The sequence below is a fragment of the Lactobacillus iners genome (genome assembly GCF_011058775.1).
Classification (GTDB): Bacteria; Bacillota; Bacilli; order Lactobacillales; family Lactobacillaceae; genus Lactobacillus; species Lactobacillus iners.
The window spans coordinates 115,343-173,013 of sequence record NZ_CP049230.1 but is presented as its reverse complement, the minus strand read 5'-3'; the positions used below and the strand labels follow the sequence as shown (position 1 = coordinate 173,013).

Annotated in this window: 57 protein-coding genes and 1 tRNA gene (2 of these 58 running past the window's edge); 17 read left to right on the top strand and 41 right to left on the bottom strand. The window is 32.4% G+C overall.

The features are described 5' to 3' along the window. The 3 genes in view from pstA to G6Z82_RS00780 are tightly spaced (at most 2 nt apart) and all read right to left on the bottom strand, a layout consistent with a single transcriptional unit that may run on beyond the window. A protein-coding gene (gene pstA / locus G6Z82_RS00790) for a phosphate ABC transporter permease PstA (RefSeq protein WP_164785696.1) crosses the window boundary here: on the bottom strand, nucleotides 1-799 show its 5' portion. Its footprint begins 95 nt before the window's first position; only the first 799 of its 894 coding nucleotides appear in the window; it begins with the start codon at nucleotides 797-799; its stop codon lies off the left edge, out of view. A 2-nt stretch (nucleotides 800-801) separates the two neighbouring features. Continuing rightward, complete coding sequence (pstC, locus tag G6Z82_RS00785; RefSeq protein WP_006731532.1) at nucleotides 802-1,716, bottom strand: phosphate ABC transporter permease subunit PstC; 915 nt, start codon at nucleotides 1,714-1,716, stop codon at nucleotides 802-804. A gap of 2 nt (nucleotides 1,717-1,718) precedes the next feature. Continuing rightward, nucleotides 1,719-2,588, bottom strand: coding sequence for a phosphate ABC transporter substrate-binding protein PstS family protein (locus G6Z82_RS00780; protein ID WP_164785695.1), 870 nt, complete (start codon nucleotides 2,586-2,588; stop codon nucleotides 1,719-1,721). A gap of 146 nt (nucleotides 2,589-2,734) precedes the next feature. Here G6Z82_RS00780 and G6Z82_RS00775 point away from each other — a divergent pair, with 146 nt between their 5' ends. Continuing rightward, a complete protein-coding gene (locus tag G6Z82_RS00775; RefSeq protein WP_006729794.1) occupies nucleotides 2,735-3,451 on the top strand; it encodes a DNA-binding response regulator in 717 nt (238 codons plus the stop codon). Between the two features lie 2 nt (nucleotides 3,452-3,453). On the opposite strand, the gene G6Z82_RS00770 is transcribed toward G6Z82_RS00775, so the two are convergent. The 8 genes from G6Z82_RS00770 to G6Z82_RS00735 all read right to left on the bottom strand — a co-directional run bounded on the left by G6Z82_RS00770 (nucleotide 3,454) and on the right by G6Z82_RS00735 (nucleotide 11,057). Continuing rightward, entirely contained in the window at nucleotides 3,454-4,131 is a 678-nt protein-coding gene (locus tag G6Z82_RS00770; RefSeq protein WP_164785694.1) for an ABC transporter ATP-binding protein, read from the bottom strand. A 22-nt stretch (nucleotides 4,132-4,153) separates the two neighbouring features. Further along, a complete protein-coding gene (locus tag G6Z82_RS00765) occupies nucleotides 4,154-5,209 on the bottom strand; it encodes an ABC transporter permease (RefSeq protein ID WP_006734957.1) in 1,056 nt (351 codons plus the stop codon). 3 nt (nucleotides 5,210-5,212) lie between these two features. Continuing rightward, nucleotides 5,213-5,737 carry a TetR/AcrR family transcriptional regulator gene (locus tag G6Z82_RS00760; protein WP_006729791.1) on the bottom strand — a complete coding sequence of 175 codons (525 nt, stop codon included), beginning with the start codon at nucleotides 5,735-5,737 and terminating at the stop codon, nucleotides 5,213-5,215. A 140-nt stretch (nucleotides 5,738-5,877) separates the two neighbouring features. Further along, the gene (locus G6Z82_RS00755) at nucleotides 5,878-6,363 is read right to left on the bottom strand and encodes a PTS sugar transporter subunit IIA (RefSeq protein ID WP_006729790.1); all 486 of its coding nucleotides are present in this window, start codon (nucleotides 6,361-6,363) and stop codon (nucleotides 5,878-5,880) included. A 4-nt stretch (nucleotides 6,364-6,367) separates the two neighbouring features. Beyond that, the gene (locus G6Z82_RS00750; protein ID WP_006731520.1) at nucleotides 6,368-6,877 is read right to left on the bottom strand and encodes a hypothetical protein; all 510 of its coding nucleotides are present in this window, start codon (nucleotides 6,875-6,877) and stop codon (nucleotides 6,368-6,370) included. Next, nucleotides 6,855-7,661 carry a MurR/RpiR family transcriptional regulator gene (locus G6Z82_RS00745; protein ID WP_164785693.1) on the bottom strand — a complete coding sequence of 269 codons (807 nt, stop codon included), beginning with the start codon at nucleotides 7,659-7,661 and terminating at the stop codon, nucleotides 6,855-6,857. Before G6Z82_RS00745 ends, G6Z82_RS00750 begins: the two co-directional genes overlap by 23 nt. A gap of 331 nt (nucleotides 7,662-7,992) precedes the next feature. Then, nucleotides 7,993-9,630, bottom strand: coding sequence for an alpha-glucoside-specific PTS transporter subunit IIBC (locus G6Z82_RS00740; protein ID WP_006729787.1), 1,638 nt, complete (start codon nucleotides 9,628-9,630; stop codon nucleotides 7,993-7,995). A gap of 83 nt (nucleotides 9,631-9,713) precedes the next feature. Further along, a complete protein-coding gene (locus tag G6Z82_RS00735) occupies nucleotides 9,714-11,057 on the bottom strand; it encodes a family 4 glycosyl hydrolase (RefSeq protein ID WP_006738265.1) in 1,344 nt (447 codons plus the stop codon). Nucleotides 11,058-11,513: 456 nt separating this feature from the next. Here G6Z82_RS00735 and G6Z82_RS00730 point away from each other — a divergent pair, with 456 nt between their 5' ends. The 5 genes from G6Z82_RS00730 to G6Z82_RS00710 are packed head-to-tail and all read left to right on the top strand — an operon-like array spanning nucleotide 11,514 to nucleotide 18,607. Beyond that, the gene (locus G6Z82_RS00730) at nucleotides 11,514-11,729 is read left to right on the top strand and encodes a helix-turn-helix domain-containing protein (RefSeq protein ID WP_009310728.1); all 216 of its coding nucleotides are present in this window, start codon (nucleotides 11,514-11,516) and stop codon (nucleotides 11,727-11,729) included. After that, nucleotides 11,726-13,546: a class I SAM-dependent DNA methyltransferase gene (locus G6Z82_RS00725; protein WP_164785692.1), complete on the top strand. Its 1,821-nt coding sequence runs from the start codon at nucleotides 11,726-11,728 to the stop codon at nucleotides 13,544-13,546. The genes G6Z82_RS00730 and G6Z82_RS00725 overlap by 4 nt, the downstream gene beginning before the upstream one ends. After that, the gene (locus G6Z82_RS00720) at nucleotides 13,543-14,709 is read left to right on the top strand and encodes a restriction endonuclease subunit S (RefSeq protein WP_164785691.1); all 1,167 of its coding nucleotides are present in this window, start codon (nucleotides 13,543-13,545) and stop codon (nucleotides 14,707-14,709) included. The genes G6Z82_RS00725 and G6Z82_RS00720 overlap by 4 nt, the downstream gene beginning before the upstream one ends. Before the next feature lie 2 nt (nucleotides 14,710-14,711). Continuing rightward, the gene (locus G6Z82_RS00715; protein ID WP_164785690.1) at nucleotides 14,712-15,422 is read left to right on the top strand and encodes a hypothetical protein; all 711 of its coding nucleotides are present in this window, start codon (nucleotides 14,712-14,714) and stop codon (nucleotides 15,420-15,422) included. 17 nt (nucleotides 15,423-15,439) lie between these two features. After that, on the top strand, nucleotides 15,440-18,607 hold the full coding sequence (locus tag G6Z82_RS00710; protein WP_164785689.1) for a type I restriction endonuclease subunit R: 3,168 nt from the start codon (nucleotides 15,440-15,442) through the stop codon (nucleotides 18,605-18,607). A 52-nt stretch (nucleotides 18,608-18,659) separates the two neighbouring features. Here G6Z82_RS00710 and serS read toward each other — a convergent pair whose 3' ends face one another. From serS to G6Z82_RS00695, 3 genes are all read right to left on the bottom strand, one after another. Beyond that, a complete protein-coding gene (gene serS, locus G6Z82_RS00705) occupies nucleotides 18,660-19,970 on the bottom strand; it encodes a serine--tRNA ligase (RefSeq protein WP_006729785.1) in 1,311 nt (436 codons plus the stop codon). Nucleotides 19,971-20,214: 244 nt separating this feature from the next. Continuing rightward, nucleotides 20,215-20,712 (bottom strand): GNAT family N-acetyltransferase, encoded by a 498-nt coding sequence (locus G6Z82_RS00700; protein WP_164785688.1) that lies wholly within the window; start codon nucleotides 20,710-20,712, stop codon nucleotides 20,215-20,217. Nucleotides 20,713-20,715: 3 nt separating this feature from the next. Beyond that, nucleotides 20,716-21,315, bottom strand: coding sequence for a VTT domain-containing protein (locus tag G6Z82_RS00695; protein ID WP_006730305.1), 600 nt, complete (start codon nucleotides 21,313-21,315; stop codon nucleotides 20,716-20,718). Between the two features lie 144 nt (nucleotides 21,316-21,459). Between G6Z82_RS00695 and G6Z82_RS00690 the strand changes: the two genes are divergently transcribed. Then, complete coding sequence (locus G6Z82_RS00690) at nucleotides 21,460-22,239, top strand: alpha/beta hydrolase family protein (RefSeq protein ID WP_164785687.1); 780 nt, start codon at nucleotides 21,460-21,462, stop codon at nucleotides 22,237-22,239. A 36-nt stretch (nucleotides 22,240-22,275) separates the two neighbouring features. Here the strand turns inward: G6Z82_RS00690 and G6Z82_RS00685 are convergent, their stop codons facing one another. Beyond that, complete coding sequence (locus G6Z82_RS00685) at nucleotides 22,276-23,118, bottom strand: hypothetical protein (RefSeq protein ID WP_006732925.1); 843 nt, start codon at nucleotides 23,116-23,118, stop codon at nucleotides 22,276-22,278. Nucleotides 23,119-23,139: 21 nt separating this feature from the next. Continuing rightward, nucleotides 23,140-24,048, bottom strand: a complete 909-nt coding sequence (locus G6Z82_RS00680) for a serine hydrolase (RefSeq protein ID WP_164785686.1) — start codon at nucleotides 24,046-24,048, stop codon at nucleotides 23,140-23,142. A gap of 171 nt (nucleotides 24,049-24,219) precedes the next feature. On the opposite strand from G6Z82_RS00680, the gene G6Z82_RS00675 reads away from it, so the two are divergent. After that, the gene (locus G6Z82_RS00675; RefSeq protein ID WP_006729779.1) at nucleotides 24,220-25,137 is read left to right on the top strand and encodes an N-acetylglucosamine kinase; all 918 of its coding nucleotides are present in this window, start codon (nucleotides 24,220-24,222) and stop codon (nucleotides 25,135-25,137) included. A 63-nt stretch (nucleotides 25,138-25,200) separates the two neighbouring features. Here G6Z82_RS00675 and G6Z82_RS00670 read toward each other — a convergent pair whose 3' ends face one another. The 8 genes from G6Z82_RS00670 to rpsL form a co-directional block, all read right to left on the bottom strand. Then, complete coding sequence (locus tag G6Z82_RS00670) at nucleotides 25,201-26,112, bottom strand: DNA/RNA non-specific endonuclease (protein ID WP_006730251.1); 912 nt, start codon at nucleotides 26,110-26,112, stop codon at nucleotides 25,201-25,203. Nucleotides 26,113-26,131: 19 nt separating this feature from the next. Beyond that, complete coding sequence (pepT, locus tag G6Z82_RS00665; protein ID WP_006733358.1) at nucleotides 26,132-27,412, bottom strand: peptidase T; 1,281 nt, start codon at nucleotides 27,410-27,412, stop codon at nucleotides 26,132-26,134. Nucleotides 27,413-27,568: 156 nt separating this feature from the next. Further along, a complete protein-coding gene (efp, locus tag G6Z82_RS00660; protein ID WP_006729776.1) occupies nucleotides 27,569-28,129 on the bottom strand; it encodes an elongation factor P in 561 nt (186 codons plus the stop codon). A 12-nt stretch (nucleotides 28,130-28,141) separates the two neighbouring features. After that, nucleotides 28,142-28,984, bottom strand: coding sequence for a type I pantothenate kinase (coaA, locus tag G6Z82_RS00655; protein WP_164785685.1), 843 nt, complete (start codon nucleotides 28,982-28,984; stop codon nucleotides 28,142-28,144). Between the two features lie 87 nt (nucleotides 28,985-29,071). Further along, nucleotides 29,072-31,363, bottom strand: a complete 2,292-nt coding sequence (gene helD, locus G6Z82_RS00650; protein ID WP_206528193.1) for an RNA polymerase recycling motor HelD — start codon at nucleotides 31,361-31,363, stop codon at nucleotides 29,072-29,074. A 182-nt stretch (nucleotides 31,364-31,545) separates the two neighbouring features. Beyond that, nucleotides 31,546-33,636 (bottom strand): elongation factor G, encoded by a 2,091-nt coding sequence (gene fusA, locus G6Z82_RS00645; protein ID WP_006729773.1) that lies wholly within the window; start codon nucleotides 33,634-33,636, stop codon nucleotides 31,546-31,548. Nucleotides 33,637-33,668: 32 nt separating this feature from the next. Further along, a complete protein-coding gene (gene rpsG, locus G6Z82_RS00640; RefSeq protein ID WP_006729772.1) occupies nucleotides 33,669-34,139 on the bottom strand; it encodes a 30S ribosomal protein S7 in 471 nt (156 codons plus the stop codon). Between the two features lie 15 nt (nucleotides 34,140-34,154). Next, nucleotides 34,155-34,562 carry a 30S ribosomal protein S12 gene (rpsL, locus tag G6Z82_RS00635; protein ID WP_006729771.1) on the bottom strand — a complete coding sequence of 136 codons (408 nt, stop codon included), beginning with the start codon at nucleotides 34,560-34,562 and terminating at the stop codon, nucleotides 34,155-34,157. 172 nt (nucleotides 34,563-34,734) lie between these two features. Here rpsL and G6Z82_RS00630 point away from each other — a divergent pair, with 172 nt between their 5' ends. Then, nucleotides 34,735-35,241: a hypothetical protein gene (locus G6Z82_RS00630; RefSeq protein ID WP_006731551.1), complete on the top strand. Its 507-nt coding sequence runs from the start codon at nucleotides 34,735-34,737 to the stop codon at nucleotides 35,239-35,241. On the opposite strand, the gene G6Z82_RS00625 is transcribed toward G6Z82_RS00630, so the two are convergent. The 4 genes from G6Z82_RS00625 to G6Z82_RS00610 form a co-directional block, all read right to left on the bottom strand. Beyond that, nucleotides 35,233-35,946 carry a TMEM164 family acyltransferase gene (locus tag G6Z82_RS00625; RefSeq protein ID WP_006731572.1) on the bottom strand — a complete coding sequence of 238 codons (714 nt, stop codon included), beginning with the start codon at nucleotides 35,944-35,946 and terminating at the stop codon, nucleotides 35,233-35,235. The two genes, G6Z82_RS00630 and G6Z82_RS00625, sit on opposite strands and share 9 nt — an antisense overlap. Before the next feature lie 17 nt (nucleotides 35,947-35,963). After that, a complete protein-coding gene (locus tag G6Z82_RS00620) occupies nucleotides 35,964-37,145 on the bottom strand; it encodes a L,D-transpeptidase family protein (protein ID WP_006729768.1) in 1,182 nt (393 codons plus the stop codon). Between the two features lie 155 nt (nucleotides 37,146-37,300). Beyond that, nucleotides 37,301-38,002 carry a C40 family peptidase gene (locus G6Z82_RS00615; protein ID WP_006730250.1) on the bottom strand — a complete coding sequence of 234 codons (702 nt, stop codon included), beginning with the start codon at nucleotides 38,000-38,002 and terminating at the stop codon, nucleotides 37,301-37,303. Nucleotides 38,003-38,144: 142 nt separating this feature from the next. Then, nucleotides 38,145-38,702 carry a guanylate kinase gene (locus G6Z82_RS00610; RefSeq protein ID WP_006729766.1) on the bottom strand — a complete coding sequence of 186 codons (558 nt, stop codon included), beginning with the start codon at nucleotides 38,700-38,702 and terminating at the stop codon, nucleotides 38,145-38,147. A gap of 92 nt (nucleotides 38,703-38,794) precedes the next feature. On the opposite strand from G6Z82_RS00610, the gene G6Z82_RS00605 reads away from it, so the two are divergent. Next, the gene (locus tag G6Z82_RS00605; protein ID WP_006730317.1) at nucleotides 38,795-39,082 is read left to right on the top strand and encodes a DUF2187 domain-containing protein; all 288 of its coding nucleotides are present in this window, start codon (nucleotides 38,795-38,797) and stop codon (nucleotides 39,080-39,082) included. 183 nt (nucleotides 39,083-39,265) lie between these two features. Here the strand turns inward: G6Z82_RS00605 and G6Z82_RS06655 are convergent, their stop codons facing one another. Next, nucleotides 39,266-39,400, bottom strand: a complete 135-nt coding sequence (locus G6Z82_RS06655; RefSeq protein ID WP_277601651.1) for a hypothetical protein — start codon at nucleotides 39,398-39,400, stop codon at nucleotides 39,266-39,268. A gap of 297 nt (nucleotides 39,401-39,697) precedes the next feature. Here G6Z82_RS06655 and G6Z82_RS00600 point away from each other — a divergent pair, with 297 nt between their 5' ends. Genes G6Z82_RS00600 through G6Z82_RS00590 form a run of 3 tightly spaced genes read left to right on the top strand, consistent with a single transcriptional unit; the run spans nucleotide 39,698 to nucleotide 43,091 of the window. Then, nucleotides 39,698-39,898, top strand: a complete 201-nt coding sequence (locus G6Z82_RS00600) for a hypothetical protein (RefSeq protein ID WP_006731558.1) — start codon at nucleotides 39,698-39,700, stop codon at nucleotides 39,896-39,898. Nucleotides 39,899-39,927: 29 nt separating this feature from the next. Further along, a complete protein-coding gene (locus tag G6Z82_RS00595; RefSeq protein WP_102878193.1) occupies nucleotides 39,928-41,499 on the top strand; it encodes an ATP-binding cassette domain-containing protein in 1,572 nt (523 codons plus the stop codon). Between the two features lie 20 nt (nucleotides 41,500-41,519). After that, the gene (locus G6Z82_RS00590) at nucleotides 41,520-43,091 is read left to right on the top strand and encodes an ATP-binding cassette domain-containing protein (RefSeq protein ID WP_006731525.1); all 1,572 of its coding nucleotides are present in this window, start codon (nucleotides 41,520-41,522) and stop codon (nucleotides 43,089-43,091) included. Between the two features lie 400 nt (nucleotides 43,092-43,491). On the opposite strand, the gene G6Z82_RS00585 is transcribed toward G6Z82_RS00590, so the two are convergent. The 5 genes from G6Z82_RS00585 to G6Z82_RS00565 form a co-directional block, all read right to left on the bottom strand. Further along, nucleotides 43,492-44,211: an MIP/aquaporin family protein gene (locus G6Z82_RS00585; protein WP_006729760.1), complete on the bottom strand. Its 720-nt coding sequence runs from the start codon at nucleotides 44,209-44,211 to the stop codon at nucleotides 43,492-43,494. A gap of 58 nt (nucleotides 44,212-44,269) precedes the next feature. After that, nucleotides 44,270-45,535 (bottom strand): UDP-N-acetylglucosamine 1-carboxyvinyltransferase, encoded by a 1,266-nt coding sequence (locus G6Z82_RS00580; protein ID WP_006730290.1) that lies wholly within the window; start codon nucleotides 45,533-45,535, stop codon nucleotides 44,270-44,272. 131 nt (nucleotides 45,536-45,666) lie between these two features. Continuing rightward, complete coding sequence (locus G6Z82_RS00575) at nucleotides 45,667-47,289, bottom strand: CTP synthase (RefSeq protein WP_006730274.1); 1,623 nt, start codon at nucleotides 47,287-47,289, stop codon at nucleotides 45,667-45,669. A gap of 107 nt (nucleotides 47,290-47,396) precedes the next feature. Next, nucleotides 47,397-47,942, bottom strand: a complete 546-nt coding sequence (rpoE, locus tag G6Z82_RS00570; RefSeq protein ID WP_006729757.1) for a DNA-directed RNA polymerase subunit delta — start codon at nucleotides 47,940-47,942, stop codon at nucleotides 47,397-47,399. A gap of 19 nt (nucleotides 47,943-47,961) precedes the next feature. After that, the gene (locus G6Z82_RS00565) at nucleotides 47,962-48,393 is read right to left on the bottom strand and encodes a YwiB family protein (RefSeq protein ID WP_006729756.1); all 432 of its coding nucleotides are present in this window, start codon (nucleotides 48,391-48,393) and stop codon (nucleotides 47,962-47,964) included. Nucleotides 48,394-48,532: 139 nt separating this feature from the next. Between G6Z82_RS00565 and G6Z82_RS00560 the strand changes: the two genes are divergently transcribed. Then, complete coding sequence (locus G6Z82_RS00560) at nucleotides 48,533-49,909, top strand: HD domain-containing protein (protein WP_006732931.1); 1,377 nt, start codon at nucleotides 48,533-48,535, stop codon at nucleotides 49,907-49,909. Between the two features lie 28 nt (nucleotides 49,910-49,937). Here the strand turns inward: G6Z82_RS00560 and G6Z82_RS00555 are convergent, their stop codons facing one another. Next, complete coding sequence (locus G6Z82_RS00555; protein WP_006730272.1) at nucleotides 49,938-50,630, bottom strand: 2,3-diphosphoglycerate-dependent phosphoglycerate mutase; 693 nt, start codon at nucleotides 50,628-50,630, stop codon at nucleotides 49,938-49,940. 188 nt (nucleotides 50,631-50,818) lie between these two features. On the opposite strand from G6Z82_RS00555, the gene G6Z82_RS00550 reads away from it, so the two are divergent. Beyond that, nucleotides 50,819-51,262, top strand: coding sequence for a PAS domain-containing protein (locus tag G6Z82_RS00550; protein ID WP_006729753.1), 444 nt, complete (start codon nucleotides 50,819-50,821; stop codon nucleotides 51,260-51,262). A gap of 67 nt (nucleotides 51,263-51,329) precedes the next feature. Beyond that, nucleotides 51,330-52,130, top strand: coding sequence for a DUF6612 family protein (locus tag G6Z82_RS00545; RefSeq protein WP_006730286.1), 801 nt, complete (start codon nucleotides 51,330-51,332; stop codon nucleotides 52,128-52,130). Between the two features lie 36 nt (nucleotides 52,131-52,166). Here G6Z82_RS00545 and G6Z82_RS00540 read toward each other — a convergent pair whose 3' ends face one another. The 6 genes from G6Z82_RS00540 to pcp form a co-directional block, all read right to left on the bottom strand. Then, on the bottom strand, nucleotides 52,167-52,985 hold the full coding sequence (locus G6Z82_RS00540) for a PfkB family carbohydrate kinase (protein WP_006730291.1): 819 nt from the start codon (nucleotides 52,983-52,985) through the stop codon (nucleotides 52,167-52,169). Between the two features lie 85 nt (nucleotides 52,986-53,070). Continuing rightward, nucleotides 53,071-53,143: transfer RNA gene (locus G6Z82_RS00535), tRNA-Thr, on the bottom strand. A 58-nt stretch (nucleotides 53,144-53,201) separates the two neighbouring features. Then, a complete protein-coding gene (gene tyrS, locus G6Z82_RS00530) occupies nucleotides 53,202-54,455 on the bottom strand; it encodes a tyrosine--tRNA ligase (protein ID WP_006733498.1) in 1,254 nt (417 codons plus the stop codon). Nucleotides 54,456-54,695: 240 nt separating this feature from the next. Beyond that, nucleotides 54,696-55,310: a glycerol-3-phosphate acyltransferase gene (locus G6Z82_RS00525; protein WP_006730326.1), complete on the bottom strand. Its 615-nt coding sequence runs from the start codon at nucleotides 55,308-55,310 to the stop codon at nucleotides 54,696-54,698. Between the two features lie 5 nt (nucleotides 55,311-55,315). Beyond that, nucleotides 55,316-56,404: an LCP family glycopolymer transferase gene (locus G6Z82_RS00520; RefSeq protein WP_006730283.1), complete on the bottom strand. Its 1,089-nt coding sequence runs from the start codon at nucleotides 56,402-56,404 to the stop codon at nucleotides 55,316-55,318. 35 nt (nucleotides 56,405-56,439) lie between these two features. After that, entirely contained in the window at nucleotides 56,440-57,075 is a 636-nt protein-coding gene (pcp, locus tag G6Z82_RS00515; protein ID WP_006734948.1) for a pyroglutamyl-peptidase I, read from the bottom strand. An 82-nt stretch (nucleotides 57,076-57,157) separates the two neighbouring features. On the opposite strand from pcp, the gene G6Z82_RS00510 reads away from it, so the two are divergent. Next, nucleotides 57,158-57,671, top strand: the 5' portion of a protein-coding gene (locus G6Z82_RS00510; RefSeq protein WP_006730249.1) for a cysteine hydrolase family protein. It continues 38 nt past the right edge of the window; only the first 514 of its 552 coding nucleotides appear in the window; it begins with the start codon at nucleotides 57,158-57,160; its stop codon lies off the right edge, out of view.

Here is a 57,671-nt window from a genome sequence, read left to right as displayed (position 1 = left end):
ATATTGAACAGAATGATATTTTTTCAGCATCAGGCTTTAGGCCTTCAGAATTAATTTTCCAAATGTAAACTGACAAAGTCTCAGCTGGTCGCATAATATTTAATGGACTATCCATACAAAATGGATTCCAATTAGCATAATTTAACAAAGGAGCACTTTGTCCAGAAGAATAAATCAAGGCAGCCGCTTCGCCAAATATACGACCAGCACTCAAAACCACTGCAACGATTATGGTAGGAATAGTTTGTGGTAATAATATTCCTTTGATCAGATTCCATTCAGATAAGCCAAGTGCCTTACCAGCATCCCTTTGTGCTTGTGATATATTACAAAAAGCATTTTTTATATTAGCAGTCAAAATCGGTAAATTAAAAATTGTTAAAGCAAGTGAACCAGCTAAAATAGAAAAGCCGATATTAAATTTGATAACTATTATTAAATATATAAATAGTCCAACCACAATAGATGGCATATAACTTAAAACGTCAATCATATTTTGAATAAAATCGACAAGCTTATTTTTAGGTGCAAATTCTGCTAAATAAATCCCTGAACCAATAGATAAAGGTAAAGATATTATCAAAGTTAATAACAGCATATACACTGAATTAAATAACTGATCTCTAATACCACCACCTGAACCAGTAATTTGCGATGGTAGCAATATAGATTTTAATGATAGATATCGGATACCCATGCCAAATATATATGTCAAAAACAGCAGTAAAAATGACAACAATAAAAGAACTATTAATAAAATAATTTTTTTAGCAACCTTATCTATAAAACTATTTGACATGATTAGTAATTACCTTTCTTAGCTAAAGTTCTAATTAAGACATTAAATACTAAAGATATAAGCAATAAAAATAAAGCTAACGTCCACAAAGCATTATTTTGCACTGTACCAAAAATAGTATTACCCATTTGGACTGTTAATTGACTTGTTAACGTTGTAGTAGGCGTTGCTAATCCTTTAGGCAGTAACACGGTATTTCCTATCACCATTTGTACGGCCATAGCTTCTCCTAATGCTCTAGCCATTCCAAAAATAACTCCAATTAATAATCCGGGGAGGCAAAAGCGTAAAATAATTTTATAAATAGTTTGCCAGCGAGTAGCTCCCAATGCTAATGAGGCTTGAATCATGCTAATAGGTACACCATTAATAGCATTTATCATTATTGATGTAATAGTTGGTAAAATCATTACAGCTAAAACTACTGCTCCTGATAATAAGCCAAATCCTGTACCACCATATATTTTACGTACGACAGGGACAATTAATATTAATCCTAAAAAACCGTATACTACAGATGGTATTCCAGTAAACAAATCTAATACAATCTGCAAAATGTCCTTAACTCGCTTTTTAGCATACTGAGTTACAAACAAGCTTAATGCTAAACCAAATGGTATAGCTAGCATTAATGCAAGTAATGTTACCCCGAAAGAGCCTACTATCATAGCTAAAGCTCCTATTAAAGGTCGTCCATTAGAGGTGTTGCCAGGTTGCCAGACATCACTGATTAAAAAATTTAATAAGCTAGCTCGATTATCAACAAATATAGCTAATCCTTTTATAGCAATAAAAACAATTAACGAAATAGCAGTAATAACAATAAACATAGTACAAAATGCTGTTATAACAATTCCGCGACGATTTTCATTAATTGCTTTAGAAGTCTTCAATAATTTTTGGTGTAAGTCTGCCATATCTAACCTTTATTCTTAATCAAAGTAACTTTACCATTAGCATCCTTTTGCACTTTCATTTTGCGTATACTTATATATCCCATTTTTTCAACTGTACTTGTTTGAAATTGACGTGACATAATATATTCAATGAACTTTTTAGCTGCTTGTGGTTGTTTTTTCTTATTCATATACATATGTTCATACGACCATAATACCCACTTATTTGTTAATACATTAGCACTCGTAGGTTTAACATGGTTGATAGAAAGTTTTTGCAATTTTTTCTTATTAGCATATGGAAACGCTAAATAACTAATACTTCCTGGCGTGGTGGATATTATTTTTTGAACAGAACCATTTGAATCTTGAGTTTGACTTAGTTTCATTTTTTGACCCTTCATTACCTCTAACTCAAATGTTTTCCTAGTTCCTGATCCTTCTGCTCGATTGACAACTACTATTTTCTGATTAGGTCCTCCCAACTGATTCCAGTTATTTATTTTTCCACTAAAAATTTCTCTCAGTTGCAACATACTAATATTAGTAATACCTATTTTTTTATTTATAACAGGCACAATACCTACTACAGCAACTCTATGATCAATTAACTTGTTGGCATTAATACCATCAGCTTGTTGGGCAAAGATATCAGAATTTCCTATAGTAACTGTTCCTGCTTGAACTTGATTTAACCCTGTTCCAGATCCTCCACCTTGTACATTAATCCGGATATGATTTTTGTCTGCATAATGTACAGAAGCTTCTTCAACTAAAGGTTGCAACGCAGTAGATCCAACTGAAATTAATGATTCTTGTTTTTGACTACATGCAGTTAACGTGCATGTCATGACTAAAGTAAATAATAAGTACTTTATCGTTTTTATTTTCATTGTTTTACCCTCCTCAAATCTTTTCAATTAAAGTTTAAAAAAATAATGTAAAATCTATACATTATTCATGTAAATTTTCGGTAAACTTTGTAAATTTGTTATTTTTTTCAACCTTAGTTTTATACAATAGATTTATGAGGTGAAGTATGAAAACTATAATTCTATTAAGCAAAGATATTGTTCTTTTTACAGGACTCAATACTCTTGCAAATCAAAAACAAACTAGCATTTATAATGCATTAACAATCAAAAAAGTAATTAAACATGCATCAGATCCAGATACAATCGGTATAATTATCGACTTACATCATCTGCATGATGAGGATTTTTTTAACAACTTAGATAAAATTCGACACCACTTTAATGGGCCAATAATTATATTGACCAAAGTTTTTGATGCACACTCTGCAAAAAAGATGTTCAAAATCAAAGCAAGTGTATGTTTAACATCCTATAATCCCGATTTAATTCTGGCACAGTTGATAAGCTTAATTTGGCTCAATGAAAATCCACGAAAAATTGTTGAAAACCAGGAAGATATACATGACTATTTACTTTCAGAGCATAAAAAAATCAACTTAGACTTGCGACAATACCCGCCTAAGTTGAATGGAAAAATATTAAATCTAACATCTAAAGAATTCAAATTGCTAAAATTTTTATTTGAAAATCAAAATCACGTACTATCAAGAGAGCAATTGCTAGATGGAGTATGGGAATATGAAGATGAATACAATACTACCCGAATAGTCGATATGCATATCAGTAATCTACGTGACAAAATAGAGGCCGATCCTGCCAATCCTCAATTAATTAAAACAGTAAGAGGATTAGGATACATGTTAAAATTGCCTAACCAATAAATTTAATCTGTTCTTTTATCCATTTTGCCATCAACAATTCTATATATTACATCAGCATATTGTTCTAATCGTTGATCATGCGTAACCATAACTATCAGTGTGCCATCCTGATGAGCAAACTGTTGAAATAGCTGGCCCACCAAAGTTACACATTTACTATCTAAAGATGCAGTCGGCTCATCTGCTAATACAATTGGAGGATTAGTGTATAAAGCACGAGCGATAGCGATACGCTGCTTCTGACCACCAGATAATTCCTTAGGATATTTATCTAGTAACTCATTAACTTGTAATTGCTCCAATAAATTATTTAATTGCAGCTGCTTCATATTATTTGTTTTCTTGATTATATTTGCCAAAACAAATTGCTCTCTAATTTTTAAATATGGAACTAAGGCATAAGATTGCAAAATAAAACCAATTTTATTTAATCGCAACTGATCCAATTGCTTAGCATTCATAGCAGTTATTTCTTCACCTGAAATAATAACCTGACCACTAGTAGCTTTTTGCAAGGCTCCTAGTATAGTTAAAAAAGTACTTTTACCTGAGCCAGAAGGTCCCTCAATTAAAACGACTTGACCTGCATCAGCAGCAAAATTAATATTATCAAGTGACTTAATCTGTGAGCTACCTTTCCCATATATTTTATTTACATTTTTTAATGATACTAATGACATATCTTACCTTTCAAACATTACATTAATTAATAGCACTAGCAGGATCAACCTTCAAAATAGATCTTACTGGTATTAAACTGCCCACTAATCCAACAACAATCATTCCTAATATCACAGATACCATCATCCACGATGACAAATACATAGGCACTGTAATTGGCATTGCTTTCAATGTCAACAATGTAAATATTAAGCCCAACATACTACCAACAATACTTAACAGAAATGATTGCAAAACTGTAGCTTTCACTAGCATTTTAGCGGATACACCTTGTGCACGTAGAACCGCATAACTAGGTAATTTATGCATAGTTACAATATACAAAAAGATAGCAATGGTTATTAAAGAAATAATAAATAAGAAAGCAATCATCATTTCAAAAGTAGTATTTTGAGCTACATATCCTGGTAATTTCAAAACAAATTGTTTAGTCGAATAATTTTTAGCCTGTTTATGGTGATAATTTAATTTACGCTGAGATACTATAGCTGTAGCTTTAGCTGCTGGTGCCATAGGTCGTATTTTTTTCCAAAGTGAAAAATCACCATAAACTAAAGGAGCAATATTCAATTTAGCGTTTTTAACAAAACCGACAATCTTGTAACTATCATTTTTACCATTAAATTTTATTTCATCCCCAATCTGATAACCATATTGATTGAATAAACTATCAACTACAACTTCATGCTTATTATTAAATTTGCGGCCTGCTACCAAAGACATCGTTTTAAAAATATATTGTTCACGATTAATAGCTATTAACTGACTAGAGACTGTTTTACGATGGGATTTTTTAACCACTATTGGTACTTGACCTATAGATGCATCTTGTTTAGTTAACTTATTTTTTTCTAAATCTTGTTTAGTTAAAATCGATTGATTCAAGTTTAAATTAGAATTGTCATTTAAAATAATCGTTTGCATTTGCCATTCTTTGATTACCTGTGTATTTTCGTTGGCTAATCCAAAAGCTAATGCGGATAAAATAAATATCAAATATGAAATTAGTAAAATAATACATGTTATCAATCCATACCTTACTTTTTCATATCTAATTTCTTTCAATGCTAAAAACACAATTTACACCCTCCTTAGACAATCGAGACCCTGTTTAAGTTTCCGAAAATAATTCTCTTTATGTTCTAAATCAAATAATGCCAATTTAATAGTCTCGTGTGTTAAAACCATTGCACTCCAAGTCTTAGTATCCATGTGGATTGCTTTTTGATTTTCTACTTGAAAATTATGAATTAATAAAGATTCATTCACTAGCATATGTTTTTTTAACAATTTTTTATATTTACTCTTTTCGATATTGCAAACTAATTCATAAGCCATTTTATAAAATAAATCCGCATCAAATTCAGGTTTATCCATCTTAATTGGATTATGTATTTGCAACATTGCCTTATTGTATACATAAAGATATGCATCTTCTAAATCATCAAAATAAGTGTAAAATGCACCTCTAGCAATACCTGCCTCTTTAACTATCCGAGCAACATTGGCTTGATTAAGATCATAATTGCTAAACTCATCCAGCATTACTTGCTCAATTTTTTGCTTTTTTGCACTATTTAAATTTATAAATGTTTTTTTTACCATATTTGTCTCTCCCAGTGACACAGTGTCATCACAAATAAATATACATCTATTATGACATCGTGTCAACATGACACAAAAAAAGACACCCATGACTCTATCAAAAAACAAGTAATGGGTATCTTTTATATTTAAACTAAATCCTACTTTTTCTTAAAAGTAATTGTTTGTACTCTATCACCAGAGTTAACAGAACCTTTTTGAACGGGGGAAATCGATTCAATTAAGTCCATATTAGTATAAACCACAATTACAGAATCATCACGGCCACTATCAACAACTTGTTTCAAGTCCATTGTGCCAAGTAATTGGCCAGCAATAACGTGATCACCCTTTTGGATTTTCATCTGAAAAGGTGCACCATTTAATTCCACTGTATCAATTCCTAAATGTACAAGAATTTCTAGTCCTTCTTTAGTCTTGATGCCAATAGCATGCTTAGTGGGAAATAAGGTCGATATATCACCTTCTACTGGTGAATGAATGTCTCCACTAATAGGTTTAATAGCATAACCATCGCCTAACATTTTAGTAGAAAATACATCATCATTTACCTCAGAAATTGGTATCAAACCACCATCAACGGCAGCATCTACTTCCAACCCTTTATTTTTAAAAAAATTAAACATTATTCTAACCTCTTAAACCTTGTAATCCAATTAAGCCTAACAAAAGAATACACAAAGCGTACAACAAAGTACTGATGATAATAGTTACTTTAAAATACGATACAGTAGTGCTTTTAACTTTAGAGCTAGGTAAAGCCCGCAAGCCAAAAATACTCAACAAAAAGCAAATAATATTGCCTACCAGCAATTGGCAAAAACACTGCAAAATCCAAAAAGTTCTTAGTCTTGTTCTATTATTTACTATCTCATCTTTCTTTATCCAGCAATAGTAGCCCAAAAGAAAATCAGTAATAGCGATAATAACGGAAACAGCCATTGCTGGATGTTTGTGAAGCATATTTACAAAACTTACTTGCGTCATTACCAATCTAAACTCAAGTAGACCCCAATAAAGTAGTGGAGCAACGAATAAAATAATCGAGTACCATTTTAAAATAGAACGCGTATTTAAATGTAACCGCTCCATAATCTGATCACAGAAACTAGTTACCTTATTCTTTGTCATAGTCCACATTGTCTAACTCTCCTTTTGATTGTTCCCACTGATAGTATTTAGCAATTAAAAGATCAATAAAGGTATATGCTGGGCTAAAGCTGTCAATAGTAGCATCTCCTTCCACCCAGAATTTTTTTAATTTCAAGGTACGAAAGAAAAAACTATAATCTACTAATGAGACCAACTTTGCTGGTCGCAAAGTTGTAAACGATACTGTTATTATTTTGTTATTTATAAGTTGTATCTTACTTATTTCATCGCGAATTTGAACATTATCACCACTATAAGAAACGATAAATAGCATATCTCCCTCTGTAGCCCGCTTACTTACCATCTTCAGCTCTTCAATCGCAGATGGGAGCATTACAACTTTTTTTCCTATCATAAACAATTCGTGAAGCAAATACCTTGCTATTAATTCTTGAGACCAACCTGTCGAATATAAATAAATCGTATTGGCGTGTTCAATATCCAAAAAGACCTTTTCTAAATCTAAAGTACTGCAATAATTCAGTACTTCTTGAATTGCATTTTCTACTTCAGTTGCAATATCAATCGTATTTATTTTCCTCTCATGAGCTAAATCTGATAATTCAAATCGTAATTCACTGTAGCCTGATAAGCCTATTTTTTTGCAAAGCCTAAAAATAGATGATTCTGAAACATATAATTTTGTTGCTAATTTTGCTAAGCTCAAATGGCTACATAATTTGGAATTTGAAAATAAAAATCTAACAATTTCTTTCTCAAATGTGCTTAACTCTCCACTTTTTTCCCATACACGTCTTTTTAAGTCAGTCATAGTTAATCTCCATATAATGTAAATATTATCATAATTACACTAATATAATAACATAAGGCCGCTAAAAAGTGTTTTGAATACTATCGTCTTTCATTCCATCAACAATACTGTCTGCATTTAGACCAATGATAATATCAATTTTTTATCCTCTAAATAACTTCATGTGCTCCTAAGTATTTAAAGTTAACATCATCTGTAACTTTAGATAAGTCATATACTGACTTAAACTCTAATTGCAGTTGAACACAAAATATTGTAGAAACTAAAAAGTAAGCAATTAATACAATAGCATGTCCAACTTATAAATTTAGTTATTGGCTCACTTTAGTACTTAGTGACCATTTTTCTCAATTAAGGCTTGCATTCTTTCTAAGACTTGTGCAACATCTAGACCAACAATAACTTGGATAGCTTTACCATGGTGAACAACATTAACAGCTTTATTAGCTTTAAATTGAGCATCTGATCCTAACTTATCTGGATCCTTTACAGTTACACGTAAACGAGTAGCACACGATGATATCTCTTCAATATTACTTGATCCACCTAATAATTCTAGATAAGCTTGTGCTCTAGCAATATATGGATCAGATTCAGCCACACCTGTAGCTTGTTGAGCTATCTTTTGTTGAGTCATCTTTTGTTGAGCCATCTTTTCTTTGTATTCTTTCTTGTTGATTAATTTAACATCTTCATTGTCAGCCTCACGACCTGGAGTTACGTAGTTAAATTTCTCAATCATTAGCTTAAAAATAAAGTAAGTAAGAAGACCACATACAATTCCGACAATAAATTGCATTACATAAACATGCCAGTGATTTGACCATAATGGAATCCAGTTCATTGAAGCAATACCGATGGCACCATCTGACATAAGTCCTCTTAAACCGAAGCACCACATAATAGTATTCATAGTAGCAGCCATAACTGAATATACTACCCAAAGTATCGGAGCAGCAAACAAGTAAGTAAAGTCAATAGGTTCAGTAATACCAGTCAAAACAGAAGTTAATGCGGCTGGAATAAGCAATGCCGAAGTTTGCTTCTTCTTGTTTTTCTTAGCTGTAGCATAGAATGCCCAACAAATAAATGGTACTAAAAATACTTTTTCATTACCATAAAGTTGAAATCCTTCCATAGAAGCAATTTGAGATAAAGGCTTTGTGCTTGCAGCATATTCTGTTATATGTTTTAACCAATATGGCTGAAGCCCACCTGCGACAACCGCTGGTCCAAACTGAAATGGAATATATACTAAGTGGTGAAGTCCAGTTGGAATTAAAACACGGTTCAAGAATGAATAAATCCAAATTCCAACAAAACCACTACCTACAATAAAGTGTTGCAAACTGTTAATACCTAACTGAACTTTAGGCCAAATCAAACAAGTTAAGAATGCAACTGGAATCATTACAAAGAAACCTAATATGTAAACAAAGGTTGAGCCTTGGAAAGTACCAAGCCACTCTGGTAGTTTTTTATCAAAGTAATGATTATGTAAGTAAACAACAATACCCGCAATAATTAACGAGAAGATAATACTGGTGTCTAGAGTCTTAATACCAGCTATTTGAGTTAAACCACCATTAGTCGCATTAGCAGTAATTGTAATCTTATTAAAGTTTGGAACACCAAAGAATGCACCCCAGTGACTTAACATGGCCCCAACAAAGTAGTTAAATGTCAAGTAAGTAATCAAGGATTCCATAGCGGCACGTCCATGTGATTTATTTGCTAGACCTATTGGCAATCCAACAACAAATAATAAACATTCCTGATTAAACACAGTCCAACCACCAGCAGAAATGGTATCCCAAACTTTATACCAACCAGTTGTAGGACTAGCTAATGAGCCGAAAATTGTAGCATTGTTAAATAAACATCCTAAAGCTACCACAATACCGGCAAACGAGAAAAGCAAGACAGGTACAAACATTGCAGCACCGAATCTTTGTAGTTTCTGCATCATAATTCATTCACCTCACAAAAAAGGACTTATTAAAAACAGCATTAACAAGTCCTCCCTTAATAAATCATTTATCTATTAAATATCTATTTCAGTATTGGCCAGTAAGGCTTGTTTTCTGGAATCATATCGTCAAGTATCTTTTTAGCAACAAGTGCATCTGGAACAGTCTTATTAAGTGCAAATGCTTCCCACATCTTTTCATATGAATGTTGTTCATATGCATCAACAACTAGTTTTTCACATGTTTGTTGTTCCATCATCAATCCTCTTTGGAAGATTCCAGCTTCACCAGTTGATATTGGCTCAACACCATGTGAAGTAAATAAACAAGGAACTTCAACGATTGAATCTGGATCCATATTTGAAATAGCACCGTTATTTGGAATATTTGCCAAAAACTTTTCGCCAGTATTGTAAGCAATTGCATGGCAGATATCAACAATATATTCTGAGTGAGTTTCGTTACGATCCCACATATTATTTTCTGCAGTACCTTCTTTGACGATTCTTTCACACTCACCAAAGACAATCTTTTGACGGTATTCACGAATTTCATCAGTACGAGTACGATTTGGATCTGCATTCTTAACTTCGTATTGTGGATAGTAATAATATTGCATATAAGTGTTTGGTAAAGTATTTGGTTCCAAAGCGTAGCAATCGGCTGCTTTCTTAAAGGTTTCTTTCCAGCTAGCCTCAGTATTCTTATCGAAGTCACCGCCTACCCAGTATCCATTCTTAGAAACGTACTTCTTAAGCTCTGGCATTAAGTCTTTACCAGTTTTCTTGTCCCAAACGCCTTTCCACCATCCAAAATGATTCAAGCCGTAATAATTAAAATCTAAATCATGATAGTCTTTCAAGCCACAAATCTGTGCCATTCTTGTCATGATATCAATTGGCATATCACAAATGTTGATAACTTTTGAATGTGGACGTAAACGACGACATGCTTCAGCAACAATAGCAATAGTATTAGAGTAGTTAATCATCCAAGCATTTGGTGAATATTCTTCCATCCAATCAATAATTTGAATAATTGCTGGAATAGAACGGAGGCCGTATGCCATTCCACCAGGTCCTGTAGTTTCTTGACCATTAACTCCATATCTTAATGGTATTTTTTCATCTAAGCTACGCATGTGATATTTACCAACACGAATGGATCCCATAACGAAGTCAACATCAGTAAATGCCTCTTTAGGATCAGTAGTATACTCAAACTCAATTTCTGGAGCTCTCTCATTCATAATGATTGATACTGCATCCCCAATTTTTTTCTGACGTTCTGCGTCATTATCGTAAAACTTTAACTTTCTTAATGGAAATCTATCTTGATTCTTTAATAAGTTCAGTACAAAACCTGGTGTAAATGTACTACCACCACCAGCAATAACAACTGAAAACTTACGGTTATCTTTCATCATACAACTTTTACCCCTTTTGTGATTCTCTTCTAAATTAAGATATATCTTGAAAAATTTTTACTTGTTTTTCCTCTCAGCTAGCTTACATATTATTTATACCACTTATCTTTTGCTGAAGAAAGCGGTTTCTTGACTTAAGAATTCTATTTCAACTATTCAAAAATCTTTGTCAAATATTGAAATTTATTTCATTTACTAATCCAAACTCTAGTGGGATACAACAGTTTTATGTTTCAAAATTAATAATATAAATGGGTATTAACCGATGATGTAATATTTCATTATATTAATCAATTAAACACATAAAAAATCCTGTTTAAGGAGCATTACTTAATAATTTAATTTTTAAAACATTATCGGCATAATCAAGAATAATACTGGCATAGTCAATTCTTTATATCGTTGATATATTCATGTAATCGTGATAATATTAATTGCAAAAATAAGGAGGGAACTATGGCTGTTAGTTATAAAAAACTATTACATCGTATGATTGAAGAAGATATTTCCAATCAAGATTTAATGAGAATGAGCAATATTTCCGCCAACATTATTACAAAACTACGCACTGGGCAATATATATCACTAGAGAAAATAGAAAGTATATGTACAGCTTTACACTGCACGCCCAATGATATTTTGGAATTTATAGCGGAGGAAAAATCGAAATGATTAATATAAGGAAACTCGAATCAGAATTATGGGAATCTGCAGATTTATTACGTTCAGGTTCTAAATTAACATCAAATCAATATTGTATGCCTGTCCTTGGTCTTATTTTCCTACGCTACGCATATAGCAGATACAAGATGGTTGAAGCAGAAATCTTAAAAGGACGTCCATCTCGTGGTGGTCGAGTTATGCCTGTTGAAGCAAGCGACTTTGCAGCTAAGAGTGCGTTATATCTTCCTAAAGAAGCACAATATGATTATTTGTTGAAACTTCCTGAAGATATTTCTTCTGCCAGCCTTGTTAATAAAGACGGTCACAGCATGAATAGTTTAGGAGAAGTTGTCAATAATGCTATGCAGCTCATTGAAGATCAGAGTGAGCAATTAGTCGGCGTGCTTCCTAAAAGTTATACTGATTTCTCTGATGAGATTTTAGCAGAACTTCTTCGCATATTTAATAACTCTGCTCTTGATGAAATTGATGGAGATATCATCGGAAGAATCTATGAGTACTTCTTAAATAAATTTGCAAAGAACATCGCATCAGATGATGGTGTTTTCTTCACACCTAAGTCTCTTGTAAAGATGATTGTTAATATTATCGAGCCTAAAAGTGGTGTCTTACTCGATCCGGCCTGTGGTTCTGGTGGTATGTTCATTCAGTCCGGAGATTTTGTCAATGCTGCAGGAATGAACGCTAACCGCACTATGACTTTCTATGGTCAGGAGAAGGTTGAATATAATGCTCAGCTTTGTCTTATGAATATGGCAGTTCATGGACTTACAGGTGTTATTAAATCTGGTGACGAAGCTAACAGTTTCTATCACGATGCTCACAACCTTGATGGTTGTTGCGATTATGTAATGGCAAATCCGCCTTTCAATGTAGATAAGGTAAAAGCCGAAGCATGTGAAAGTGCAAAGCGTCTGCCTTTTGGTATGCCAAGCATTAATAAACATAAAGAAGTGGGAAATGCTAATTATCTTTGGATTTCTTACTTCTATAGCTACCTTAACGAAAAAGGTCGTGCAGGATTTGTCATGGCTTCGTCTGCTACCGATAGTCAAGGCAAAGATAAGCTCATCCGAGAAAAACTTGTTAAAACAGGTCATGTCGATGTCATGATTAGTGTGGGCAAGAACTTCTTCTATAAGAAAACATTACCTTGTTCTCTTTGGTTCTTTGATAAGAGAAAAGCTGATTCTATCAAAGACAAGGTTCTTTTCATCGATGCCAGAAATTATTATACAGTCGTTGACCGTGCTCTTAACGAATGGACTGATTGGCAACTTAAAAACATGAATGCTATTGTATGGCTTTATCGTGGAGAGGTTGATAAATACTCTGCTCTTCTTAATGAATATCGCTCTGCCCTAGGTAGTGATAAATCTTTTGCAGAACAAGTACAGGAATTATCAGGTAAAGTAAAAGCACTCCGTTCAGAAAAAAATAAAGTAGTTGACTCAGATAAAAAGCATAAAGATAAAAAGATAGAAGAAACTTATGATGCAAAGATTGCAGAACTTACCGAAATTCTCACTATAGCAAAAGAAGCAAACTGGCTATATGAAAAATTCGGTGAAGGCGTCTATGCTGATGTTCCCGGTCTTTGTAAAATAGCATCCCTTTCTGAGATCGAAGAAAAGGACTGGTCATTTAATCCGGGAGCATATGTAGGCGTGGCACCTGTAGAAGATGATGGCGTGGACTTTGAAGAACGCATGACTGAAATCCATCGTGAATTATTGTCTTTACAGGCAGAATCAAATGACTTGATGGATACCATCTCACAGAATATGAAGGAGATGGGGTTATGATTGAGTTAAGTAAAGCCGCCCATTACGTTTCAGATAAAATTAATGTTTCTTCTGTAAAAATTGAAGAATATATAACAACCGATAATATGATTCCTAATCGTGGTGGAGTAGTTGATTGCGAAAGTCTTCCTAAAGCTAGACGTGTCACAAGATATGAACCTGGGGATATTTTAATATCTAATATTCGACCATATTTTAAGAAAATATGGTTTTCAGATAGAATAAGCGGTTGCTCAAATGATGTTATTGTATTCAGAGCAAATGATGAGAATTGGAATAAAAAATTTCTTTACTATGTTTTATCACAAGATTCCTTTTTTGATTTTATGATGTCTGGATCGAATGGTACAAAAATGCCTCGTGGTAATAAAAAGACAATACCTGAGTTTTTGATTCCCGATTTTGATATCGATAAACAGATACGTATTGCAGATATCTTATCTGCCTACGATGACCTAATCGAAAACAACCAAAAGCAAATTAAGCTTCTCGAAGAAGCAGCACAGAGGCTTTATAAGGAATGGTTTGTTGATTTGCATTTTCCGGGATATGAAGATGTGAAGATAGTCGATGGTGTGCCTGAGGGGTGGTCATATAAACGAGTTGATGATTTTGGTGAGGTTATAACGGGAAAAACACCATCAACATCAAAAACTGAATATTATGGCGGAAATATTCCATTTGTTACAATTCCAGATATGCATGGGAATGTTTTTCCTTTAGTAACAGAAAAAGCATTAACTAAAGCAGGAGCAAATACTCAGAAAAATAAATACTTACCTATAAATTCAGTTATAGTGTCATGCATTGCAACAGTAGGTTTAGTAAATATAGCAGTTGAACCTTGCCAAACCAATCAACAGATTAATTCTGTAGTTTTATATGATGATAATAATCTTTATTTCTTTTATGAATCAATGAAAAGAATTAAAACATTACTTGATGGTATAGGTAGTAATGGTGCAACAATGACAAATGTAAACAAAACTAAATTCAGCAACATCCATGTTCTGTATCCTACAGAAGATTTGGTTAATAGATACAATGAATTTTGCAAGCCTATTTTTGATAATATATTAGCACTATCAAAAGAAATACTTGTATCTAAAAAAGCTCGTGACCACTTATTACCTAAATTAATGAGCGGAGAAATCGAGGTGTGACAATGGAATTAAAAGATATTAAATTTGAAGATTTTGATACTAGCAAAATTCCTTCCATGGGAAAAAAACTGGATACTATTTTTCAATATAACGTTGATATTGACAAGACCTCATACTTAAACTGGCGAGCAGGATTTGCACACACATCGAGAAGACAGTTTGTTATTATAGGCGAAGCTTTTTTCTCTACGGCTTATAATCTATTGCAACAATGCTTAATAGATAATAGAGATAGGAAAGCAGATTCATGGATATTTCCTATCATGTTTAATATTGTCCACGGTATTGAGGTTTACTTAAAAGCAATAAATGCTGCATTAAGTGTGGTATTAAGAAAGAATCGTGATATATCCGAAGGAGGACATGATTTAAAAGCACTCTGTGGCACTGCACGAAATCTGATTATAGAATATAAAACAGCAAATAAAAACATTACAACTTCACAAATATTTGAAGGCATCAAAGTTGTTGAGAAATTTATATCTAACATCTATGAAAAAACTGATGATATGACTTTTGCGAGGTATCCACTTGCAAAGAACAAACAAGGTCATTTTTATATTGAAACATTTGACAATGAAGTAGTTGACTTGGAATTACTAAGGGAACAATTGGTTTATGTGTTTAAGATGTTAGATTTTATTTATGAAATGCCCGAATTGGATTTAGAGAGAGAAGCTGAATCTATGGCAGACATGATGGATTATTATTAAGAAGGAAGTGCCAAATCATGAGCTATGATTATTCAGAAAATATCCTTGTTCAGGAAAGTGCCGGTAATTTACTGCATGATGAATTAGGCTGGGATGTTCAGTTTGCCTATAATACAGAAGTCCTAGGTAAAAATGGTACTTTCGGTCGAGAAAGCTATAAAGATATTTTGCTTACTCGATATTTTATAGAGGCCCTTAAAAAGTTCAACCCATGGATAAATGAAAAGCAGATTATTGAGGCCAAAGAAGCTTTAGAAAAGAGATTGTCTACTTCTTCCCTGCTCCAGGTAAATGAAGAAAAATATTTTTTAATTCGTGATGGTATTCCAGTTACTGTTAAAAAGCCAAATGGACAGACTGAAACAAAAAAGGCTAAAGTAATTGATTTTAAAAATCCTGATAACAACTACTTCCTTGCAATTAAGGAACTTAAAATTAATGGAGATTTATACCGTAGAAGAACTGATATCGTTGGCTTTGTAAATGGTATTCCTCTTCTTTTTGTAGAACTTAAAAAGAATACTGTAGATGTTCAAAATGCTTATGATGATAACTACACAGATTATCTTGATACTATTCCACACTTGTTCTATTACAATGCATTTATTATGCTTTCAAATGGAATAGAAGCTAAGGTTGGTACACTGGGGAGTAAGTTTGAATTCTTCAATGAATGGAAGCGTCTTGCCGAAGAAGATCAAGGAAGTGTTGCTCTTGAAAAAATGCTTCGTGGTATCTGTAAGAAAGAAAACTTTCTTGATTTATTTGAAAATTTTATCCTATATGACCATTCTGGTGGTCACACTGTAAAGATACTTGCTCGTAATCATCAATATCTCGGTGTGAATGAAGCTATGAAAGCTTATGCGGACAGAAAACTTAATAATGGTAAGCTTGGTGTGTTCTGGCATACACAAGGTTCTGGAAAAAGTTATTCAATGGTATTCTTTGCAAAAAAAGTGCGAAGAAAGATGGAAGGAACGCCAACCTTCGTTATCCTTACAGATCGTGATGAACTTAATACGCAGATTAGTGATACTTTTGAAAATTGTGGACTTCTTGGTAAAGATATAAAGGCTTCTCAATTTATAGCTACAAGTGGAGATGACCTTGTTAAGAAACTACAAGGAAATCCAAGCTTTATCTTCACTTTGATACAGAAGTTTAATAAACCGAATGAAAAGCCTATCTATCCTGATCACGATATTATTATCATGTCAGATGAAGCACATCGTAGCCAGTATGGTATCTTTGCTGATAATATGATGAAGCTTTTGCCTACTGCTGCACGTATTGGATTTACAGGTACGCCATTACTTTCAAGTGATAATATCACTGCTCGTACTTTTGGTGGCTATGTATCGATCTATGACTTCAAGAGAGCCGTTGAAGATGGTGCTACTGTGCCACTTTACTATGAGAACCGTGGAGATAAGATTGTTGATTTGCATAATCCTGAAATCACAAATCAAATTCTTGATGCTATCGAAAATGCTGACCTTGATGTTGATCAACAAGAGAAGCTTGAAACTGAATTTGCAAAAGAGATCCACCTACTTACAGCAGAACCCAGATTGAAATCTATCGCACAAGACTTTGTGAATCACTACTCTGATTTATGGACAAGTGGAAAAGCTATGTTTGTTTGCTTAAACAAAGTTACCTGTGTTCGTATGTATAATTATGTTCAGGAATATTGGAAAGCAGAAATCCAAAAACTAAAAGCAAGTTTGAAAGATATCAGTCAACAAGAGTCTCTTGAACTTGAAAGAAAAATCAAATGGATGGAAGAAACTGAAATGGCTGTTGTAATCAGTCAGGAGCAAAACGAAATCCAAACATTCAAAAAATGGGGTTTAGACATAAAAACTCATCGTACTAAGATGGAAAAGCGTGAGTTAGATAAAGAATTTAAAGATTCCAAAAATCCGCTCCGTGTTGTCTTTGTATGTGCAATGTGGCTTACTGGTTTTGATGTTAAATGTCTTTCATGCCTATATCTTGATAAACCGTTAAAGGCTCATACACTTATGCAGACTATAGCACGTGCCAACCGTGTAAGCGAAGGCAAAAGCAATGGTTTGATTATAGATTATATTGGAATCGTAAAAGCTTTAAGAAAGGCTCTTGCAGATTATACCGCTAATGCAGGCGGAAATGGTGGTTCAGACCCAACAGTAGATAAAGATGAATTGATTACTCGTATTATAGAAACAATAAATAAAGCAGTTGCGTTTTTACATGCAAAGAATTTTGATTTAGAAACGCTTATCAATGCTTGTGATTTTACAAAACTATCATACCTACAAGAGGCAGCCAATGCAGTATGCGGTTCGATTGAAGATAAGAAAACATATACTACATATGCGTCTGAATTGAATCGTCTAATAAAATATACTGATAGAGATGATATCAGTGGTCACACTCGTAAGCAGTATGAAGCTATCGCCGCTATCTATGCTGAATTACAGAAAAAGCGTAAGCACGCCAATACCACTGACCTTATGATTGAAATCAATGGAATTATAAGTTCATATGTTGAAATTCAGCATACACCTACTATGGTATGTGAAGAACCATGCAGATTTGATATAAGTACAATTAACTTTGATCGTCTTAGCAAGGAGTTCGCAAAAGTTAAGAAAAAAAATCTTTTTCTTAAAGATCTAGAGGAAGTAATCCAGCAGAAACTTGATAGTATGCTTTTGGCTAATCCTGATCGAATTAACTACTATGAACGCTATCAGCAAATTATCAATGATTATAATAATGAGAAAGACAGAGCCACAATTGAGAAGACTTTTATGGAATTGATGAATTTAGCTAATACAATGAGTCTGGAAGAACAACGCTATGCACGTGAAGGCTTTCAAAGTGATGAGGAACTTGCCCTGTATGATATGTTGTTCCGTGAAAATTTGAGCAGCACAGACATCAAGAAACTTAAAGAAGTTGCAGCATCCCTTCTACAGAAAATAAAAAATAAGATTGACACATGTGACCATTGGACAGATAAGCAAGAAACAAAAGCAGATATTGATAATCTTATTCGTGATACCCTTTGGGAAGAATTGCCGAAGTGTTACGATGATGATAGTATCTCTAAGTATCGTGAGAAGATTTATGAATATGTAGCTATTCGATATAAAGAAAAATATACTAATCAATCTCACATACCAGTATAAGAAAACGACCACACAAAAAAGATATGACCTTTAAGTAGTCATATCTTTTTTATTATTCACCAAATTTAGGCTCAGGCTTAATAACAGTCATACCATGCATGTAAGGTACTAATGCTTCTGGGACATTCACTGTACCATCTTCATTTTGATAATTTTCTAAAATAGCAGCAACTGTTCTACCTACAGCTAATCCAGAGCCATTTAATGTATGAGCCAAATGTAATTTACCAGCTTCATCACGATATCTTATTAAGCTTCTTCTAGCTTGAAAATCTGTACAATTTGAACAACTTGAAATTTCACGATACTGATTTTGAGCAGGCATCCATACTTCTAAGTCGTAAGTCTTGGCACTAGTAAAACTTGCATCCCCAGTAGACAAAGCTACTACATGATATGGTAATTCTAATTTTTGTAACAAATGTTCTGCATTTTTAGTCAATTTATCTAATTCTTGCCATGAACTATCTTCATCACAAATTTTTACCATTTCTACTTTTCTAAATTCATGCATTCTTATTAAGCCACGAGTATCACGACCTGCACTTCCTGCTTCACTTCTAAAAGCAGGACTCATAGCAGTCACATTAATAGGTAATTGTTTAATATCTAGAATTTTATCTCTAAAGTAGTTAACTAAAGGTACTTCTGCAGTAGGTATCAATGTCAATTCACGTGGTTTATCAGGATCATCATTATCCACAATGGTATAAACATCTTCTGTAAATTTAGGGAATTGACCTGTTCCCTGCATAGAATCATAGTTAACCAAATAAGGTGGTATCACTTCAGTATAACCAGCTTTAACATTTTCATCTAAAAAGAAGTTAAATACAGCTCGTTCTAATAATGCACCAGCACCTTTATAATAAACAAAACGTGCTCCAGATACTTTAGCTGCTGCATCCCAGTCAAGAATATTTAAATCAGTACCTAAATCCCAATGTGCTTTAGGTTCAAAAGTAAATTTAGTTGGTTCATTCCATTTTCTAACTTCTTCATTGTAACTATCGTCAGGTCCAATAGGATCTGAATCATCTGGGAAATTAGGCAACCGCAATAATATATACTTTTGCTTTTCTGTCAATTCTGATACTTCGACATCAAGTGCTTTGATTTCTTGACCGACTTCACGCATTTCTTTTATGGCATCATCTGCATTTTCTTTGTTTTTCTTTGCTTGAGCAATTTGTGCAGAAACCTCATTACGTTTGTTTTTTAAAGTCTCTGTTTTAGTTAATACTTCTCGACGCTTAACATCGATAGCCACCAACTCATCTAGCTCTTCAGGCTTAATTCCTCTGGTAGCTAACTTTTTTTTAGCCCAATCAAGATTCTCTCTAATGACTTTTATATCTAACATAATATCCTCCTGTAAACAAAAACCGACCCGTCCCTCATGGGACGAATCGGTCTAAATATAAATTCGCGGTACCACCCAAGTTCAGCATAAAAGCTACACTCATTATAAGCTATAACGATGCTCTATCGTGTAGAATTACCTACCCACATTAGAAATCTGGAAACGACATTCATCCATTTTCACCAACCATGGACTCTCTTAAGCTGTCTTAGGACTTCGTGTTTAACAAGATTATATCATGACATTATCTATCTGTTAACACAAAATATAATTCTTTCCTAAAAATTTCTTCAATAAAGGTATCAACAGCTTTTACATATTCAAAGCCATATTTTTCTAAAAAAGATTGTGCATTACTATTATCTGCAAACGTAACAGCCCATACCTGTTTTAATTCTAATTTATTAAAAGCAAAATTAATAATTTTGTCCATTGCCTCTTTCATGAGCCCTTGATGCCAATAATCTTTTTGCAACAAAAATCCTACTTCACAAATAGGTTGAGCTCCATTAAAAGGGACGTGATTATATAGTTCTATCAAGCCGATCATTTGCTTTGTTTCTGCTAGCACAATAGCATAACTATATTTTCTAGCCATATAACAATCTGTAGCTACCTTAGCTTGAGCCATAGATGTCATTTTTTCAAAACATGCAGTGTTATGATACAAGGGATCCTGCCCCCACTTATATAAAGTTTTTATATCAGAGAGAATTATTTTTCGTAAATATATCCGAGACATATTTTATTTGCCTAAAATTTTCAAAAACCATTTACTACCATATACCAAGCCCAAACTGTAAGCTAAAATTGTCCAAGGCTTGCCGAAAATGATAATCATGATATAGGTTGATACCTTAATTTCTGTCAGTCCTGCTATCATACATAAAATATCATCTGGTGCTACTGGAGCAATGATACACCAAGCAAAGATATGATTAAACTTTTTTTGGTTAACTGTCCATTTCATATACTTGTTATAAGTCTCTTCTGATACCAAGTGTAAGATAAATGGCTTACCATAAAAACGAGCTAAAAAGAAGATAATAATCGAACCAATTACAATACCAACATAATTGTAAATAAAACCCCATAGCGGTCCAAAAAATATGACACCTGCAACTAGGGAAACACCTCCTGGAATAATTGGAATTACTACTTGTATTATTTGAATAAAAACAAAAATTAAAGGTCCAATTACCTGCTTATCAGAAAGATATTCTTTCATTTTGACCTGATCAGTCAAAATGCCCATTTTGTACCAATATATGCCTAACAATATCATTAAAATAGTTGATATAACTGTTATAATATTTATTAACTTACGACTATCTTTTGCTGACATACACCTTTCCTCCCATTTAACATAATATAATCATACCAAAAATATATGTACAAGCTACAATTTTTTACATTTGATTATCTCAACTATATTTTTTTACTGTATATTATAAGAGACAGTATTATTCATAAAAAAGGAGACATTTTCATGGTTTCAATTATTAAAGATATCAAATACGATGATCGCAATAACTTATTTACTGATATATATTTTCCTGAACAAACCAGTACAACAAATAAAATATTAATTTTTTGGCATGGTGGTGGTTGGATCAAAGGATCCAAGGAAGCTTGCCAAGAATTAGGGGTAAGATTTGCTAAAGCTGGATTTACTACCATGATTCCTGAATATCGTTTGGCATCACAATCAACTTTCCCAGGAGCTCACCAAGATAGCAAAACTTTTGTTGAATGGTTGCTTAATTCTCAATATGTAACTATGCCGAGATCGAAGCAGCCAATCTATCAAATAGGAGCTAGTGTAGGAGCAACTATGGCCCTCTTTATAGCTGGTCAATTTGGTTTTGATACTGTATGTTGGTCCGCTCCGCTAGATTTTTCCGAATGGATTAAAAATCATAAAGACACAGTTTCCTCAACTGATGCTGCATCTGAATTGCATTTAACCAACCCTAGACAAATAAAAGATTCATTTTATAAATTTTTCACGGTTAGTTATGCTGGTGGTGAAGACCCATCAATATTGCAGAAGATGGATGCATATACTTATGACTTAGACAAGCTTAATCGCTTACTGATGATTAATTCTGAGCACGAATTAACACCGCTTGATTCAGTTTTGAAATTTGCCAAAACATTAGCCCAACAAAACAAGGCTTTAAATTTAATTTTATTGCCTGGTGATCAACATGCGATGGGCTACGCAAATAAATATATAGATAAATCTATCGAATTTTTATTACATTGAAATAAGAGAGCTAATGAAATTAAGTAATTAGCTCTTTTATTTTGCATTTTTATTTTTATCTTTTATATAAGAAAACCAACTCTTAAAGGTCACTACACTTGTAATACAACTAGCTACAATTAGTAAATAAGCTGAAACACCAAAACTAATTATATTAGTTTGAATCCGATATAATCTTGAGCCAGTAATAGTTCCTAAACCAACTTTAATACCAACATTTAAGAAAACCAGTTCAAATAACCAAATTAATAAAACGATAGTTTCTAAAAGCGAGAGAACAAAGGCAAATTCCCGATTATGCTTGATATTTTTCAAAGTGATAATAATAATAGTGATTGGAATAGCTACAATAAATAACCACATAACCCATGCAATCAAACGATAGTGTAGGGCCGAAAACCTATTAAACGCAAATAACAAAGTGTTGGAAATAGTATGACCTTGGACAACTGACAATGCATCTGATGCAAATGGACCATAAAAAATAGTAACCAAACATATTAAGGCCATAGCAATCACGCCCCATTGCAACCATGTACGCGGTTCACGAGTACTTTGCCTATAGCGACGATATCTATTACTAATTCGACTATTTTCAACACTATTAACCAAAGATGAACCAACTACATCCACCTTTTCTTCCAGCTTACGATCTACAGTATATTCTTCAGCTATTTTTTCATTAGCACATGTAAAGTATAAAAGCATTAATAAGCAAACTAAAACAGCCCAACCCATAAAAGCAATAATACTAGTAATAATCATCAAAACTATGCCCAGTACAAAAACTAAAACAGCATTATGTTTTATCCACTCAACCATCAATAATACTGTATCATTTTGTTGTTTTTCTTTTTTATTTTCACTATTTTCGTGCATATTAATCCTCCAAAAATATCTCTACTTATGCATAACTATTACGTTGTATACGTCCTTACCTAGTTGATTAAATCTATTTTTATCTCCCCCAATAGCGGCTATAATGTAAACTTTGCCATTTTTATTTACAAGACAACAACTTGCATTATCATCAGAAATATAATGACAAATACCTGGAATACCTGCAGCTAGGCCCTTATTGGGATAAGTATTTAATAATCTAAGTATTAAATTGCAATCATTAACCGTTAATATTTGCCGGCGATACAACTTTGTGAAAATAGTAATCATATCAGCAACAGTTGTTTGCCCTACATCTTTTTGGTCGAAAGAATTAATGATTTTAGTAGACTTGGCTCCTAATTCAGCAGCAACTTTATTGATATATTCTAGCTTTAACACTTTAACCAAAATATTCGCTGCATCATTGCTATTATGATACATCATTTGTTGTATTAAAAATGGATAAGCATATGATGTATTGACTACTAATCCTTTGCCTTTGACATCTCCAGCCATTACTTTATATGGCTTAGTTAATTTAGGATTTTTTTCCAGTAATGCTTTATGATAAGCCAACAAAACAAAAAGTTTTAAAATGTTGCCTACTTCCAAAGAATTTTTTTTATTATAGATGCTAGCCTTTTTGTTAAAATTTAACCCTTGAACTGCAACTTGAAATGGCGTCATAAGGTCAACATTATTTTTTATAGGTTCTATCAACTGGTGATCACTATTTTTGGCAACAATAAAATCATCTTCGGATTGACTTTTCGTAACCAATGATGAAGATGAACTATTATGTAATTGCACACTTTTAGGTTTAGAAACAATCAATTTCATGCTTTTTAAGTGCTGTACATTTGTTATATACAAAATAAAACTACAAAAGGAAATAGCAATTGCTACTAAAATACGCTTGATTTTCATTATTGGCTCCTTTGCTTCTATAACTAATATTCTAACATGTACATAGCTAAAAGTTTCAAAAGGTTATCGGTAACATTTTATGAAAATTTTTATAGACTAGACCTATCTTAGAAAGATGTAATATAATGTGTATGCGTTAACAAAAAATTTTTATAGAATAAGGTAATATAAATGTTTAAATATATGATAGGTATAGATGCAGGTGGTACTCATAGTACTGCTATTGCATACGACGAACAAGGAAAAGAACTTGGGCGAGCTGAATCTGGTCCTGGTCAAATTAACAATGATTACAACTTAGGTATTAAAAATATAACTGTTGCAATTAATGAATTACGTAATAAAATTGATGGAGATTGTATCAAAATATTAGCTGGTATTGCCGGTCTATCAGTAGTAGGTAATGCACCAGAAGTTGCGGCTACAATTTCATCAATGGTTGGTAATATTCCTACCCGTGCTATAACAGATTCTTTATTAGCTTTATATAACGGCTTAGAAGGTACCGATGGAGCTTTAGTTATTGCAGGTACTGGTTCTGTTGTCAATGGTCGTCAAAATGGCTCATTGATTACAGTAGGTGGATATGGTTCTTTGCTTGGCGATGAAGGTTCTGGTTATGCTATCACTAAAGCCGCATTAGTCACTGCACTTTCAAAATGGGATCAACGTCAACCAAGTTCACTTATTGATTTGTTTATTAAAATTTGGAATTTGGATAATATGAATGATGCACCTGCTAAATTCTATACAATGACTAGCCCTCAAGTAGCTTCTTATGCAGTAGAAATTGCTAAATTAGCTGATAGCGGAGATGCAGAAGCACGTGATATCATTCAAGAACAAGCACATCTTTTAGCACGTGATATTTTAATGTGTTTAGATAGATATCAGGATCCAAAGCCAATGCGCATTGCTTTAACAGGTTCTGTATTATCTAATAATGCAATGATTCGCTCATTTATGGAAGATGAAGTAAAAGAACAATATCCTGATGCTGTATTTAGTGTATCTAATGGAGAAAATGCACGTGGTGTAATTTACGATAAGAGTAAAGACTACCGCTACTTCACTAGTTCTAAAAACTAATAAACTTAGTTATTTATATAAAAAAACATCCGATGTTAATTAATATCAACATTAGGATGTTTTTTATTTTACCCAACCAACAGAAAAATCACGAGCAACTTTTGCTCTACCAGTTGCATAATCAAAGGTATACCCTGGCTGAACGTTAAAAATATACACATTAAAATCTAACCAACCATTGACTGAAATAGCCTGTAAATTAATACCTCGAGCCATTAATTCATTACCACGAAAAATGGGGGTTGCTTGAAAAATAACTTTCTGCCCCATCCGCAATGCTTTTCTGACTTTACTTTCAAAAATAGTTTGAATTTTTTGATTAGAAAATGCTGTTTGTGTAAACAAATTTTTTATATTATTTTGATCTCCTGATTGATTATTAGGATTATATCTTCCTGATTGATCAATACCAGCAGAAACAGAATATGCTATCATATGACCACGATTATATATCTGAGTCCGCATAGCATTTTGTCTATTCGAATGCCATCCTGTCGGATTAATAAATTGTCTCACTCGCAAACTATCATTAGCAACATTTCGGGATTCTAAAAAAGCGGTATTTGAATGAGATGTCCGATTTAATGAATCTAAATTTGAGTATATAACCTTATTAATTTTCCATGCATTCTTGATTAGCGTCGAGTGATTATTATTAACATATACATAAGCTGCATCCCCACTTTTAAAATTACATGCAGCTAATTTTTGATAATCACTATCATCTAAACCACCATATGCTGATTTAGCAATTTTGGCAGCTGGAATTTCTGAAGTTGCATTAATTTTGGGCGAATTATCTCTATGTGAAGAAGATGGTACCTGTTTATTAAATTGTGTACGATAATTATCAGTATGTGTATGATAAGCACTCCGTTTAGTACCCCAGAAAGTAAAAGCTAAAATAATACATATTAGCCAAAATATAGACCTAGATAAATCATTTCTTTTTTGAGGTTTTTTTCTCCGTGCCATTTAATTCACCTCCATAATTTTAGTACTTTCTTTTTAAAGGCGTATTATCACGATGATCACACATTTTGAGATGTAACTGAACTATTGTTATTAAAGTTTTTGACAATAAAGACATACTTTCAACACTTACATATTCATATGGTCCATGGAAATTAGCTCCACCATTAAATAAATTTGGAGTTGGTATGCCTTTTTCAGAAATAAAATCGCCATCAGTTCCACCACGAAATGGGATTATTTTAGGAACTAACCCCATTTTTTCATACGCATGTAGCACCAAGTTAACTACATAAGGGTATTGTTTAATCAGATCACCTGGACTTTTATATTGATCATGCATGGAAATTTCTACACGATTCTCACCATATTTTTTATTAAATGCATCAACCAAATCTATGAGCATTTGCTTTTTAGCTAAAAAAGAATCAGTATCAAAATCACGTATAATTAATTCCACTTTTGCATAACCTACATCACCATTATTGGAAAGAACCATCATGAATCCCTCAAAATCTTTACTCTTTTCCGGAACTTGATCTTTAGGCAAAGATTCAATAAATTCACTAGCCATCGTAGTTGCATTCACCATCAAGCCGTAAGCTTCTCCAGGATGGACAATCGTTCCCTTAAATTGTAATGTGGCACTAGCTGCATTGAAGGTTTCATATGCAATATCACCTGGATCACCATTATCTAATGTATATGCAAATTCAACAGGGAATCTACTAATATCAAACCGCTTAGCTCCTTGTCCTATCTCTTCATCTGGACCAAATGCTACCCAGATATCACCATGTTCAGCATTAGGATGATTTTTAAAATATTTCAACATACCCAACAATCCTGCTATACCAGCTTTATCATCAGCACCTAATAAAGTGCTACCAGAAGCTGTTATCAAAGTTTCGCCTATATGTTTTTTAAGACTAGGAAACTCAGCAGGATCTAACACTCTATCTTTTTGAGGATCCAAATAAATTTTTTTACCATCATAATTTCGATAAATTTGTGGTTTTACATTTTCGGCATTATAATCAGCAGTATCTACATGAGCTACAAAACCAACTGCAGTAGTTAACGTAGCTGTGTTACTAGGTAGTAATCCGACTAAATATGAATCTTTAGCACTATATGATATATTTGTTAAACCTAACTCTTGCAACTCATTTTTTATAATCATTAACAATTCTACTTGCCCTTTAGTTGTAGGTACACAATTGTTATTTGGATCTGAGCGTGTATTCACTTTACAATATTCAACAAATTTTTGCTCTATATATGCAGTGTCAATATCGTTCATAGCATCTTCCCCCATATTATTTCAAAATAGAAAAATATTTATATTATGTATTATATAGCACCTGTCAAATATTAATATAAAACTATTTTTTCTATCAATTTACAAAAAAGTGAGCTCAAAAATCTAAATTTTTGGAACTCACTTTTTAAAAATATATTACGCTCTTGATTTATATTCACCAGTATCAGTATTGATGATCAACTCATCGCCTTCATTAATAAAATCAGGCACAGTCACAACTAATCCTGTTTCCATAGTTGCAGGCTTACCACCACTAGCAGCAGTAGCACCTTTAATACCTGGTTGAGTTTCAACTACTTTCATATTAACAGTAGTTGGAAGACCAACACCTATCAATTGACCCTCATCTGTAAATTTCAAATCAACATTAATATTTGGTAATAAATATTTACTTTCTTCTGACAAATGCTCCTTAGGAATTTCATATTGTTCATATGTTGCAGTATCCATAAAAATAAAGTTTACTTCATCATCATAAAGATATTGTGCTTTTTTCAAATCAACATGAACTAACTCCACTTTTTCACTTGGACGCATTGTTTTATGTACAACAGATCCTGACATTACATCACGTAAATCCATTTGCATAACTGTATTACCTTTACCAGGCTTGTGATGGTTACTTACTAATACTTCTATCAATTTACCATCTTGCTTAAAAATCATACCTTTTTTTAATTCTATTGCTGTTGTCATTATACATTTCTCCTAATATTTTTTTATATAAAAATCAGTCATTATATGATCTCTACATTTTTTAACAATTAAATCTGCACGTTCTTTACTTGGTAAAATATATTCATGTAGATTTTTCAAATTTACATCACGCCAAACTTGATGTGCTAATCGGTCAGCCTCTGTAGTGGGCATCTTAACCCACCTATAAAAGAAATTATCAGGACTATTAGCATTAACTACTAAAAGTTGATGAAAGCGGTCCATAAACCAAGATTCAAGTAATGATTCATCAGCATCTAAATAGATACTAAAATCAATAAAATCCGTCAAAACTTTTTGTTTACCATAAGTTTGTAATAAATTTATTCCCTCAACCAATAATATATCTGGCTGTTTAACATAAGCAATTTTATCTGGCACTAAGTCAGAAATAGTCTGAGAATATAATCTATATGGTACTTTGGGACGCCTTCGTTTAATCTCAGTCAAAAAATTAACTATAGCATCCCATTTAAACGAGCTAGGGAAACCTTTCTGAGACATTAACCCTTTATCATCCAACTCTGCGTTGGACATAATAAATCCATCCATAGACACAAGATCTACATTATCATTGCCATATTTTTCTTGCAAGGCAAGCTTTAGCTTTTTACTCAAAGTAGACTTTCCCGATGCAACTGAACCTGTAACTGCTACTACAAAAGGTGGATTAACTATTGATTTGGTTACAAATTGCAAATTATTCTTTTGTTTATTTAAATAATTGGTATAAGATTTTTCAATCAGTAAAATTAAAAAATCTAAACTATTAGCCCCTGGTGACACGCAATGTCGCAACATCTCAGGAGTTATTTTTATATAATCCTCTTCCAATAGTTCACCTTCTTTTGAAACCAACCTAGTCTAGCCTATCATATAAAATAGAAAAATAAAAGTTATTTTATCTGATAACTGATGCAATTAACTCCATTTACAGGTATCAGCTTTTATCTCCCGCAACAAATCGCTCAATTCATCCGTATAAATTAAATCTAACTTATACATAGCTCTAGATGTAATGGTATACAATAACTGCCGTTCATCCTCTTTATGATAATTAGTATTATTAACTTGCCAAGCAATTACAGCATCAAACTCTAATCCCTTAGCTAAATATGAAGGAATAACTAATACACCTGGAACTAATCTTTGATTAGCTGTAGCAATTAATGTTACCTTGATTGATTCACTTTTTAATTTAGTAGTTAAATCACGTGCCTCTTCAAGAGTCTTAGTAATAATAGCAGTGGTCAATTTTTCCTGATTATTAGCTATTAGAATATCATTTATTTTATGTACTGCACTTGCATTATCACAATGCCAAATTGTTGGTTTAGCTCCATTACGATCAAATGCTTCTATTAATTCACCTGATTTTAATATTTGTTTGGTAAAATCTGTAATTTGTTTCGTTGAACGATAAGACTTGGTTAATTTTATTAATTCTATTTTTTCTGATATGAATAATTGCTTAACTTTATCTAACAAGGTTAAGCTATCGTCTTTAGTAAAAATAGCTTGATTTAAATCGCCTAACATCGTAAATTTTGCACGTGGAAAATTATATTTTAAATATGCCAATTGAAATGGTGTATAATCTTGAATTTCATCAATAAAAGCATATCTCATTTCATAATTTACTCTGCGACCTGTTATTACATCATATAAATATAGATATGATGATATATCCGTAATTTTAATTTGCTTATGCACAAAGTTCTGTTTAACTAATTCAATATGATCGTACCATTCATTTTCAGAAATTCCATATTGTTGTAAATCTATCATTTTAGGGATAGCACGTAAAAATGCTATATATTGAGCTCGGATATTGAAAAAACTATTAGCATTGACTTTACGCAATACCTGCTTAAGACTATTTATAACAATTTTCTTAGATAAAAAACGCTCTTCTTCTGTACTGGAGGCAAATTCTTGATCTGGTCTATCATATAATTTATTGAGTTCTTCTTTACTAATTGATTCTAAATATTTAGCAACCCATGATTTTTTAGCTTCAGCTGATATACTTTCATTTAACCTAACAACTAATTTTTCACGAGTAGCTTCGATTCTATTACGCAAATTGTAATTTTCATTGAAACTATAGTATATATCTTTAATATAATCTTTGTCAAAAAAGGGTTTTTCTTTATCCTTAAAATATATATTTTTAAAAACAACACCATGTTTGATCAAATGTTTACTATAATGATTAATTGCCTCAAAAAATTCTAAAGAATCTTTTAATTTAGCAATCTTAGGATTTTTATTTTGATCTTCAAATTGATCAAATAAAGATTCAACTTTAAAAGCTGGTACCCTCCTCGATACAAATTGCCTATATGTCATCTGCACCATATTTTGTTCTCCCATCTCTGGCAAAACATTCTTAACATAGTCATTAAACAATTGATTAGGACTAAACATTATTACATCACTAGATACCAAATTACCACGATATCTATAAAGCAAATACGCTATTCGCTGCAAAATTGCACTCGTCTTACCTGAACCTGCTGAGCCTTGTACAAATAATAAGTCAGCAGTAGTATTTCTGATAATTTTATTTTGCTCTCGTTGAATGGTTGTAACGATAGACTTCATTTGCGTAGAAGATTTTTCGTTCAGAACGTTAATTAGCATTTGATCGCCAATCGATTCATTGGTATCAAACATATTAACTATTTGTCCATCTTTTATTGAAAATTGTCTCTTTTTAGTCATCAATACTTCTTGCTCACCATCAGGAGCATAATAAGTAACAGATCCTAGTTTTCCATCATAATAGATAGATGATATTGGAGCTCGCCAATCATAAATTAAAAATTGATCATTTTTATCCGCAAACGAACCTAAGCCAATATATATAGTTTCGGGTTTCTCATTCTGTTCCTGAAAGTCAATTCTCGCAAAATAAGGTCTTTTATTTAATCGCTGTAATGTAGATAACTGCTTAGTAGCATGCTGCCACGCATTTTGTCGTTCTTCCAATAATTGTTGTTGCTGATGAATAGATAAAGCTGTTTCCATCGAAGTAGAATATCCATCGTAGTCTAACTTTAAATCATCAAAAAAGTGGGCATTTAAATTTTGTGCCTCAGATTGTGCACCACTTATTGATTTTTCAACTATTTTAATTCGATCCTGAATTAGAGATAAAACATGATCTAAATGCTCTTGTTCCTTTTGTTGCTCTGATTTTTTTGTCAAAATATTCACCCATACCATATAAAACTTTGCATACAATTTTAACACATTATATGCAATTTAAGAAATATAAAATCCACCTCAGGTAATATTTTATAAAAAAATACACGATCTCAACTTTTCGAAAGAAATCGTGTATTTTTAATAATTTTATTTAAAAAGCATTTTAGGCTTCTTAAATATCATTAGGCATTACCGCCACGGCTTTTAATAATCTCTTCTTGAATAGACTTAGGTGTTGGTGCATAGTGATCAAATACCATAGTAAATGTACCACGACCCTGAGTAGAAGAACGTAAAGTAGTAGCGTAACCAAACATTTCAGAAAGTGGAACAAAGGAGTTAATTACCTTAGCACCAGCTCTATCTTCCATACCTTCCATAGTACCACGACGAGCAGTAATTGAACCCATTACATCACCCAAGTATTCTTCAGGAGTTATAACTTGAACTTTCATAATTGGTTCCAACACAACTGCACCTGCTTTAGATGCAGCGTTCTTTAGTGCCAAGGAAGCAGCAACTTTAAATGCAGCTTCAGAGGAGTCAACTTCATGGTAACTACCATCATATAATTTTGCTTTAACATCAATTAATGGATAACCTGCTAATACACCATTCTTCATAGCTTCTTGCAAGCCGGCATCAACTGCTGGAATGTATTCACGAGGAACAACACCACCAACAATGGCATCTTCGAATTCGTAACCTTTTCCTTCTTCTTGAGGAGTAAATTCAATCCAAACATCACCATATTGACCTTTACCACCAGATTGACGAACAAATTTACCTTGTGCTGATGCAACTTTAGTAAATGTTTCACGATATGCAACTTGAGGTTCACCAATAGTAGCTTCAACACCAAATTCACGTTTCATACGCTCAACTTGAATGTCTAAGTGTAATTCACCCATACCAGCAACTAAAGTTTGACCAGTTTCAGGGTTAGTTTCAGCTTTGAATGTTGGATCTTCTTCAGTAAGTTTTTGAAGAGCTACATCCATTTTGTCACGATCAGCTTTAGATTTTGGTTCAATAGAAACTTGAATAACAGGATCTGGAATTTGTAAACTTTCCAAAATAAGTGGATGGTTAGGATCAGTTAAAGAATCACCTGTAGTAGTGTTCTTCAAACCGATAGCACCTGCAATATCACCTGAGAAAACTTCAGGAATTTCTTGACGTGTATTGGCATGCATTTGTAACAAACGACCTACACGTTCACGAGAATTTTTAGAAGCATTCAATACATAAGAACCAGATTGTAATGATCCAGTGTATACACGTATAAATGTCAAACGACCTACAAATGGGTCAGTTGCAATCTTAAATGCAAGTGCTGCAAAAGGCTTGTCATCATCTGCAAGAAGTTCAACTTCTTCACCAGTCTTTGGTTCATGAGCAACGTATGGTTTAACATCAACTGGAGATGGCAAGTAATCAATAACACCATCCAACATCATTTGAACACCTTTGTTCTTAAATGCTGATCCAGCAAAAACAGGGAAGAATTCCAAGTTTAAAGTAGCCTTACGAATAGCTGCCTTTAATTCTTCATTTGATATTTCTTCACCGCCAAGATATTTTTCCATAACGTTATCATCAACATCTGCAACGGCTTCAATCAACTCTGCACGACGCATTTCTGCTTCTTCTTTGTACTCATCAGGTACAGGAATAGTTTCCCATTTAGCACCAAGTTGATCTTCATCATAAACATCTGCAACCATTTCGATTAAGTCAATGACACCTTCAAATTGATCTTCGGCACCAATTGGCATTTGTACAGCATGAGCATTAGCATTCAAACGTTCATGTAAACTTTTAACAGAAAAGTCAAAGTTTGCACCAATTTTATCCATCTTGTTAACAAAAACAATACGTGGTACACCATAAGTTTCAGCTTGACGCCAAACATTTTCTGTCTGAGGTTCAACACCTGACTGTGCATCAAGAACAGTAACAGCACCATCAAGAACACGAAGAGAACGCTCTACTTCTATAGTGAAGTCAACGTGTCCTGGGGTATCAATAATGTTGATTCTGTGATCTTTCCATTGAGCAGTGGTAGCTGCAGATGTAATAGTAATACCACGCTCTTTTTCTTCTTCCATCCAGTCCATTTGTGAATCACCTTCGTGTGTTTCACCAATTTTGTGGATCTTACCCGTATAGTACAAAATACGTTCAGTAGTAGTTGTTTTACCAGCATCAATGTGAGCCATGATACCAATATTACGTGTTTTTTCCAAAGAGAACTCACGTTTATTAGCCATAAATTTTTTTACTCCTTTTAAAAACTAACTGATTAGAAACGATAGTGAGCAAATGCACGGTTAGCTTCTGCCATTCTATGCACATCTTCACGCTTCTTAACTGCTGAGCCAGTATTGTTTGCTGCATCCATAATTTCATTAGCAAGACGCTCATCCATATTATGTTCATTACGCAAACGAGAATAAGAAACCAACCATCTTAATCCCAAAGTTGTTCTTCTTTCAGGACGTACTTCTACAGGAACTTGATAGTTAGAACCACCTATACGACGTGCTTTAACTTCTAATACAGGCATAACATTGTTCATTGCTTCTTCAAAGACTTCTACTGGTTCTTTGCCTGTCTTTTCCTTAATGATATCAAATGCATCATAAAGGATTGATGAAGCTTTAGCCTTCTTACCATCAACCATTAAGTGATTGATCAATTTAGTAACTAATTTTGAATTGTAAATTGGATCTGCTAAAACATTTTTCTTAGCAATATTACCTTTTCTAGGCATTGATTATTCCTCCTATTAGTCTTTCTTTGCACCGTACTTGGAACGACCTTGTTTTCTTCCGTCAACACCGGCAGTATCCAATGCACCACGAATAATATGATAACGAACACCAGGAAGGTCTTTTACACGACCACCACGAATTAATACAACTGAGTGTTCTTGTAAGTTGTGACCAATACCAGGAATATAAGCAGTAACTTCAACTAAGTTAGAAAGACGCACACGAGCGTATTTACGCAAAGCTGAGTTAGGTTTCTTAGGTGTCATAGTACCTACACGAGTTGCAACACCACGCATTTGTGGTGCTGGATCATAATTCATTTCTTTTTTCATACTATTATAAGCATAATTCAAAGCTGGTGACTTTGATTTAGTCGTCTTAGAATGACGGCCTTTTCTAACCAATTGGTTAATTGTTGGCATTAATTTTTCCTCCTAATTGTTCACACATCCGGGAGTTTCTTTTTTAACCCCCAAACATAATATATGCACAATTAATAGAATAATGCATGTGAGACTAATATGTCAACACTTTTTTATATATTTATACTAATTTTGCGTAATAAATTATGCATTATAGATAACGAGGTAATTTATGAAAAATAACTACAAAAATAATATTTTAATTCTGATTCTGCTATTAGGACAATTAAGTATAATTTGGCTGTCACTACCTTATATTTTATGTTCCAAGATAATATTAATCCTCTCTACGGGATTTTTTTCATACGCTATTATCAGTGATTTCTTTAACCAAGAATTTTATTTATTATTAGCTATCATCCCTATAATCAGCTTAATCATAGAATGGAAAAATAGTTTTGGTGCTTTCACTGCAGGGGAATGGAAAATTTTACTCATCTTATTTTTCGTATTTTTTATCTTAATTTTGAGTAAAAAAATAGGCAGTGGCGATTTATTTTACTTCATTATTTTTTGCGGAATATATGGAGTAGGTATATCACTACATATCCTTTTAATCGCATGTTGCACTGCCTTAATATATATAATATTTCACAATAAAAATAATAGATCATTACCTTTCTTGCCCTTTTTATTCTTAGGGCAATGGCTTACACTGATTACATTATTATTATTGTAAGTAATCTGTATCATCTTTTATCGTAGCTTTTTTAGCTAGATTTTTTTTACAAGCTATTTCATATTCTTTTTGTAGAAAAGATATACTACAAATCAATAAAAATGTCATTATTATAAAAATTATGACACCATTAGGCGTAAACCATAGCTTAAATGGCAATTGCATCAAGTAGCAATAATTTGCTTTAAGTAACAAATCTACTGCTAATACTAAAGTGTTCATTGCCAATGTGATGCTCATAATATCAATACTTCTTAGCCCAGTTTCGACATTTTCAATTACCATAATACTTGCACACATTAATAATATATGTGAACCAATATATGTAACATTAGTAATATGTGGCCAAACATACCTAGAAGGATCAGGTATTGTAAACGCAAGAGTAGTTCCTATTATGCCTAACCATGAAAAATAAACAGCTATCTTTTTTTGATTCATGTAGTACATTAAAGGAATCATAATTGCAGCAATTCTACAATGAAATAAAGGCAATCCTTCATGTAAAAAGGTACTAGGCTCACCGTAATACCAATATATCAACAATAATTGTAAGCAAAGCATAGAACCAAACACAAAATTTAGCAAAAGCTTACTATAACGAAATTTATGAACCAATAAAACCGATATAAATAATGCTATCCAAACAGAAGCCATGTTAAAATTCGTTGTTCCATCAGGTACATGTCTAAAAAAATATTCCACCAACACTATCCTACTCTCTAATAAATAACTACAGGTTCATCCTTTTCAACTACATTCCAAACAGCTTTTATCAGGCTAGGTTTGATATTAACACATCCATGTGAACCATTTTTTATATAAGCAGTTTTACTCCAATCGGTTCGCCAAGCAGCATCGTGCAGTCCACATCCACTCAAAGTAAATGGCATCCAATATCTAACACGAGATGCATATGGTGTTCCATCACTATTTTTACCACGCAATACACTAGGTGACTGCTTATAATGAATATACCAAACGCCTTTTGGAGTCGCATCTAACTTATTTGCAGCAGTTCCTGTGACAATATTGTTAATTTTAAGAACTAACTTGCCATGCTTATAAAACCATGCTTCTTGATTAGGGATAGATACAGCAATATATGTGTTGCCTAACCCATTATTACCTTTACCATATCCTTTACCATATGAGCTATATCCAATACCATAAACAAAATTGTGACCTTTTAATACAGAATGTTTATTAATATATGCAGATTTAATAGCTTCAATTAACTGTTTAGAATTAATGGCCCATCCATAACTCTCATTTCTTACCAAAATCATACCATGTTCAGGAGTTTCAAAATGATACTTTTTATGCAAAGTGCTATACTCTTGATTAAGTCTTTCTATCCTAGCCTTCAGTAAACTATCATCTAAAAAATGAAATGCCTTATTATAGCATTCAACTTTTGGATAATATTTTTTTCTTGAGAAAATGTATTTTTTACCCAAAATTTCAAATACTACTTTGGCATCAGCTATATTTTTGGCTTTACCTTTTAAATCCAATAATTCTTTATTACGAAAAATATATTTTTGATAATTAGGCAATCTTGTCTTTTGTTCGTTAAAATAATCTTCAACTTTTTTTCGAGTAATAGTTTCGAAATCTTTTCTAATTAACTTTATATCTCTTCCGTCAATCATTAATGCATTAACAGCTTTTTTATTAACTTTTCTATATGCTTGATCAATTGTTAATTTGCTAACATCTACGCCATATATTTTTACACATGGATTAAAATGAGTTTTATTATATATAACTGTTTGATTGATTTGCTTAATTCGATTATGTTTTCTTTTATTATTTGCAATTAATAAAAAAATAACCAATAAAAAAGAAAGAAGTAGCAAAATAATCAGACTAAATTTATAGCTACGTGCTTTTTTACGCATATAATTACTTCCTCTGCCTTACTCTATTAAGTTATTATATCACGTAGTTCAGCTAAATTATTATATATAAAAAATTAGTAGTCATAAATTGAAGCAATAAGAAAACAAAAAAAGCATCAACAACTTGATACCTTTTAAATATATGCAATTAAGAATTAAAGTACACGAACACCGTATGAAGGGTAGTAGTAACTAGAAATATTAGCTACAGTAACACTTTGTCCAGGTTGTGGTGAGTGAATATATTGTCCATTGCCGATGTAAATACCAACATGATAATTACCCCAAAATACTAAGTCACCTGGTTGTAATTGACTAACGCTAACTCGTGTACCAGCATTCAATTGATTATAAGTAGTTCTACCAATATAACGACCTGTAACTTGCTTATAAACGTATGAAGTTAAGCCTGAGCAATCAAATGCACTAGGACCTGCAGCACCATATACGTAAGGCTTGCCTTGTTGCTTAAGAGCAAAATTAATTATAGCTTGTGCACTAGCTTTTACACTAGTGTTAGCTGATGCAGATTGAGAGACAGGTGTAGAATCAGAAACAGTATATGAAGCTAATACCCAATGATTGTGGCCTAAATCGTACCATAATCTACCTTGTTTATCATAAGAAGTCTTAACAACTACCCATCTACTTCCATGAGGTAAATACTGACCAGTAGTATGTCCGCCATTTACATTATTCCAGACAGCTATGCCATAACCAGGTACATAATTAACCTTAGCTATAACACCAGCAGCTTTTGCTTTAACTGGTTTTAAAGAATTAGATACTACAACACCAGTCACAGCAATAGTTGTAGCCAAAGTGAATTTAAATAATCTAGACATAAGTGGTTTCAAATCAGGTTCCTCCTGCGACTCTCTGTCGCTTTAAAATCTTAATTTATTACAATGACTATTGTATCTGATTAGTATTACATCCATGTTACAGAATTAAAGCACATTGATTACAAAATCATGTAATAAATATTTCAAAAAACCACTAATGTTGTATCTGATCAATCAACTTTGCTATAGTTCCTTTAGTATCTTGCCAATTATCATTGACTACAATATGAGCATACTTTTTTAAAACGCCATGCAATTGCAAATCACGTTTAAATTCTGAACTATTAATCCTTTTATTTATTTCAATAGGAGCATCCCCTCGCCCAATCAAACGTTGCATTAACTTAGAATGATCACTAATTGTAATATAAATAAAACAAATATTATCAATCGGTAGCTTATGAAAATACGAATTGACACCCTGGGTTTCAAGTATGATAGAAACTAAATCATGTTGACTCCAAGCTTTTTGTAGAGACTCCTGACTTGAGCCATATTGATAATGGCCATATTCTACTTTTTCAAATAGATGAAGTTTACTAAAACTACTATCGGTCTCAAAATAATACTCTTTGCCATTTTGTTCGCCTGCCCTCGGCGGTCTCGTAGTATGTGTTAAAACTCGTGGTATATTGTATTTTTCCTGCAAATAATTAGATATAGTGGTCTTACCAGCACCACTAGGGCCAGCAATGATAATGATTTTTTTCAAAATATACTCCTATTGCTTGAAATTGCTTGATTTTTATAATATTATTTCACTATTGTATACGATATCATACTAATAAGGAAAGAGTGTTTTTCATGAAAAAAAGCGATATCAAAATAGATTCTATCGTAGGTGCAAAATCTGATGAAGAAATATCCAAGCCATTTGAAGGTAAAGTAGAAAAAATATACGAAAACTCAGTATTATTATCTATTACATCCTATGAACCAGAAGATGAAACAAATGTTAGTGATCTTAATGGAAAAATTGTAGTTAGTTTTAAAAATCTTAAGAAATTAGCTAAAAAACCATCAAAACAAGCTGAAACACCTACTAATGAAATCAAAATATCCAAAATTGAAGCAAAAGATGAGCAACAATAAAATAATTCGCTTGTAGCTAATAAAAAAAGCAACATTTTAAAATTGATGTGACCCCAAAAAGTTAAACTTTTTAGCGTAGCAGTTTATATGACTGCTACGTTATTTTTATGCAGCCACTCACTTTAACTAAGCAACAACGTCAAGAAATTAAAAAGCAACTCGGAAGTTTAAATAAACTTGAAATTAAAGGACTAGATTTACATTTTGGTGGCCATAATAGAGATCATTTACAACTTGCTTATAAACTTCAAATACTTTTTCATCGTAACAACTGTCATTAGTAATTCCAGTTACTCCATAGTACTTTAAACGTTGCATTTGGTGAATGGCAGTTACCAAAGGTTATAATTTTAGTCATTTTGCACCTCACAGTAGTTTCAATTTCTTACAAAAATTATTATGAACTAAGAAACTTTATTTGGTAATATTCTATAGTGCTAGCACTACTTAATTAAAATCATTTTTAGCAAATAACAAGTATTAAATGAAGAATAATATAAAAAATTAAAAAATGCGTTGACTAATTAATAAAAAGGCAATATTATTACCTTAATTTCCAAATGAACTACATCCATTTAGAAAGAAATATCTTTTTATTGGAAGGAAGTATTTTTTATGGAAAAGGTTAATAAAAAGAAACAATATTTATTAACAAATTATTTTGGTGATAATCATTCTGATGATCCTTTTGCTAGACAAATTGAAATGTTAGATTCTTTTAATAGATCTGGTGTATCAACTTCAAAATTGCAAGCTGATTTAAAAAGACAGATATGTATATTTATCCATTCCCTTAGAAAAAGCCGATATTATTAAAAATAATTATAGGATCTAGGTGATTAAAGATGAGTTTTCAAAAATTAATTAAAACTAATTTACTCTTATTCATTGTAATAATTGTTTTAGAGCTATTATTTGCAGCAGGATCTGCAACAAGCTCATATATTATACAATTTGCCTATAATCAATTAGTTAAAAATATTCTCATAGGTTTTTTGATAATTATTGCCAGTAGTGTTTTCCTTTCATTCGTTTCTTACATTTTCAGCTCGTTAGCTACCTATCTTTTTAGTAAACAAACTCAAAAATATATTCACAGTATTAGACATAACTTAATAAGCAAATACTTTCATGACAAGGCACCTAAAGTGGCTGAAATAGAAAATGAATTAAATAGTAATTTACAAGTGCTTACTAAAAATTATGCCGATAAGTCTTTAAGTATTATTCAATCATGTTTCTTGTTGGTTACATCTATTGGCAGCCTTCTTCTAATGAATTGGATGCTTACATTATTGGCATTAATTCTATCAGTTATTACACTTTACATTCCTCGTTTTACAAGACAAAGAGCCTCTAATGCAACGCAAAAAGTGGTTAATAGAAATAGTAAATATTTGTTAGCTATTGAAGAATGGTTTAATGGCTTAGAAGAATTAAGAAAGTATACTGCTTTTAATAAACTAAACTTAGTCATGCAAGAAGTTAGTAAAAATCTAGAAACAAGCTTCGTAAAAAGAAAAAAAGTAATTTCTATTGCAGATTTTCTTAACGGATGTGCCAATTCTTTCTCTCAAATTGCGATTACTCTGTTAGCAGCAATCTTATTTTTTAATCATCAAGTAACCTTCGGAGTAATAATAGCAGCCGGTAACTTTTCCTCTATGATTTTAAATTGCTTGTTGACAATTACTACATCGTTAACACGAATTCAATCAGTTCAAGAGCTTAACAAACAAATTGTTGAGTCCCAAAAGGTAATCTCCTCTCATAAAGAAATTAATACTGATGAAATATACTCAATTAGTACACATGATTTAAGCATTTCATTTAAAAATGGAGAAACAATACACTTCCCAGATATTCGTATTAAAAAAGGCGAAAAAGTGTTGCTTAGTGGAGATAGTGGTACTGGTAAGTCTACGCTATTTAAATTAATTCTTAATAAAATGTACCCAACTACGGGACAAGTTATTTTTGAAGATAAATATGGTAAAAAAATTAGTCCAGATTATGCTCAAATTGGTTATATTCCTCAGGATGGTAAGCTTTTTCCTACTTCTATTATCAACAATATTATTATGTTCAATAATAAGTTGAAACAGCAGGTAAAAAATTCTATTGAAAACAATGATTTAAGTAAAGATATAGCTAGTATGCCAAACGGATTTGAAACAAAAATTGATTTAGACACGATTAATTTTTCTGGAGGGCAAAAACAGAAAATTATTTTAGCTCGTAATGAGATACATAATTTTTCTATTATTTTAGCTGATGAGGCAACTAGTGCAATAGATTCAAGAAGTAGCTATCGTATTCTAAAAAACTTAGTATCATCGAATAAGACAGTTATTGTAATAGCTCATAATTTAACTCAAGATATGGAAAAACTATTTAGTAGAAAGATTAGCTTGTAAATAATAAGAGGTGATTATAAGTGTCTTTTAAAGATATATATGCTGTTAATAGAATAAGAATGATATCGCTATTAGTTCTAGAATTCTTAACTTCTGGTTTAATAATTGGGGTCAGCTATATTAATACATATCAAATAACGGCCATTAAAAACAGAAAATGGCAACAATTTATTTTTCTGATTACTCTATCTTTGATTTTATTTATTATAAGTTATGCTGGTCTTAATATTTGTCAGTATTGGATTGAAAAACAAATTCAGCAATATAATCATAAAATAAGATTTAAAATAGTAAACCATTATTTTTATGATAATAAAGTACATAATGCTGCCGAAGTTCAGAATCGCTTAACTAACGATCTGAACTTAATAAAAGATTCAAAGCTGGCAGTATATACGGATATTCCATACTATTTAGCTCAAATTATTTTTGCCTCGATTGGGCTGTTGCTATTTCATTGGAGTCTATTAATTGTCGTTTTGATATTGGGAACGCTCAGCTTTTATTTGCCTAAATTTCTTCGTCCCACTATGCAAGCAGCTGCTCTAAAGCTATCTCAAGCAAATAAGCAGTATTTAGATACAGCTGAAAAATGGTTAGATGGTCTGTCGGTACTTCAAAGGTTTTCAGTGGGTGCACAGCTTTCTAGGATTATGGATAATGCATCTGATACATTAGAAAGTGCAAATATAGCAAGAACAGGTACTATGCAAGGTTTAGCTGTATTGAATAAGGCTACTTCAGCACTGTTGCAATTTGCTTTATTAGCAGTTACGGCAATATTAGTTACAAACCATACTGTTGTATTTGGTGTAATAGTAACTGTTGAAAGCTTTAGCTCCTATATCAATATGTCAGTTAAAATGCTTGCAACTGAATTAGGACAGATTCATTCAGTAGATAGTTTAAGCAATGAGGTTAATGCGGATACAGCTGTAGTTGAGCATATAGGTACTTTACAGTCTCCAGCTAGCTTGACTACAAAAAACGTGTCGGTAAAATTTTCTAATGGGAAAATAATAAAGTTTCCCAATTTGAATATAAAATCTGGTGAAAAAGTTTTATTAACTGGTGACTCAGGAACTGGAAAAACCACTCTATTTAAAGTACTTCTTGGTAAAATTAAACTTCATACTGGTACGATCAATTTTAAAAATAAATATGGTGCTGATATTAAAATTAATAAGGTTAAGATAAGATATATCCCACAAGATCCAATATTATTTCCTGATAGTATCGAAAATAATATTACAATGTTCAATTCAAAATTGAAAAATAAAGTATTAGATTATGTTAAAGACATTTCTTTTGAATCTGATATTAGAAAAATGCCATTAGGCCTAAAGACAAAATTAAATTTGCAAAAATTAAATATTTCTGGAGGTCAGCGACAAAAAATAGTATTAGCTCGGGCTTGCATTCACGATGACGATTTTATTTTAATTGATGAAGGCACTAGTGCTATAGATAAAAAAGCAACGCTCGATATTTTAAAGAAGTTATTAAATAGTCCATATACTGTGATCTTTATAGCTCATAATTTTAATGATGAAATGTACAGTCTCTTTGATAGAGAAATACATTTAGTTTAGATCTATTCTGTAGTACTGAAATTCTATAGTATAAACACTAATTAGTGCTAGCACTACAAAATTAAAATAAAATTTCAAAAAAATCTATGCAAGTAAAAAAATCCATGCTATAACCTTTCTTACATCAAGAAAGACATTGACGAATTCAGCAACGCTTTTCAAGGCATTTATCGATATGTTTAATAATAGTTAAGTGAAGGTATTTCATAAGAACCACAATTTTCTATGAAAGACCAATGATATGACGAAAGTGAGCAAAAAGACAAAAACTCTGCTCACTTTTCTTTTAAAAAGAAAAAGAACCGAATCAAAATTATTCGGTTCATCAAGCTCTATTTTCGTCAATATCTTAACTTAATGACATTGCATTTTAAAATGTTGCTTTTTTTATTAGATAAAATTATAAAATATAGTTTTGCAAGCTATAGTTCAAGAGAGCTGCTAAAATACCACCTAAAAGGGGACCACACATAGGAACCCATGCATAACTCCAATTAGCTGTAGATTTATATGGAACTGGGAAAATTGTATAAACTAATCTTGGTGACCAATCACGAGCTGGATTCATAGCCAATCCAGTAGTAGGACCTAAGGCTAATCCAATAACAATAACTAAAAATCCTGCAATAAATGGTTTTAATCCTTCTCCGAAATTACCCAAATGAATTAATACAAATACAAAAATAAAAGTATCAATTGTTTCATCTATGAAATTAAAGATTGGACTATTAGTAGCTGGACCTGTAGCAAAAATACCTACATGATTACCCTCAGCCTCATTTTTGGTTTCTTTAAAGTGGGCATAGTAATGTATGTATGGAATCAATCCGCCAAAAAAAGCACCTATAAATTGAGCTACAATATATGTAAAAACTTTATCCCATGGGAAATAACCACCAACCGCCATACCAAGAGTAACAGCAGGGTTCAAATGGGCTTTAGAGCCGAAATTAGCAGCAACATAAACTCCAAATGTTACAGCTAAACCCCACGCAAAAATAATATAAAACCAATTAGCATTCTTAGCATAACTTTTCTTTAAATTAACAGCTGCTCCAGTACCAACACCTAAAGCCACCATGACCATAGTACCGAAGAACTCACCTAATAATTCTGACATAATATTTACCTCTCGAAAAATTTTAGAAAATAGGGGATTTGTTTACTCGTAAGATTAATTATTCTTCAACAACAGTTATATCGCCACCCAACTTACGAATCTTATCTTGAACACGATCGTATCCTCGCAAAATGTTGCCTGCATTATGAATAACAGTTTCACCATCAGCCATCAAGCCTGCTATCATTAAAGCAGCACCAGCACGAATTTCACCAGCATTAACATCCATACCTTTTAATTTAGAACTAGGGTGGATCAAAATAATATTATTTTCCACACAAATCTCTCCACCCATTTTTCGCAACTCGGGCACATGCCCTACACGCTTAGGATATATATTATCAATTATTATACCCTCGCCAGTTTTAGCAGTTAATAAAAGTGGTGTAATTGGCTGTTGTAAATCTGTAGCAAAACCAGGATACGGTTCCGTTTTGATTTGAACCATCTTAAGATCGCCTGCTGGATAAACAAAAATTGAATCTTCATCAACATCCGTTACAACGCCCATTTCTTCAATCTTAGCAAGATAACTATCCAAATGTTCCGTAATTACATTATGAATTCTGATACCATTACCAATGCAAGCTGCTAAAGAAATATATGTACCTGCTTCAATTCTATCTGGAATAATCGTATGTGAAGCTTTGGCCTTTAACTGACTGACACCATTAATTCTAATCGTATCAGTACCTGCTCCTCTAATTACTGCACCCATATTATTTAAAAATATGGCTAAATCAATAATCTCAGGTTCTTTAGCTGCATTTTCTATTACAGTTTGTCCATTAGCAGTGACTGATGCCATAATAATATTCATAGTGGCACCAACGGAAGGCATAGCTAGAGATATTTTTGCACCCCTTAATCCTTCTTCAGGAGCTGTAATAATAATTTTATCATCTTCATTGTCCACATTAGCACCTAATGCTTCAAATCCTCTGATATGTTGATCGATCGGTCTAGGTCCGATATCATCCCCACCTGGGAATCCTACAACAGCTTTTCCAAAGCGACCCAAAAGAGCACCCATGAAATAATATGATGCACGTAGAGACTTTATCTTGCCTGCTGGCAATGGACTACGCTTAATATTCTCAGGATCAATGGTCAATGTAGTTTCTTCAAATTTACATTTAACATCCATTTCACCTAACAAATCCATCAAATTATCTACATCAGCGATACGAGGTACACCTTCTAAAACAACGGTCGTACGAGAAAGTATTGACGCTGGAATTAAAGCTACTGTTGAATTTTTTGCTCCACCTATCCATACGTCGCCCTTTAAGGGCTTTCCACCATGAATAATCATTTTTTTCATTATAGGGAACAATTCCTTCTAATTTTTTACTGTAATACATAACTGTATCACAAAACATGATATAGAAAAATAGCCAAAAAAACAAGAAGAGAAAGCATTTTCACTCGAACTTCTTGCATTTTATATATCTACTAATTAAATTCTGAAATAGGTAAACCACTTGCAGCACCGATAAATGCCTTAAATAAGCCCTCTGGACGCTGTGGTCTACTCAAAAATTCAGGATGATATTGTGTTGCAACAAAGAATCTATTTTGAGGTATCTCAATAATTTCTACTAGTCTATTATCTGGTGATACACCTGAAAATATCATGCCCGCATCTTCAAATGCTTGACGATACTCATTATTAAATTCAAAACGATGTCTATGACGTTCCTGTATTACTGACTCGCCATCATAGGCAGCACTAGTTTTAGTACCCTTTTTCAAAGTTGCAGGGTAAAGACCTAAACGCAAAGTACCACCAATATTTTCAACGTCTCGTTTATCCGCCATAATATCGATTATATTGTATTTGGTTTTTGGATCTGCCTCAGTAGTATTTGCACCCTTCATATTTAAAACATTACGTGCAAACTCTACACTGGCCATTTGCATTCCTAAACATATTCCTAAAAATGGAATATCATTTTCTCTGGCATACTTAATTGCAGTAATCATTCCTTCAAGACCTCTTGTGCCAAAACCACCAGGTACAATTAATCCCTCAGAACCACGCATAATATCTGCAATATTATCTTCAGTAATATTTTCTGCTTGTACTTTATCAACCTCAATTTTAGTACTATATAAGTAACCTGCATGTTGCAAAGCTTCTGTTACAGAAATGTATGCATCTTCTAACTCAACATATTTACCAACTAAAGTAATCTTTGTAGTATGCTCTAAATTCTTAGCTCTTTGATCTAAACGTTTCCAAGATTCCATATCCGCAGTTTTTCTTGGACTGTCTAGATGTAAATAATCACATACTAATTGATCCATACCTTGTTTTTGGAAAGACAATGGCACATCAAATAAAGATGGTTCATCGATTGATTCCATAATTCTTTCCACTGGAACATCAGTAAAGTTAGAAATTTTATTCTTTAATTCCTGCTTGATAGATTGTTCAGCACGTAAAACTAACATATTAGGTTGAATACCTATACTACGTAAAGTTGCTACAGAATGTTGTGTTGGCTTAGTTTTCATTTCATGAGCTGCATGTAGCAATGGAACTAAAGTACAATGAATATACATTACATTTTCATCGCCAACTTCACGACGCATTTGTCTAATAGCTTCCATAAATGGTGTAGATTCTATATCACCTACAGTACCACCAATTTCAGAAATAACTACATCAGAATCAGTGGTTAACCCTGCACGCATTATTTTCTTTTTGATCATATCTGTTATATGCGGAATAACTTGTACAGTATCACCTTGATAATCGCCACGACGTTCTTTTTCTAAAACTTCTTGGTATATTTTACCAGTAGTAACATTTGAATACTTGCTAGTTCTTACATCTACTAATCGTTCATAATGACCCAAATCTAAATCAGCTTCAGTTCCATCATCTGTTACATAAACTTCACCATGTTGATATGGATTCATCGTACCTGGATCTATATTAATATATGGATCAAATTTTTGCATAGTTACCTTTAAACCACGATTTTTTAATAAACGTCCTAAACTCGATGCGGTAATACCTTTTCCTAAAGATGATACAACGCCACCAGTTACAAAAATATACTTAGTCATGCAATAATTCCTTTCCAATACACAATAAAAAAGCTCCCCTAATGGGAGCTATATGCACAAAGTGCCCGTATTATATGGTAAATGCTAATCAGCAATACGTCAAGTACTTAATTTTCATCATCAGAATCTAAATCATCTTTATGTAACTCAGATAATTGACCTTCTAATCCATCATCAAGCTCATCATCATCGTCAGCATCATCTAAATCGCTATCATCTGAATAATCATCAGCATCCGTTTCATCCAATGATAAGTCATCATCTTCTGGATCATCAGAATCATAATCAATAATATCATCACTATCAGAATCAGCAATAAAGGCATTAACTTTTCTATGATTCTTTTTGCGTGGTAAATCTTCCTCATCTTCAGGATGATTAACTTCTTCATCTACAGATTCATATGGGAACCATGATCTTAAAGCCCATACATTATCACCCATCGAGATAAACTCACCATCAGTATTCAAATCTGTGTAAAATTGTGGCAAACGGTCACGAATTTCTTCGTCACTCTTTCCCAAAAATTGTTGAACAGCATTAACGATATCAGCAAAGGCCATTCTTTTACCACTATCTTGCAAAATAGCACGAGCTACTTCAATCATCGATAGTTCTTCTCTTTTCTGGTCTTTAAAATCATCTAATCCCACTAATGACACGTCCTTTCATCTAACTTTGCGTATCTTCAAAACAATCAATGCTAATTTTATAGTCACCTATTAAGTATATATCAGAAAATAGTTGATATTCAACTTTTAGTTGGATATTATTTGCATTTTTCTTTAAAAAATTAATACTTTTAGTAAAACTAGTCAGATCCATAATTTTTCCTGCGGCAATTAATCGGCAATTTTTCTTTTCATTAGCCATAAATTTCATCATATTGTAATTATTATTTTCAATAGTACCACGTTGCATAATTAACTCATCAGTTTTATAAAGTAATTTTACTGGAATCTCAGCTGATTGATTTTTTTCCATATATTCAATTCGATAAGTATCATTGTCACAGCTCAATGTACCACAACCAGTACATTTAAAATGCTCAACTTGCCCTTCTTGCTTGATAATACTAGTTATTTCAACTTTAACTTTTTTCATAACTGCTCCCTTCTAACTAATTTTAGATAAATTGATTTAAATAATCATGGTTCTTACTATAATATGTTACAATATGCTCGTAATTTAGAATAGACACATTTTAGTTTTTAACATTGAATTTTTTTAAAAGATGAACATGATGAGAGATATTAATAACATAAACAATTTTCACGAACAAGTACTTCGTGATCCCGTACATACATATATTCATATTAAGAATCCAATAATTTTTAATTTAGTCAACACTCCTGAATTTCAGCGATTACGTCGCATCAAGCAATTAGGTCCCACCTCATTTGTTTTCTTTGGTGCTACACATACCAGATTTGAGCATAATTTAGGCGTCTATGAACTAACTAGAAGAATATGTAATATCTTCACTCAAAAATATGCTACTCAGCAAAGTGATGATGGATTATGGGATCCTAGTAATAATTTGCTCGTAGAGTGTGCAGCATTATTACATGATTTAGGACATGGTCCATATTCGCATACTTTCGAGCATTTATTTAATACTAATCATGAATTAATGGGGCAAAAAATAATTCTGGATGAAAATACACAAATAAACAAAATTTTAAAACAAGTGTCACCAGATTTTCCACAAAAAGTTGCAAGTGTAATTGCCAAAACTTATCCCAATCCACAAGTAGTTAAGTTAATATCTAGTCAGGCTGATGCCGACAGAATGGATTATTTACTGCGCGATGCATATTTTACAGGCGTATCATATGGTGCCTTTGATTTAACTCGAATATTGGATGTTATTAGACCTTATAAGAATGGCATCTGTTTTTTAGATAAAGGGATCCATGCAGTAGAAGATTATATTATCAGTCGCTATCAAATGTATCAACAAGTTTACTTCCATCGAATAGGTCGTTCAATGGAAGTCATTTTGCATCATTTATTACAACGTGCACAAGAAATTTATCAAAGAAATGATATCAAAGATTTCACTGTAACTCCTCAATTGGAAGCTTTTTTGGCCAATAAATGGAGTCTTGAAGATTATTTAGCCTTAGATGATGGCGTAATGGAAACTAATTTTATGCTTTGGACTAAATCAGGAGACAAAATTTTAGCAGATTTAGCAGGAAGTTACTTATACAGGCATCCCCTTGAAAGTGTTAAAGTTAACAATCAAACTAAGTACCTCATACCTAAATTAAATGAGCTCATTAAAAATGCAGGATTTGATCCACAATACTATACTGCTACTAATTCTGCTTTTGATGAACCTTATGATGCTTATAAACCTACAGGGAAAAATGCACATAGTCCGATAGAAATTATGGAAAATGATGGTACCTTAGTCGAACTTTCAGAACTAAGTCCCCTAGTAAAAGCATTAAATGGCACTGTACAAGGTGATGAACGTTTCTTTTTCCCTAAAACAATGATCAAGTCGTTGGGAGATGTGCAATTATTTCAACCACTTTATTCAGAATTTCAAAGTTATATCAACAATAATTCATTACAAGATCCTCAAAAAATAAAAGGTACCGACTTTTAAAGTCAGTACCTTTTTAATAACTATATAATTAGTCATCAAGCTTTTCTTTGTCAACTACATTTAATTCATTATCAAATGTATAAACAACTGGTTCACCAGTCTTCATTTCCAAGCCCATAATATCTTCATCTGAAATATTTTCAATATACTTAGTTAAAGCACGAAGTGAATTACCATGTGCTGCAATAATAACATTTTTACCAGAACGTAAATCTGGAGCAATATGATCTTCCCAGAATGGCATAACTCTTTCCAAACATACCTTAAGGTTTTCTGCCTTAGGAACAATGTGTGGATCTAAGTGAGCGTAACGACGATCATGTGCTTGGCTATATTCAGAGTCATCTTCAATAACAGGTGGCAAAACGTCATAAGATCTACGCCAAATATGAACTTGTTCATCACCATACTTATCTGCAGTATCTTTCTTATTTAAACCTTGAAGAGCACCATAATGACGTTCGTTTAATCTCCAAGACTTAGTTTCAGGAATCCAAAGTTGGCCACTTTCTTCCAATGCAAAGTGCAAAGTTTTGATAGCACGTGTTAATACAGAAGTATATGCTTGATCAAATTGTAAACCGTGTTCTTTAATCAAACGTCCAGCTTTTTTAGCTTCCTCAACACCTTTATCTGAAAGATTAACATCTACCCAACCAGTAAATTGGTTTGATAGGTTCCATTGACTTTGTCCATGACGAATTAAAACTAATTTAGACATTAAATTATCTCCTTTTAAAATTATCATTCAATGTCTATTTTACACACTTATTAGATAAATTAATAGCTTAAAGAAAATTATTGTAATAAAAGTAACCCAAATATGTTCCTAATAGTTAATATTTTAATTATTGATAAATATCATGTTACAATATTCATTAGTCAGTCATGAAAGGGAGTTTTATTTAGATGCCAAATAACAAAATAAATTTGTCTGGAGGTTCATTAACATTAGAACAATTGGATGCTATTTTTAAAACTATTCCACAGGAATTTGACGTAGTCGACGAAAATGATACTATCGTTTGGTCTTCAATGAATGAAGGTCGATTATTTGAAAGAACAACCGCAAACCTAGGTAAAAATGTTTTAGATGTACACGCAGAAAAATCTAAACCTCACGTTAAGCGGGTGCTCGAACAAATGCATAATAACGAAAGAAAAAGTCTCTCAATTAATCTTTGGTCCAAACGTTGGTCCAAAAATCAACCAATCAATGTATCTTTTTACAGTTTACACAATGAAAGCGGTGACTACATTGGTTGCGTCGAGGTAACACAACCTACCAAAGATTACCAATGGAAATGGAGACGTTTGAAAAATTTTTTACATATTATCTTTAAAAAAAGATAGATTACATTTCAAAAATAATAAGAGTAAAATTATTACATCGAATCTATAATATATCGGAGGGTTTACAATGAATAAAAGACACACACTTTTATTTACATTAATGTTAGTTTGTTGTATGACTTCAGGATGTGCCAAAAAAGCAATTGACAACCAATCAAGTAACGACAATATACGAACAGTAGCTACGACCACATTAAAACATGCTTTTAATCAATCATTTAACAGTGGACATTTTATAGAAACAGTTCAATCTAAAAAAATGAAACAGGATAGTTCAATGACGGCTTTATTTAAACCTGATCTAGTCAATATAAAATATTCATTAAATCAAGGAAATAAGGTTAATAGTGAACAATTTTGGCTAAATAATAATATGGTATACATACTGCTACCTCAAAACAAGGGAAAATGGATTAAAAATACTAACACTAACGATAAATTTAGTCCTGATCAAATATTTAACCGCTTTAATGCCAAAAATTTCTCCAATTTAAACCAAGTGATGACCAATAAAGCTAAAATCAAAATTAGCAATGGTAACTACATCTTCACTTATTCAAAGACGGATACTTCTGCTTGGAGATCAGTTAACAATTTGGTTATCGACGCTTTAAATACACCTGGTTCACAAAATATGAATTTAGCTAGAGCAGTAAAGGTTTCTGAACCAACTAGGATCAATTTTGTTTATATCATAAATAAACATACTAATAAAATTGTTCGGATAGATTTAGCAGCAGATTTTGTTTTTAGTAACGATTACACATGCAGTTGGCATGCAATATATGACGAATTTGGTCAACATGATACTTTAGCTATTCCACAAAATATTGTCAAATCAGCTTTCGATATTAGAAAGCAAAAATAAAAATAATGCTAATTTTGATAAATTAGCATTATTTTTTTAATCATCAAACATAATTTTTTGAGCAATAACTTTTCTCTGAAGAGCTAAATTATTGCTATAGTCCGTCAACCCATCTTTTTGTAAAGAATCAGCATATGCAGCTACACTATTGGCTAAATTAGTAATAGTCATATGATTCTTTAAAATGCCTGTTAAAAAGGTCGCTAATAAGGATTCTTGACATCCTACTCCTGAAACCTTTTTAACATCTGGCACTTCAGCAACAAAACCTTGTGTCATATTAATTACGGCTATATGTTGCTTATCCAACATACACAAAACATGACTGGCACCTTTAGCTACCATATAGTGAGCTGACTTATATAGTAATTGCTTGCCTGCTACTTTATCAAAGATGTTCTTTATATCTTGACCCGTCAACTGAATCAAAAATGGTTGCAAAGGTAAAATATCCATAACAGTTGCATATGGTACAGATACAACCAAGTATGCTCCTTTTTTATGTGCAATAGCAGCCATATCGGATAAATAAACAGGTGATATTCCTTTAGCAAAACTACCACATATAACTAAAATATCGCCCTTGTTTAGGCACTTTAAATTATCTAATAATTTTTGTTGTGCACTAATTGCAACTTGTTTATCTTCTCCAAAAAGATCTAATTGAGTGGCATCAATTTTTATAAAATCATGTTTAATATCTGCATCATCCAATAATTTTTCTGCTTTTTGATAATCATTAGGAATAATTCCTAACGCAATTGATTCGATATCTTTTTTCTTAAGCAATAATGATACATAAGTTCCACAACAAGTATTATTTTTATCATCATTCAAAGTAATCGTATAAATCACAAGTATAACCTCTTTAAATATTAGCTCATCATCATTATATTACACTATAGTTAATATATCTTTTACAAAATAAAATTAGCCAATAAGCTGTTTCTCAGATTTGAACTGAGGACCTCCTCCTTACCACGGCGGTGCTCTACCTACTGAGCTAAAACAGCATATATTTAATATTAGCATAAATAAAAAGACATACGCTTAAAACGCATGTCTTTTTTACTATTTTGTTTTTAATAAAGTATATTTTTTCTTACCACGACGAATAATCACAAATTTCCCTTCAAAACTGTTAGGCACATCTACCAAAAAATCGCAATCATCTTGGCGAGATCCATTTACATAAATAGCACCATTATTAATATCTTCACGAGCTTGTCGCTTAGATTTTTCAATTCCAGTTTCTACTAAAAGATCGACCAAATTTTTAGATTCTTGGGAAATTTCAACGTAAGGAGCATTTTTAAATCCTTGTTCAATTTGTTTAACCGACAATTCTTTGATATTACCTTCAAATAGAGCATTAGTAATAAATTGAGCATCCCTCAACCCAGCTTCACCATGTACAAATTTTGTAACTTCTTCCGCTAATTTACGCTGTGCTAATCGTTTCCACGGTTCTTTTTCTACGCTAATGGCTAAATCTTCTATTTCTTGATGAGATAAAAATGTGAAATATTTCAAATATTTAATAACGTCACGATCATCTTGATTAATCCAAAATTGGTAAAATTCGTACGGACTGGTTTTTTCAGGATCAAGCCAAATAGCTCCACCAGCAGATTTACCAAATTTGGTACCATCACTTTTTAGCATTAATGGTATAGTTAATCCAAATGCCGGATGATCAGCCCCTTCTATACGGTGAATTAAATCTATTCCGCCTGTAATATTACCCCACTGATCTCCACCACCAATCTGCAAAGTAACATTTTTGTTTTTATTCAAATAATAAAAATCTATAGCCTGCATTATTTGATATGTAAATTCAGTATATGAAATACCAGTTGCCAAGCGACTGGCAACTATATCTTTATTGAGCATAGTATTCACTTGGAATAACTTACCATAATCACGTAAAAAATCTAATAAAGTTAATTTGCTCAACCAACTAGCATTATTGACAATTTCAAAATTTTCAGTGCCAAACAATTTTTCCATTTGAGATGTTAAACATTTTTCATTATGTCTTACTTGTTCTTCACTTTGTAAAACACGCTCAGTCTTTCTACCTGACGGATCACCAATAGCTCCAGTAGCTCCGCCAATCAAAATAATCGGATGGTATCCTGCCATTTGAAAACGTTTCAAGATCATAAAGGGTATCAAGTGTCCTATATGAAGCGAATCACCTGTAGGATCTGTTCCACAATATAGAGTTAAATCCTTATGCTGTTGTAAATATTCCCTCAACCCTTGCTCATCTGTTTGCTGATTAATAGCTCCACGCCATTTTAAATCTTCTAAAATATCCATTTTTTCCTCCAAAAAAGCCCCTGATCCAACCAATTAGATCAGGGGCGATTAAATCAACTTTAACCACGGTACCACCCGTATTCACGCTTGTAGCGTCTTTACAGTCAATAAGGCAACTACTCCATCTGTATTTCGTTATATAGACCTGCCTAGCTCACACCAACCACTAGCTCTCTGAACACTGAATCTATACACTACTTGCTTAGCTAGATAATAATTTAGAATTAACTATTTGTCAACTTATTTATGTTTTAATACTCGCTTAAATAAAAATAGAATGTCTGTCCTTTTTCCTTTTCCTTTGCAATATGCAACTAAGTCATTTCTAAATTTATATAACATTACACACCAACCAATGAAAAATAATATACCTGCACAGTTACTATATATCACAAACATTGCAATACTATAAATTAATAAACTAATTACAGGTGAAACAGCTAAATTCTTTAAAATTATCATCAATAACAATTCAATGATGATACAAAAAATTCCCCATTGCCAATCAAAAAATATTACAATTGGCAATGATACTGCTACACATTTTCCACCATTAAATTTATTCCAAAAAGGAAAAGCATGACCTAGCATCAATCCCAAGCCACAATAAGCAAGAGAAATATGCATAGGACAAACAATTAGAACTAATATCAATGCCAAGATCGCTTTAACTATATCACCTACACATGTCAACAGACCCCATTTCTTGCCAAAAATACTACCAACATTAGCAGTACCTGGATTATGTGATCCGATTTGAGTAGGATTCATACCAAATTTAATTTTACAAACAATAAATGCACATAAAATATTACCAAATAGATAACCTACAATAAGGGCTATTAAATTATACATTACTATCACCCATGCCATAATTTATTACTATTAGGTTCATAGATATAATAAGGCTGATTTTGATTACCACTCAACCAATCAAATTGCTTATTCTTGCTATTTTGATACGTTTCATTATTATCTAACTCAACATATTCTAATCCTAATTGTTCACGTAAAATTTTTGATACTCTATTCAATTCTTTATTGCTCATCACTTGATATGAAGCATCACCTATCATTGCACCATTGCCATGCAAATAATCATTTGACATATTGTTAGAGCAATCACGATAATTTTTAAAAATACTAATAAAAGAATCAAAGCGAATATTAGTTTTGATACTATTTGATGCAGTGTTTAAAACTTCATCTAAATTTTTCACTGTATCAAAAGAAATCGAATGTTTCAAAATCGACATAATTACCTGTCTTTGTCGCAATTGCCTACCATAATCTCCTCGGGGATCATCATACCGCATACGTGCATATGCTAATGCTTTTTTACCATCTAAATGTGTTTTAACACCCTTAGTAAAAGAGCAACCATCATAGGTAAATGTTAAAGGCGGAACTACATCAACACCGCCAACTCCATCTACTAATTTGGTCATACCACCCATATTGATAGTAATATAATATTTCAAAGGTACATTAAGTAACTTACTTACTGTCTCCATAGCCATTTTTGGACCCCCCATATTATAAGCGGCATTAATTTTATGAACACTAAATCTGGGACTACCAATCATTTCCGCCATAGTATCCCTCGGAATCGACATTAAAGATACTTTTTTATCATTGGGATTGACAGTTGCAACAATTATAGTATCTGTGTTGCCACGTTTCTCATGACGTCCTAAAGCACCAGTATCTGTCCCGAGTAAAAGTACAGCAAATTTTTTTTTACTACTAAAACCTGCTTGCGTAACAGAATTTTGAGGATCATATGTCTTGTCAAAAGCATTTTTAGTTTTTAAATAAACTGCAGTAACATAAATACAAGCAAACAAAAATATTATTCCGATAATATATTTGATCCATCTGTAAACTCTTTTTTTCTTTTCTCTTTGATGATTTATTTCAACTCTAGATAATCTTCTTTTTTCTTCCATAATCCATCACATTTCTAACAAATAATTGCATCTTATTAATCATATAAACTTGTTATATCTTTCAAACCGTCGTAATCAATAACTGTTTCCAGCATAATCATCATTGCATTAGTTATATCGTTTAATGACATAGAAGGTTGATTACTTTGTAAAACTTGAGAAGGTAAATAAGGAATATGTATAAAACCACCTTTAAGATTAGGAAATTCTGTATTACGCCAGTATTGAACTTTATAAAATAAATAATTGCAAACATATGTACCAGCAGTATTTGACACTTTAGCAGGAAGACCAGAATTTCGAATATTTTTGACAATTGCATTAATAGGTAGTTGCGTAAAATAACCATCCATACCCTTTGCAACAATTTTTTGACCTTTAGGTTGATAATTCGTGTTATCAGCAATAGAAGCATCCACCCAATTAATAGCAATTTTTTCAGGTGTAATACCACTTCTACCACCTGCTTGCCCGATATTAATACAGTAATCTGGCATTTCAGCAAGTAACGCATCATAAACTTGAGATGCAGCCTTTTCAAAACTTGTCTCTACATTTAATTTGACAAGACGATGTCCCCTTATGGTATCAGGTAAAAATTTTAATACTTCTTGAGCTGGATTAACTTTTTCTCCATTAAATGGGTTAAATCCTGTTATCATAATTTTCATACATATTCCTCCTAAAAGCTAGTATTTTTTGGGAAATATAAATATAATGATTGTAAATACATATTAAATTAAGGAGTTTTCAATGAGCAAACAGGCTTTGTTAATCATAGATTATACCAATGATTTCATAGATGATCATGGGGCGTTAAGTTGCAAACAACCCGGGCAAATTTTAGAAAATGAAATTGTTTCATTAGCTAATCAATTTTTGCAACAGGGCGACTTTATCATTCTTCCAACAGATCTGCATATTAAAAATGATCCATATACTGTAGAAAGTAAGTTATTTCCACCACACAATTTAGCTAATACTTGGGGAAGACAATTTTATGGCAAACTAGAAAACTGGTACCAAACCAACAAAGATAGTAATAGCGTAAAAGTGATTGACAAAAGTCACTACTCATCATTTTGTGGCACATCTCTAGACCTTTTTTTAAGGGAGAGAAATATCACCACTTTACATTTGACAGGAGTGTGCACCGATATTTGTGTTCTACATACTGCGGTTGATGCTTATAACTTAAATTATAATCTTGTTATTCATAAAAATGCAGTAGGATCTTTCTCACCAGAGGGACACTTGTGGGCACTAA

Excerpts from the sequence above, each read along its gene's own strand:
- G6Z82_RS00725 (WP_164785692.1), top strand. The coding sequence starts at position 11,726 with ATGATTAATATAAGGAAACTCGAATCAGAATTATGGGAATCTGCAGAT.
- G6Z82_RS00690 (WP_164785687.1), top strand. The coding sequence starts at position 21,460 with ATGGTTTCAATTATTAAAGATATCAAATACGATGATCGCAATAACTTA.
- G6Z82_RS06655 (WP_277601651.1), bottom strand. The coding sequence starts at position 39,400 with ATGCAACGTTTAAAGTACTATGGAGTAACTGGAATTACTAATGACAGT.
- G6Z82_RS00670 (WP_006730251.1), bottom strand. The coding sequence starts at position 26,112 with ATGGCACGGAGAAAAAAACCTCAAAAAAGAAATGATTTATCTAGGTCT.
- pepT (WP_006733358.1), bottom strand. The coding sequence starts at position 27,412 with ATGAACGATATTGACACTGCATATATAGAGCAAAAATTTGTTGAATAT.
- G6Z82_RS00740 (WP_006729787.1), bottom strand. The coding sequence starts at position 9,630 with ATGATGCAGAAACTACAAAGATTCGGTGCTGCAATGTTTGTACCTGTC.
- G6Z82_RS00595 (WP_102878193.1), top strand. The coding sequence starts at position 39,928 with ATGAGTTTTCAAAAATTAATTAAAACTAATTTACTCTTATTCATTGTA.
- G6Z82_RS00555 (WP_006730272.1), bottom strand. The coding sequence starts at position 50,630 with ATGTCTAAATTAGTTTTAATTCGTCATGGACAAAGTCAATGGAACCTA.
- G6Z82_RS00600 (WP_006731558.1), top strand. The coding sequence starts at position 39,698 with ATGGAAAAGGTTAATAAAAAGAAACAATATTTATTAACAAATTATTTT.
- efp (WP_006729776.1), bottom strand. The coding sequence starts at position 28,129 with ATGACAACAGCAATAGAATTAAAAAAAGGTATGATTTTTAAGCAAGAT.
- G6Z82_RS00680 (WP_164785686.1), bottom strand. The coding sequence starts at position 24,048 with ATGAAAATCAAGCGTATTTTAGTAGCAATTGCTATTTCCTTTTGTAGT.
- fusA (WP_006729773.1), bottom strand. The coding sequence starts at position 33,636 with ATGGCTAATAAACGTGAGTTCTCTTTGGAAAAAACACGTAATATTGGT.
- G6Z82_RS00565 (WP_006729756.1), bottom strand. The coding sequence starts at position 48,393 with ATGAAAAAAGTTAAAGTTGAAATAACTAGTATTATCAAGCAAGAAGGG.
- G6Z82_RS00730 (WP_009310728.1), top strand. The coding sequence starts at position 11,514 with ATGGCTGTTAGTTATAAAAAACTATTACATCGTATGATTGAAGAAGAT.
- G6Z82_RS00685 (WP_006732925.1), bottom strand. The coding sequence starts at position 23,118 with ATGCACGAAAATAGTGAAAATAAAAAAGAAAAACAACAAAATGATACA.
- tyrS (WP_006733498.1), bottom strand. The coding sequence starts at position 54,455 with ATGGATATTTTAGAAGATTTAAAATGGCGTGGAGCTATTAATCAGCAA.
- G6Z82_RS00780 (WP_164785695.1), bottom strand. The coding sequence starts at position 2,588 with ATGAAAATAAAAACGATAAAGTACTTATTATTTACTTTAGTCATGACA.
- G6Z82_RS00620 (WP_006729768.1), bottom strand. The coding sequence starts at position 37,145 with ATGCGTAAAAAAGCACGTAGCTATAAATTTAGTCTGATTATTTTGCTA.
- G6Z82_RS00715 (WP_164785690.1), top strand. The coding sequence starts at position 14,712 with ATGGAATTAAAAGATATTAAATTTGAAGATTTTGATACTAGCAAAATT.
- G6Z82_RS00755 (WP_006729790.1), bottom strand. The coding sequence starts at position 6,363 with ATGTTTAATTTTTTTAAAAATAAAGGGTTGGAAGTAGATGCTGCCGTT.
- rpsG (WP_006729772.1), bottom strand. The coding sequence starts at position 34,139 with ATGCCTAGAAAAGGTAATATTGCTAAGAAAAATGTTTTAGCAGATCCA.
- G6Z82_RS00585 (WP_006729760.1), bottom strand. The coding sequence starts at position 44,211 with ATGTCAGAATTATTAGGTGAGTTCTTCGGTACTATGGTCATGGTGGCT.
- G6Z82_RS00710 (WP_164785689.1), top strand. The coding sequence starts at position 15,440 with ATGAGCTATGATTATTCAGAAAATATCCTTGTTCAGGAAAGTGCCGGT.
- G6Z82_RS00775 (WP_006729794.1), top strand. The coding sequence starts at position 2,735 with ATGAAAACTATAATTCTATTAAGCAAAGATATTGTTCTTTTTACAGGA.
- serS (WP_006729785.1), bottom strand. The coding sequence starts at position 19,970 with ATGTTAGATATAAAAGTCATTAGAGAGAATCTTGATTGGGCTAAAAAA.
- G6Z82_RS00630 (WP_006731551.1), top strand. The coding sequence starts at position 34,735 with ATGAAAAATAACTACAAAAATAATATTTTAATTCTGATTCTGCTATTA.
- G6Z82_RS00545 (WP_006730286.1), top strand. The coding sequence starts at position 51,330 with ATGAATAAAAGACACACACTTTTATTTACATTAATGTTAGTTTGTTGT.
- G6Z82_RS00605 (WP_006730317.1), top strand. The coding sequence starts at position 38,795 with ATGAAAAAAAGCGATATCAAAATAGATTCTATCGTAGGTGCAAAATCT.
- G6Z82_RS00695 (WP_006730305.1), bottom strand. The coding sequence starts at position 21,315 with ATGTCAGCAAAAGATAGTCGTAAGTTAATAAATATTATAACAGTTATA.
- pcp (WP_006734948.1), bottom strand. The coding sequence starts at position 57,075 with ATGAAAATTATGATAACAGGATTTAACCCATTTAATGGAGAAAAAGTT.
- G6Z82_RS00750 (WP_006731520.1), bottom strand. The coding sequence starts at position 6,877 with ATGTGGACTATGACAAAGAATAAGGTAACTAGTTTCTGTGATCAGATT.
- G6Z82_RS00720 (WP_164785691.1), top strand. The coding sequence starts at position 13,543 with ATGATTGAGTTAAGTAAAGCCGCCCATTACGTTTCAGATAAAATTAAT.
- G6Z82_RS00525 (WP_006730326.1), bottom strand. The coding sequence starts at position 55,310 with ATGTATAATTTAATAGCCCTTATTGTAGGTTATCTATTTGGTAATATT.
- G6Z82_RS00745 (WP_164785693.1), bottom strand. The coding sequence starts at position 7,661 with ATGACTGACTTAAAAAGACGTGTATGGGAAAAAAGTGGAGAGTTAAGC.
- G6Z82_RS00580 (WP_006730290.1), bottom strand. The coding sequence starts at position 45,535 with ATGAAAAAAATGATTATTCATGGTGGAAAGCCCTTAAAGGGCGACGTA.
- G6Z82_RS00550 (WP_006729753.1), top strand. The coding sequence starts at position 50,819 with ATGCCAAATAACAAAATAAATTTGTCTGGAGGTTCATTAACATTAGAA.
- G6Z82_RS00560 (WP_006732931.1), top strand. The coding sequence starts at position 48,533 with ATGAGAGATATTAATAACATAAACAATTTTCACGAACAAGTACTTCGT.
- G6Z82_RS00760 (WP_006729791.1), bottom strand. The coding sequence starts at position 5,737 with ATGGTAAAAAAAACATTTATAAATTTAAATAGTGCAAAAAAGCAAAAA.
- G6Z82_RS00520 (WP_006730283.1), bottom strand. The coding sequence starts at position 56,404 with ATGGAAGAAAAAAGAAGATTATCTAGAGTTGAAATAAATCATCAAAGA.
- pstC (WP_006731532.1), bottom strand. The coding sequence starts at position 1,716 with ATGGCAGACTTACACCAAAAATTATTGAAGACTTCTAAAGCAATTAAT.
- rpsL (WP_006729771.1), bottom strand. The coding sequence starts at position 34,562 with ATGCCAACAATTAACCAATTGGTTAGAAAAGGCCGTCATTCTAAGACG.
- G6Z82_RS00700 (WP_164785688.1), bottom strand. The coding sequence starts at position 20,712 with ATGTCTCGGATATATTTACGAAAAATAATTCTCTCTGATATAAAAACT.
- G6Z82_RS00675 (WP_006729779.1), top strand. The coding sequence starts at position 24,220 with ATGTTTAAATATATGATAGGTATAGATGCAGGTGGTACTCATAGTACT.
- G6Z82_RS00770 (WP_164785694.1), bottom strand. The coding sequence starts at position 4,131 with ATGTCATTAGTATCATTAAAAAATGTAAATAAAATATATGGGAAAGGT.
- G6Z82_RS00735 (WP_006738265.1), bottom strand. The coding sequence starts at position 11,057 with ATGATGAAAGATAACCGTAAGTTTTCAGTTGTTATTGCTGGTGGTGGT.
- G6Z82_RS00575 (WP_006730274.1), bottom strand. The coding sequence starts at position 47,289 with ATGACTAAGTATATTTTTGTAACTGGTGGCGTTGTATCATCTTTAGGA.